Raw genomic sequence first — 52,825 nt, 5'->3', positions numbered from 1 at the left:
CGCCGCGATTGGCGATGAGAATCTTTTCGAACATGATTACTCGATAATGACCAGCGGCTCGCCGTATTCGACCGGCTTACCGTCGGTCACGAGAATTTCCTTCACAACGCCGGTGCGGGGCGAGGGCAACGGGTTCATCACCTTCATCGCTTCGATGATCAGCAGGCTTTGCCCCTTCTGCACCGTCTCACCGACGGCAATGAACGGGCGCGCGCCCGGTTCAGCGGCGAGATAAACCGTGCCGACCATCGGGGAGGGCACCATGCCGGGATGATCGGCGGGGGCTGTCACGACGGCAGCGACCGGAGCCGCTGCGGCGGGGGCAGCCGCAGCCGGGGCCGCGACCGGCACCGGCGGCAAGGCCACGCTCTGCGGCGGCAAAGTGCGGGCAACGCGGATGCGGACATTATCGCGCTGATACTCGATTTCGGTCAGCTTGGTCTCGTCGAGCAGGCTGGCGAGATTGCGGATCAGTTCGCTATCTAATTGATGTTGAGACATGCTTTCTCTCTAAACAGCAAGGCGGCGGGCCGACCGGGCGGCCCCAACGCCGGGATGAGGGGCGCGGCGTTAAATCCCTAAAGGTTTTAACGGCGAAGCTTTAATCAGATTGGCGAGTGCCGCTACGGCGAGAACATAGGATTGGCCGCCGAACCCCGCGATCACGCCAATCGCGGCGCGCCCCGGATAGGAGGTGTGGCGAAACGGCTCGCGGTGGAAAATATTCGAAAGATGCACCTCGATCACCGGCAAATCCACCGCCTTCAAGGCATCCAGCAGCGCAATCGACGTATGGGTATAGGCCCCGGCGTTGATGATGATTCCGGCTGCGGTCCCCCGCGCTTCCTGAATCCAGTCGATCAACACGCCTTCGTGGTTCGATTGGCGGAAATCCAGCGCGCAGCCAAGCTGTTCGGCGGCGCGAGCGGCGACAAGGCGAACATCTTCCAGCGTATCGGTGCCGTAGATATGGGGTTCGCGCGTGCCGAGCAGATTGAGATTCGGCCCATTGAGAACCAAGATCAGGGGGGCGGACAAACGGTCTACCTCGAGAAATTGCGTCAGACCCCGCGTTATACCATGCCCGCCGTGCGGTGCAAGAAAGCCTTGCGCCTCGGGGACAAGGGCGCGGCGCGGGCGGGAAGAGGAAGGTTCAACCCGCCTATTCAACCCCGCCACAATTGCTTAGACTGTTCCCCATGCTGATGATCCGCCCACCCGCTCCGTTAACCCCTGGCCGTTCTGCCTGGGCGGCGTTGAGTTTGGGCGTTGGGCTGAGTGCGCCCGCCGGGGCCGCGAATGAATTCGCCTCGGCCTCAATCTTGCAGCCTTTGGTCGGGTTTCTCAGCCTTTTTGCATTGGCGCTGCTGATCATCGGCACGTTGCATTTTCGCGCCGTTTTGCGCGGGCGGGTGATTCAGCAACAGTTGCGCAGCAGTCAGCAAATCGCCGACCGACGTCAAGCCTTGATGGATGCGGCGGCAACGCCGCTAGCCCTGTTTGGGCGCGACTCGCGACTGGTCGAAAGCAACCTCGCCTGGTCGGTTCTAACGCGCGGCAGCGATACGTTTATCGAGCAGGCGCGAGAACTTGCCATGCGCGCCCTGCTACTGAATAGCGAGCAGGTCGAAACCGTCACGCTGGTGATCGGCGGCGCGATGCACGCATATTCGCTGCGCGCGCTGGCCTCGCCGGCGGGCATCTCAATCGCCGCGACGGACATGCGCCAGATCGAAAGCCTTATGTCGCAAGTCTCGCGGCTGATTTCGGCGCAAGATGATGTGCTGGACGCGGTGAACGCCCCGATTGTGATTTTCGGCCCGGAGCGGCGGATCAAATTCTTCAACACCGCCTTCGCGCGACTGTTCTATCTCGATGACGTGTGGTTGACGCGGGAGCCGACGCTGCAAGAGCTTATCGACATGCTGCGTGAAAAGCGGCAACTGCCCGAAGTGATCGATTTCGCCGCCTATAAGCGCGAGCAATTAGCGCAATTCCAGTCGCTCGTCGCTGCCAAGGAAGAGGTGCTGCACCTGCCCGATGGTCGCACCTTGTTTCAGCGCGTCGCCCCCCATCCGCTCGGCGGGCTGATTTACTCCTACGAGGATGCGACCGATAAATTCGCCCTGGAGCGCTCGTATAATACCCTCATCGAAGTCCAGCGCGAGACGCTGAATAATCTTTCAGAAGGCGTTGCCTTTTTTGGCATCGACCGGCGCTTGCGCCTACATAATCCGGCCTTCCTGCAAATTTGGGGGCTGAGCGAAGAGCAACTGCTGGGCGAGCCGACCCTGGACGAGCTTCAAGCCGCAACCCTGCCCTGGATTGTCGAGGGTGAGGATGCTGATCCCACCGGTAACGCCTTGATCCAGCGCCACATCCGCAACGGCGTTTTAAGCTGGCGCAGCGGGAAGGAGATCGATTTTACCTCCGTGCCGATGCCCGATGGCGCAACGCTCTGCTTGTTCCTCGATATTACCGAGCGCAACCGCGCCCAATTGGCCCTGCGGGAACGCAATGACGCGCTGGAAGCCGCCGACCGGCTGAAAACCGAGTTTATCGCCAACGTCTCCTACGAACTGCGCACGCCGCTGAACTCGATCATCGGCTTCTCCGAAATCCTGACCGAGCAGTATTTCGGCCCGCTCAACACGCGCCAGTTAGACTATAGCCGGGGTATATTGGCGGATTCCCAGCGGCTGCTGTCGCTGATCAACGATATTCTCGATCTTGCCACCATTGAAGCCGGTTATCTGGCGTTGGAGCGCGATACGATCGAGGTCAATAGCCTCATCGTCTCCACCCTCGCCCTGGTGCGCGAGCGGGCCCAGGCGCGCGATATTGCGCTAACGCTCGAGTCCGCCGCCGATATCGGCACGGTCATCGGCGATACCAAACGGTTGCGCCAAGCGCTATTCAATCTTCTCTCCAACGCGATCAAATTCTGCCGCCCGCAGGACCGGGTAACAATCGGCGCGCGGCGCGACGCCCAGCGCGGGATTGCCATTAGCGTTTCCGATACGGGGCCAGGGATTCCGCCCGAAAGCCTGCCACGCATCTTCGGCCGGTTCGAGCGGTCCGGGCGGCAGGCGGGGGCGGGTCTTGGGTTGTCGTTGGTGCGCAGTATTATCGAGTTGCACGGCGGCGAGGTTAGCCTCACCTCCTCTGCCAGCGGAACCGAAGTTTTGTGCTGGTTACCCGATGGCGGGCCGGAGCCGATTCGGGCCCTGCCGCCCCCAGTCCAGCAAACGAGCCCAGTATAATCCCGTGCGTATAATCCCCTCCCTATAATCCCGTCCGCCGTTATTCCGATGAGACACGATGATTCCGGGCTTGCAAACTGACGAGCGGCAAGCAACGGTAATTTTATGGTAAAGCGCGCTCTCATTCTCATGATGGACTCATTCGGTATTGGGGCAACCCCCGATGCCTGCCACTTTCAGGACCAGGGCTCGAACACCCTCGGGCATATCGCTTCTTGGTCGTTGGCACAGCGCGGTCGCCCCCTTGTCTTGCCCCATCTGGAAGACCTCGGCCTGGGGGCCGCCGCCCGCGAAGCCACTGGAAAGCTTCCGTCGGGATTTTTAAAGCGCGACGATTTTACCGGCCTCTATGCCGCCGCCGCCGAACGCTCCAAGGGGAAAGATACCCCCTCCGGCCATTGGGAGCTTGCGGGCGTGCCCGTGCTGTTCGACTGGGGCTATTTCCCCAAAACCGTGCCCAGCTTTCCGCCCGAGTTGACCCAAGCGCTGATTGAACAGGGCGGGCTGCCCGGCATTCTGGGCGATTGCCACGCCTCGGGCACCGAGATTATCGCCGAATTGGGCGATGAGCACGTCGCGAGCGGCAAACCCATCGTCTATACTTCTGCCGATTCGGTGCTGCAAATCGCCGCCCACGAAGAGAGTTTTGGGCTGGAGCGGTTGCTGACCCTGTGCAAACTCGCGCGCAAACTCGTCGATCCCTATAATATTGGCCGCGTCATCGCCCGGCCTTTTACCGGCACCAGCGGGAATTACCGCCGCACCCCCAACCGCAAAGATTTAGCCGTCCCGCCGCCCGCGCCGACCCTGCTGGATAAGCTCGTCGAACGCGGCAGCCAAGTGCTCGCCATTGGCAAGATCGGCGATATTTTTGCCCATCACGGCATCAGCCGCGTCATCAAGGGCGATAGTAATGCGGCCTTGTTCGACGCGACGCTCGCCGCGATGGACGAAGCGGGCGACGGTGATTTGATCTTTACCAACTTCGTCGATTTCGACCAATCCTTCGGCCACCGCCGCGACCCCGGCGGCTATGCCGATGCGCTGGAAGCCTTCGATAAACGCCTGCCGGAATTACTGGCGAAACTGCAACCGGGCGATCTCGCGCTCATTACCGCCGACCATGGGTGCGACCCCACCTGGATCGGAACCGACCATACCCGCGAATATGTGCCGTTGATTTTCTTCGGCCCCGGTATTGCGGGCGGCAATGGCGGGCGGCGGACAAGTTTTGCCGACGGCGGCCAGACCCTCGCCCAACACCTTGGCCTTCCCCCGTTAGAGGCGGGCCGTAGCCTGCTGTGATCCGCAGCATGGCTGCCAGGGCAAAAAAAATCTGCGCGTTGCGTGATCTGTTAAACGGGCAGCTGCGAAGAAAGGGTGATGACCACCCTGCGCGACCCTTCTGCCCCTCGGGCATTGCATTTTGTCCCCGCCGAAACAATCTCGGCGCGGATGGAGAGTGTCATGCGCGATGAGACCAGCGCCGGGTTTGCGCGGTTAGTTCTGCAAATCGCCGAAACCCAGGACCGCACCGCCTTTGCCCAGCTTTTCGCCTATTTCGGGCCGCGCCTTAAATCCTACCTGATGCGGCTTGGCAGCCCCGAGGCCGAGGCCGAGGATTTATTGCAAGAGGTTATGGTCACGCTCTGGCGCCGCGCGGGCGGGTTCGATCCGCGCTTAGCGTCGGTCAGTACCTGGCTGTTTACCATCGCCCGCAATAAGCGCATCGACCGCCTCCGCCGCGACAAGCATATCGATTGGGAGGCGGACGACCCGGCCCTGATTGCCGAAGAGGCTTTTGGCGACCCCGTGCCGGGGGCCGATCACGCCTATGATCTAGCCCAACAAAATGATCGGCTGAGGGCGGCCCTCGCCCTCTTGCCGCCCGAACAAGCAAGCCTCCTGCAACAAGCCTATTGGGAAGACCGGTCGCACCGCGATATCGCGGAGACAACGCAAATCCCCCTAGGCACCGTCAAATCGCGTATCCGCTTGGCCCTCACACGGCTGCGCGCGGTCCTGAAGGACGAATAAGCATGCCCCATTTCCACCCGCCCGAATCGCTGCTGGTCGATTATGCCGCCGGAACCTTACCAGAGGCGATTAGCCTTCTGGTGGCAACCCATCTCACCTACTGCCCAGATTGCCGCAAGGAAGTGCAGGCGCTGGAAGCGGTCGGCGGAGCCCTGCTCGATAGTCTGCCGCCCGTCGAGGTGAAGACCGATTTCGACCGCTTGCTCGCTCAACTCAACGTGCCGGAGCCCCCCCGGCCCGAAGCGCCGCTGGCCGGTGAAGCCTGGATGCCGCGCCCCGTGCGCCGCGCCCTTGCCGGTATTCCCAGCGCCCCCGCAAAGCCGCTACCGTGGAAGCGCGTCACCGGTGCCCTCTCGGAAATCCGCCTCGCCCCCCCCAGCCGCACCCCCGGCGGCAGGACCCGCCTGATGCGGATCGCCGCAGGCGGCGCGATGCCCGAGCACACCCACGGCGGCACCGAATATGTGCTGGTGCTGAAGGGCGGCTTCAGCGACCAATTCGGCCATTACCTCCCCGGCGACCTCTCGATCTCCACCGCCGACCACACCCACACCCCCATCGCCGACACGGATGGCGATTGCATCTGCCTCGCCGTGGTCGATGGTACGCTGAAGCTGACGGGTGTGATGGGGTGGGTGGTGAATAGGTTTGTGCGGTTTTAGGGGGTACTGGTACAAGAAAGGGCTTTCCAGCTAAGGTCTCTCTCAAGATTTCCGAGGGGGTACCATGCCGAAAGTCACCGCCGTTGCGCTTCCTCCTGAAAGCCTATTAGCGCCTTTGTACGCCAAGGCCGATTTCTGCGATGCCTGGGCGATTGACTTGGTCGATCCCAACCTGTCGGCTCTCGCAATCGCTCATAAAACCTTCGCCGCAACACCGCCCTGGGTGAATGGGCTGCTGGCCCTGCGGGATCGCATCGTCGCCCTGGTCGGTCTGCGCGGGGCTGGGTCGATGAAAGCCAGTCTGCAGAAGCCGCTCGTCGACTATCGACCCGGCGACAAGTTAGGCATTTTTAAGATATTCAGCCTGACCGAAGCCGAATTAATCCTCGGCATTGATGATTCGCACCTTGATGTACGTGTTTCGATTCTGAAGCCGGCAGACGCGCCGGGAACCTATGTTACGGCGACGCTCGTTCAGATTCACAATAGGCTGGGGCGGCTCTACATGGTGCCGGTGGGGCGGGTTCACCCGTTCATCGTCCGGGCGATGATGCGGCAAACGGCGGCTTGACGCGCCAAACCGAACCTCCCCCTTGCCTCCCCCGCCCGGCCCTGCCAGTCTCCCGGCCATGTCCAAGCTCTCCCCCGATGCTGCTGTTGCGGCACAATATGAAGCCCTGCCCTATCCGCACCGCGACCCGCGCGAGGAGCGCAAGCGGCTGATCGTCGGCTCGCCCAGCCATCTTCAGGAAATCGAGCAGACCGTTTTCGGCGGGCGCTGGCCGACGCGGCCCGTGCGGGTGCTCATTGCAGGCGGCGGATCGGGCGATGCGCTCACCATGCTGGCGCAGCAATTGGCCTGGGCCGGGCGGAAAGCCGAGCTTCTCTATCTCGATCCCTCCCAGGCCGCACGGGCGGTGGCGGAGGCGCGGATTGCGGCGCGCGGGTTGGATACATCCGACATCGTCACGGTGCGTTTTGCCACCGGCTCGCTGCTCGATCTGCTGGACGCGGGCCATGAACCTTTCGATTACATTGATAGCTGCGGCGTGCTGCACCATCTGGACGATCCCGACGCGGGGTTGCGGGCGCTGGTCTCGGTGCTCGCGCCCCAGGGCGGCATCGGGCTGATGCTCTATGGCGCCTATGGGCGGCGCGGGGTTTATGACGTGCAGGCGATTCTGCGCACGCTGGCCGCCGAGGGTTCCCCGAAAGAGCGCGTCGCCCAGGCCAAGCGCGTGCTCACCCAGCTTCCCGCCACCAACTGGCTGCTGCGGAACGGCGTGATCCGCGATCATCTCGACGGCGGCGATGCCGGGCTGTTCGATCTGCTGCTGCACGCCCGAGACCGCGCCTATACGATCCCCGATTGGTTCGCGCTGGTCCACGGCGCGGGCCTGCGCCTTGCCGATTGGGTGGAACCCGCGCGCTATAAGCTTTCGACCTATTTCACCGATGCGGCCCTCTTGAAGCGCGCCGAAAGCCTACCCCCTGAGGAGGAGGCCGCGCTCGCCGAGCAGGTCGCGGGCAACCTCGCCCGCCACGCGGGCTATCTGGTGCGGGCCGAAAACCCCGTTGCCCCGCCCCCGCCGGGCGACCGCGCCGCGATTCCGGCCTTCAAGGACATCGACCCGCAACGGCTGCTCGCCGCCATCGACCGGGGCGGGCGGTTGGGGGTGAGCAACGAAGGGCTCGACCTCACTCTGCCGCTCCCCACCATCGCCCCAGCCCTGCTGCCGCGCATCGACGGGCAAAAAACCTGGCAGGCTCTGCTGGAGGAGATGAAAGCCCTGCGCAAAGACCTTTCCGACGACACCCTGTCCCGCGCCGCCGAGCAAATCGCCCGGCAGTTGGGCGGGATCGGGCGGTTGACGCAGCGGTATAGCCCCTTGTCAGAGTAACCTTTAAGGTTTATTTTGCTATGACGGTCAAGCGGACACCCCATCACGATCTTGCGCTTGTTCAAACGAAGTTCGCTACGGTCGATAGCCTGATTATCAAGACCGTCGCGCTTAAGAATGCCCGGAGCCTTGGGTATGATCGGACGGATATTGTCGAAGCGGTGCAGTCGCTGGAGCGGGGTGATTTCGTGAAGTCTGAGACGGCGCATAGTCCGCCGAACCATCGGGTTTGGCACGATACCTATAATCTGCCCTGGGATGGGCGGTGGCTCTATCTGAAGTTCGCAGGCGAGACCTTGATCGACATAGCCCTAACTTCCTTCAAGGAACGACACGATGACCGAGAGTGAGACGCGGATCGATCCTGAGACCGGCAAAACCCTGTATCGCGGCGTGCGACCGCAAGCCGTAACCTATGGCACCCTGACGCGCATCGTCGATGTGCCCGGCTGGTACCCCGAAGACCCTGAGGACAATAATGGCCTTCACACGGGCGAGGATATTGCCGAGTCGGATCGGGTCTTTCTCGAACTCAAGGCCGCTTACGGTGCGCACGTCCGCCATATCCGCAAGAACCGGCTGAAGCTCACCCAGGAGGAGGCCGGTCGGCTGATCGGCGGCGGGCGCAGGGCCTTCCAGAAGTACGAAAGCGGCGCAACCCCGCCCAGCGATGCGGCGGTAGCGCTGATCGAAATTCTCAACCGGCACCCGGAGGAAATCGAGTTCCTCCGGCAGATGCGAGAAGAGACGGGTCGGGGCGCGGCCTAGCCCCTAAAACGCCCGCTCGTCGTAAATCTTCCGCACGTCGCCCTGCCAGGGGCCGTGGAACGCCTCCAGCAGATCGTCGGCAAAGCTGCGGCCGCTGGCGGCGATGGCGAACAGCGCATCGAGGGTGTGGGTTTCATCCTCGCCGTGGCCGTTGAAGCGGCGACGGTTGCGCAGCCCCTCGCGGGCGATGGTCAGCATGGTCAAGGCAACCTCGCGCACCGTTTGGCCCTTGAACGGGGTGGCGAGGCCGCGCGCCGGAACGCTCGTGCGAAGCGTGGCGTGATCCTCCGGCGTCCAGCCCTTCACCAGATCCCAGGCGGCATCAAGGGCCGTCGTGTCATAGAGTAGCCCGACCCACAGGGCGGGAAGCGCGAGCAGGCGCTTGGTCGGCCCGGCATCGGCCCCGCGCATTTCGAGGAACTTCTTCAGCCGCACTTCCGGGAAGACCGTGGAGAGATGGTCGATGAAATCGCCCACATGGGCGCGCTCGCCGGGCAGGGCCGGAAGTTTGCCGTCGATAAAATCGCGGAAATTTTGGCCCGAGGCATCGATATACTTCCCGTCGCGGTAGACGAAATACATCGGCACATCGAGCATATAGTCCACATAGCGCTCGAACCCCATGCCATCTTCGAACACGAAGGGCAGAATGCCGCAGCGGTCGGCGTCGGTATCGGTCCAGATGTTACTGCGGAAGCTCTGGAAGCCGTTCGGACGGCCTTCGGTGAACGGCGAGGCGGCAAACAGCGCGGTGGCGAGCGGTTGCAGGGCCAGCGACACGCGGAACTTTTTCACCATATCGGCTTCGGAGCCGTAATCGAGGTTCACTTGCACAGTGCAGGTGCGCAGCATCATATCGAGCCCGAGGCTGCCGACTTTCGGCATATAGGCCTTCATAATGGCGTAGCGACCCTTAGGCATCCACGGCACTTGCGCGCGCGTTGCCAACGGATTGAAGCCCGCGCCCAGAAAACCGAGGCCAAGCTTGTCGCCAATGGCCGTCACTTCTTGAAGATGGTTCAGCAGTTCGGCTTCGGTTTCGTGCAAGGTGGCAACGGGTGCGCCCGACAGCTCGAACTGGCCGCCCGGCTCCAGACTAACCGAGGCTTTGCCGCGCGTCAGCGCAATCGGATGATCGCCTTCCAGAACCGGCGTCCAGCCGTAGTCGGCGGCCAGCGCTTCCAGCAGGGCGCGAATGCCGCTCGGCCCGTCATAGGCGGGGGCGGCGAGACTATCGCGGTGAAAGACGAATTTTTCGTGCTCGGTGCCGATGGACCATTGGTCGGCGGGCTTGGAGCCACTGTCGAGATAGGCGACCAGTTGGCGCTTATCGGTAATCACATCGCCCAGACCGGAAGGGGTGCCCGCCATAGAATTCCTCGTTTTCCGCCGCACCGCCTCGACAGGCCGGGGGCATTTATCGTGACGCCAGCGCGCTGCCGCGCGGTCCCTGTTTCCGCCAATCGCCCCGCTGCGCCTGAACAAGCGCCAGCAAGGCCATCGCCGCCGTGTCGGCCCGCAGAATGCGCGGCCCCAAGCTCACGCGCAAGACAAAGCCCGCCCGTTCAGACGGGGCCAAGCTAACGCCGTTAACTTCATCGCCACCATGCCGAGGCTTGTCGGTGATTGCAAGCGCCTTCAAGGCCTCTCGCTCGTTCGGATCGAACCCGCCCTCCGGCCCAATCAGCACCGCCAGCGCGACCGACTCGGGAAGCCCTGCGAGGGCTGACAGGGCGTCCGGGGCATCGCCCGCCTCATCGGCCATCAGCAGCACACGATCTTGCGGCCAATCGGCGAGAAGTTTGGCGAGGGGTTGCGGTTCGGCCACCTCCGGCAGCGTCAACCGCTCGCACTGCTCCGTCGCCTCCTGGGCAATTGCGCGCAGCCGCTCGGTGGTGACACGCCCGGCATTGGTGCGGCGGGTGAGCGTCGGGATCAGCCGGGACGCGCCGAGTTCGGTGGCTTTTTCCACCATCATATCCAGCCGCGCGCGTTTGATCGGCGCGAAGCACAGCCACAGGTCGGGCTCGGGGGCGAAGGGGCGCGTGAGTTTTTCGATCCGCGCGAGCCCGCTGCGCTTATCGAGCTTTTCGACCACGGCCAAAGCCTCGCCGTCGCGGCCATTGATCAGCGCCAATTTGTCGCCGGGGCCAAGGCGCAGCACAGCGCGCAGATAGTGGGTTTGCGCCTCATCCAGGGCTAGGCCGTCGCCCGGCGTCAAGTCAGCCTGAACAAACAGCCGGGCTGCAAAAATATCATCCTCGGAGGCCATGATGTCGCCTTGATCCTTTAGTGTAAGGAAGAACGGGTACAGCAAACGTAATACGGCAGAGTTTACCGTCTTCCGCTGGGCTGAAAATCCGTCATGATAAGCGTCGAGTCGAGAAAGATCGGGGGAGCCGCGTGGACGCCAGCAATCAGCTTATTCTGCTTATCGGTACGCTGCTATTGCTGAGCATTTTTGCGGGCATGGTCTCGACGCGCGTCGGCGCGCCTTTGTTGGTGGTGTTCCTCGCGCTCGGTATGCTGGCTGGGGAAAATGGGCCGGGCGGGATTCTGTTTTCCGACTTCCAGGCCGCCTATACCATCGGCAGCGCCGCCCTTGCGATTATTCTGTTCGAAGGTGGCATGCGCACGCCGATCAGCCAGTTTCGGCAGGCGGGGCTACCTGCTTTCGTGCTGGCCACCGTGGGCGTTGGGCTCTCGGCAGGGATCGTTGCAGGCGCGATTGCGCCTTTCTCCCATAATTGGGTGCAGGCGTTGCTGATGGGGGCGATTGTTGCCTCCACCGATGCCGCCGCCGTGTTCGGCCTGATGCGGCAGAATAAGGTCGATATCCACAAGCGCGTGCGGGCGACGCTGGAGGTCGAGTCGGGTCTGAACGATCCAATGGCGATTTTCCTAACCCTGCTGCTGGTGACGATCCTGGCGCCCAACAGCGAGGGGGCTGTGAATGTTGGGCCGATTCCGTTCTTTTTGCTGCAAATGGTGGGCGGTGCAGCGTTCGGCGCGGCGGGCGGCTTTGCGTTGCGCGGCATTTTAAGGCGGATCGACATTGAGGCCGGCCTCTACCCGATTTTCACCTTGGCGGGCGCGCTCATGGTGTTCGGCGCGGCCCAAAGCGTCCACGCCTCGGGCTTCCTTGCCATTTATCTCGTGGGGCTGCTGGTCGGCCATCAACGCAGTAAAGCCCATGCCGGGATCGAACGGTTTCTGGATGCTTTCGCCTGGCTTGCCCAGATTGCCCTATTTCTCATGCTGGGGCTGCTCGTTACCCCGGCATCGCTGGTCGAATATCTTGGCCCTGCCCTTTGGGTGGCGCTGGTGCTGATGTTCGTGGCGCGCCCGCTGGCAACCGCCCTTTGCCTGCTGCCATTCCGCTTTAACTGGCGCGAGGTGATCTTTGTCTCTTGGGTCGGTTTGCGCGGCGCGGTGCCGATCTTCTTGGCGATTGTGCCGGTGCTCGCCGGTGCGCCCGGCGGCATGGCCTATTTCTCCGTCGCCTTCGTGGTGGTGGTGCTGTCCTTGCTGGTGCAGGGCTGGACACTCGCCCCCTTGGCTCGCCTGCTGCACCTGACCGTTCCGGCCGAGCCGCCGCCCCCCGCGCGCTTCGATATCGACCTGCCGGGCACAGTGGAGGGGGAGAATGCCGTCTCCGGCTATGCGGTTTCTCCCAATAGCGCGATTCTAGCCAGGGCCGACGGGGCCTTGACCCTGCCCGGCGACGCCAAAGTGCTGATGTTGCTGCGTGAAGGGGTCGCCCTCGGCCCCAATGCCGCCGCAACTCTGGTGCCCGGCGATTATCTGCTGATCCGCGCCGATGCCGCCTACATGGGCCAGATCGACCGGCTGTTTGGCCCGAAATCGACCCGCATTGCCGATCCCGATGCGCTCTTAGGCGAGTTCACCATCGATGGCTCGCGCACGCTGGACGATTTCGGCAAACTCTACGGCGTGCCGATCCCCGAGGGCTCCGGCGGCCTCACGATTGCTACCTATCTGGCCGAAAAGCTCGCAACTTTGCCAACCGTCGGCGACCGGGTGCGCATGGGCCCGATCGACTTGATCGTGAAAACCGTCGAAGAGGATCGGATTATCGAAGTCGGGATCGATCTTGAACCCGAACGCCCGCCTGCGGGCATGGAGCGTTGGGCCAAAATCACCCGGGTTTTGCGTGAGGGGTTCCGCTTCCGTCATAACCGCCAATAATCACAAGCAATCCTAAGAAATGGACTAGACAGAGCGGCCTGCTTGAACCCAGTTAAGGGCACGGTTAAGGTTTCACCAGGCATGGCTTTTCTTCTTACCTTAATTGAATGCGAGATTCGAACGATGCCCTTAAAATCAATGCGGATCGGGCCGCGCTTAGCCCTTGGTTTTGCTGCCATTCTTGTGCTGATGGTGGCGCTGACCGTTATCAGTATCCGTGAAGTCAATAAGATCGACGCGGGGCTTACCGAGATCAACGACGTGAATAACGTCAAGCTGCGCTATGCGATCAACTTCCGGGGCAGCGTTCACGACCGTTCGATCAGCGTGCGCGATTTGGTGTTGATTAGCGATGCCGCCGCCGCGCGCGGTGTGGTGAGCGAGATTGACCAGCTCACGCGCTTCTATGCCGAAGCTGCCGATCCGCTGGATAAGCTTTTTGCCAGCCGCACCGATATTACCGCTGAAGAGCCCCGCCTTCTTGCCGCCATCAAGGAAACCGAGGCGAAAACCCTGCCCCTGATCGGGCAGGCGGTCGCCGCCCAGCAGAAGGGCGATGCAGGGCAACTCAAACAAAGCGTTGAACAAGCCCGTCCGCTGTTCGTGGAATGGCTTGGGCGGATTAACCAGTTCATCGATTTCCAGGAAAAGAAGAACAACGCCATTGCCAATCAGGCGAGCAAAATTGCGAAAGGCTTCGCGGTGCTCAGTATGGTCCTTGCGGGTGGGGCGGTCGTGCTGGGGGCCGGGCTCGCTTTCTGGTCAATGGGCTCGGTCCGCCCGCTACGAACGCTGGCCGAAACAATGCACAAACTCGCAACGGGCGATCTCGCCGTCACCATCCCCGGTACGGGGCGCGGAGACGAGGTGGGCGAAATGGCGAGCGCGGTGCAAGTCTTCAAAGATAATGCCGCCGAAGTTCAGCGCCTCACGGCGGAACAGGAGGCCGCTAAGGCCCGTACCGCCGCCGAACGCGCCGCCGCGATGCGCGACCTCGCGGATCGTTTCGAGCGGAGCGTTAGTGCCGTTGTCGAAGCGCTCGGCACCTCGGCGCGCGATTTGAATATCGACGCGCGGTCGATGACCGCCGCCGCCGACAGCACCAATCAGCAAACGCAAAACGCCGTCGCCGCCGTGGAGCAAACCGCAACGAACGTGCACTCGGTTGCCGCTGCCGCCGAGGAGCTTTCGGCCTCGATCCGTGAAATCGCCCGCCAAGTCTCGCAATCCACCACGATTGCCGGGCAAGCGGTCAATCAGGCGGAGAAAACCAGCCGGTCGGTGAGCGGGCTCGCGGTTGCCGCCCAGCGCATCGGCGAAATCGTGCAGATCATCGAATCGATTGCCAGCCAGACCAATCTTCTCGCCCTGAACGCCACGATCGAAGCCGCCCGCGCCGGGGAAGCGGGTAAGGGCTTCGCCGTCGTCGCCGCCGAAGTGAAGACGCTGGCCAATCAAACCGCCCAGGCGACTCAAGAAATCCAGGCGCAAGTTAGCCAGATTCAAGCGGCCACCTCGGAAACCGTCACGGAAATTGGCGCGATTGGGACGGTCATCGGGCAGATCAACGATATCACCACGACGATTGCCACCGCCATTGAGCAGCAGGGGGCCGCGACGGGCGAGATTAGCCGTAACGTTCAGCAGGCAGCCAGCGGCACGGAAGAAGCCTCTCGCGCCGTCACCACCGTTTCGGCGGTGGCTGCCGAAGCCGGCTCCTCGGCCGCCCACGTGCTGAGCGCCGCCGCAGCGCTCGCCTCCCAGTCCGATAAGCTGAAGGTGGAAGTGGAAGGTTTCGTTCAGTCGGTGCGCTCGGCCTGAGCCGCGTCGATCCGGGCCAGGGTTTCCGGCGTATACTGGGCCGCAAACTCGGTGCTCGGCGGAATTGGGGTGATGATGTCGATCAGCACCCCATTTGGATCGGCGGTAATGAAATGGCGCTGACCGAAGCTCTCGCTGCGTAAGCTCAGCAGAATCGGCAGGCCTGCCGCCGTGAGCCGCGCATATTCGGCGTCCACGGCCTCCACTTCGAAGTTTAGAATTAGTCCGGCGCTGGGAGCCCGTCCCGGCGCCGGAATTGTTTCGTGGCGATAGTCCAGCGCGGCCAGATTAATCGCGGCATCGGCGCTTGACTGAAGATGCACGTACCATTCGCAGCTAAAGGCCCGGATAAAGCCGAAGTGGGTTTCGTAGAAACGGGCGGTTTCCTCAACGTTAGCGGTGAGCAAAACCGGGTAATAGGCCGTGCAGCGCATCGGAACCTCCTGGTCGAAATCGGGAATAAATGATACAAGCAGCCTGTATTTATCTTTAAACATACAGGCTGCACGTATGCAAGAGGGAAAACCCCGCCCAGCCCCCGTGCCGCAAGCCGACCGGCGCGCCGCCACCCGGAGCGCCCTGGTGAGCGCCGCGCGCGCGCTGTTTGCCGAGCGCGGCTACGGCGCAACCGGCACGCCCGAAATCGTTGCCGCCGCTGGCGTTACGCGCGGCGCGCTCTACCATCATTTCGCCGATAAGATCGATCTGTTCCGTGCCGTCATCGACGCCGAACAGCGCGCGCTGGTGGCCGCGATTGATGCCGCAACGGCAACGCCGACCGATCCAATCGGGGCGCTCATCGACGGCGGCGCGGCCTATCTTTCAGCAATGGGCGATGCGGGGCGGCGGCGGTTGCTGCTGGTCGAAGCGCCCTCCGTGTTGGGGCAGGCGGAGGCCACCGCCCTTGACCTTGCCCGCAGCAGCCTCGCCGAGGGGGTCGATGCAGCGCTGGCGGCAGGGGTCCTTCCCCCCTTCCCGGCGAAGGTTTTGACCGATCTGCTGGATGCCTTGTTCGACCGGGCCGCCACCGCCGAATCCGACGCGCAAGGAAACTATCTTGCCGTCATTTCCGCTCTTTTACGGGGGTTGTGCCGGAGCCATACTTGACCGGGACGGAAAGTCGCCGCATCGTCGCGGCCAGAAGTACACTTAGTCACCCGAGGGAGAGAAACGCATGGATATCGCAGGACAGGCCGCCGTTATCACGGGCGGCGCATCGGGACTCGGCTATGGCAGCGCCAAGGCGCTGATCGCAGCGGGGGCCAAGGTCGCGCTGATCGATCTTCCGGGCGCAAAGCTCGATGACGCCGCCGCCAGCCTCGGTGCCCTCGCCTGCCCCGCCGATGTGAGCGATGCCGCGGCGGTGGAAAGCGCGATTGCGAAAGCCGCCGCCGCCCATGGCCCTGCCCGCATTCTCGTCGGTTGCGCCGGAATTGCCCCCGCCGCCCGCGCAGTGGGACGCGACGGGCCGATGGCGCTAGATGCTTTCAGCAAAGTGATTTCGGTGAATTTGATCGGCACCTTCAACGCCGTGCGCGTTGCCGCCGCCGGGATGCTGGCGCTGGAGCCTTTGGCCGAGGGCGAACGCGGCGTGATTATCACCACGGCGTCGGTCGCCGCCTTCGAAGGCCAGATCGGCCAAGCGGCCTATGCGGCCTCGAAAGGCGGGGTTGCGGCGATGACGCTGCCACTGGCGCGCGAGTTCGCCCCGAAAGGCGTGCGGGTCATGACGATTGCGCCAGGGATTTTCGGAACGCCGATGCTGGCCGCCATGCCGCCGGCGGTGCAAGAGAGCCTTGCCGCCTCGGTCCCCTTCCCCTCGCGCCTCGGCACGGCGGAAGATTACGCAGAGTTGGTACTCACCATCTGCCGCCAGACCATGCTAAACGGCTCCACCATTCGCCTCGACGGCGCGATTCGCATGAACGCGAAATAGCGAAAGTTCGGGCGGGGACCAACGCCCCCGCCCGACACGTTTACATTTTCGGCAGGGCAGCGATATCGCGCAGCACGCCCGACAGGCCTTTGAGATCGGCCTTCTTCGTCGCCTTGCCCGTGGCGATATCGACCGTATAGAGGCTTTTGCCCGAGACGAGGTAGCCGAGGTTCCCGCCTGCGCCATCGGCGACGATATCGAAGGCGATGGGGGAGGCCAGTTTCGCCCCCAAAGCCCCACGGGTTTTCAGAATCCCGTCGTTGGGCGGCGCTTGCACGAGGAAGGTGCCCAGCGTGCTATCGATATCGTAGAGCCCGGTTTCCTTGGTTCCGGCGAAGGAATTGCTATAGGCCCCCGCCTGCACCAGCGGCGCTTTGCCAGCGGCGGCATCGGCCGGATCATATTTCAGCGTGCCATCGACCGTAACCATACCGCTATCGACATTGATGCGGTAGCTCGCGCCATCGATGCCGAGCACGCGCAGCCGGTCGGCCACCGGGTTGAAATCGACAACGGGATTGAGGCCGGTATTGACGCCCTGATTAAGCTGGCTCGCCCGCGTCGCCGTTCCCGTCTTGGGGTCCACCGTATAAAGCCCGCCGCTCAGGGTGAGCGCATAGAGCTTGCCGTTAGACGGGCGCACGTCGATACCGACGACGGTTCCTTCAATGCCTTTGATCGGCATCGGTTTGGAAGCGCGGGCCTTTTGGCCGTCGATCTGCACCAGTTTGTTGTCCGGCAGCAGCCCCACCCAGGAAGCCGCCATTTGCGCCGAAGCCGCCGCCGGTACGGCAGCCACCATCAATCCCGCCAGCGCGAAGCTTGCAAAGCGTGTCATATATCGCATCCTTAGATTTAGGAAATTGGGAAAGAGCCGAGACGTCTCACGCCCTCTTTAGGCGCGAGCCCGCCTCCCAGATGCAGCGTTTCAGCGAAAATCGCGTCCCGAAAAAATATAGACGTAAAGCTCTTTCCTTTGGCGGAATCACGCTATTTTAATGTGCCTGAATCAGATTGCGTGGATCGTTGGTATCCCAGAAACATCCACGTCGCGCTCGGCGTGCCACGCATCATAGGCCGCTTGCATCCGCAGCCAAATAGCAGCCCCATCGCCGAACATCTTGCCCAAACGCGCGGCCATATTGGGAGAAACCGGCTTTTTTTCCCGCAAGATATCGTAAAGCTGCTGACGGGATATGCCGAGAAGACTCGCAATTTCGGCTTTCGTCTTGCCGGTTGCGGGAATGATATCTTCCAGAAGCGCACCGGGATGAGACGGGCATCGTGAGAGGGGTCTTTGCACCTGAACGACGCTCATGCGGCTCTCCTAATGGTACTGCTCAAGATCGACTTGGGCAGCCTCTGTCCCGTCGAACTCGAAGGTGATGCACCAGGGACCGCTAACATGGACGGTGTAGCGCGTCGGACTAAAACCGTTCAGGGCGTGAAAGTTGAAGCCCGGTAAGTTCATATCCTCCGGTCGTTCCGCGACCTCAAGCCGGTCAAGCCGCAGCAGAAGCCTTTTATGGAGCTTTGCATCAATCTTACCAGATTTACCGGTCTCAAAAAGCACGGCCAGAGCTTTGCTTTTGAACGAAGCGATCATAGACTCAATGTAAGCTATCCGCTTACACACCTCAAGACCGACGATCTATGACGATGAGCAAATCACTATATTCTTGTTTTGTTCCTATATTTTGATACCCTTCCCCCATGCCCTCCTCCGCGCTCACCGATATCCAACTGCCCGCCCCCGTGCTGAAGGGCCGGGGGGCGATTGGGGCGGCGGATAATCGCTATGAGCGCCTCTCCCGCGTTGCGCTGGATGACGGCTGGAGCCAGGAAGAACAGCCGCCGCCGCAAACGGAGGTGAGCTTCGACCACAGCAAAAGCATTATCGTTCAGCAAACGGCGCTGGATTTGCCGTTTAGCCAATCGCTCAACGTCTATCGCGGCTGCGAGCATGGCTGCGCCTATTGCTTCGCCCGCCCGACCCACGCCTATTGGGGCCTAGCGCCGGGGCTCGATTTCGAAACCAAGCTGATTGCCAAGCCCGACGCGCCGCGCCTGCTGGCGGAAGCCTTGCGGCACAAGAAGTACAAGGTCGCGCCGCTCGCCATCGGCACCAATACAGACCCCTATCAGCCGATTGAACGCGGGTTGGGGCTGACGCGGCAAGTGCTGGAGGTGCTGCGCGATTTTCAACACCCCGTCGGCATCACCACCAAAGCCGCACTGATTACGCGCGATTTGGATATTCTCGCGCCAATGGCCGCGCAGAATTTGGTCCGGGTGGCCATTTCTGTCACCACGCTCGACCGCGACCTTGCCCGCCTGCTGGAGCCGCGCGCCCCCACGCCCGCCCGACGGCTTGAGGCGATTCGGCTACTATCGGACGCCGGGATTCCCGTCGCCGTTTTCGCCTCGCCGATGATCCCCGGCCTCAACGATCACGAGTTAGAGGCGATTCTAGAGGCCGCCGCCCAGGCGGGAGCGCAGTCGGCCAGCGCTATTCTCATTCGCCTACCGATGGAAGTCGCCCCCCTGATGGAAGCTTGGCTGCGCGAACACCGCCCCCAGCGGGCCGAAAGGGTGCTGTCGCTGATCCGCCAGTGCCGGGAAGGCCAACTCTACAAGGCTAAACCCGGCGAGCGCTTTCGCGGCACGGGGCCGGTGGCGGAAATGATCGGCCAGCGCTTGCGCCTCGCCCGCACGCGCTTCGGTCTTTCGGTCCCGGCTTGGGAGCTCGATTGCACCCGCTTTAAGCCGCCGCCTGCGCCGGGAGATCAATTCACCTTGTTTTCTTGAGGCGCTGTGCCAATCATGCCGCCCATGACGACCCGCAGCGATATTCAAGAAACCGGCCTTATCGCCCTGCTGCCCGCAGCGTGGCGGCCCTATGCCAAGCTCGCGCGGCTGGATCGGCCGATTGGCACGTGGTTGCTGCTGTTCCCCTGCTGGTGGGGGCTTGCGCTGGCAGGATCGCAGAGCCTTGGGCTGTATTTGCTTTTTGCCATCGGGGCGCTCGCTATGCGCGGCGCGGGCTGCACGGTCAATGATATGATGGACCGGGAGTTCGACCGGCAGGTGGCCCGCACCGCCCTGCGCCCGCTCGCCTCGGGCGAAATCTCGATGATGCAGGCGGGGGCCTTCCTCGCCGCGCAATGTTTCATCGGCCTCGCCGTGCTGCTGGCGCTGAACAAGACCGCCATCGCCCTGGGGTTGGCCTCGACGCTGCTGATCGCCGTCTATCCGCTGATGAAGCGCGTCACCCATTGGCCGCAGTTCGTGCTGGGGCTCGCCTTCAACTGGGGGGCCTTGATGGGCTGGACCGCCGCGCGCGGCACGCTCGATTGGCCCGCGCTACTGCTCTATGGCGCGGGGATTCTATGGACGCTCGGCTACGATACGATCTACGCCCATCAGGATAAGGATGACGACGCGCGCATCGGTGTGAAATCCACCGCGCTGCGCTTCGGCGCGGCAACCGGGCGTTGGTTGAGCTTTTTCTACGCGGGAACCGTGGCCCTGCTGGCGGCAGCGATCCTGGCCGCCGGGTGGGGCTGGGGGCTCGCGCTGACCGTCGCCCTGCTGGCCGGGGCGCATTTCCTCTGGCAATTGGTCTGGCTGCGCATCGATGATCCCGCCCAATGCCTGCTTCTCTTCCGCGCGAACCGCTTCGTTGGCTGGCTCGTGCTGCTTCCTCTGCTCCTCGGGAGAATACTTCTTGGCTGACGCGCTCACCTTCATTCGCGCCCAAACGGCGCTGAAACCGCCGAGCGCCGTTCCCGAACTTCTCCTGCATTTGGCCGATGAAGCTCTGCCGCTGTGGCAGGCGACCGAGGCCGAGTTGCAGCAATCGAACCTGCCGCCGCCCTATTGGGCTTTTGCCTGGCCGGGCGGGCAGGCGCTGGCGCGCTATCTGCTGGATCATCCCGAATTGGTGGCGGGTAAGCGCGTGCTCGATTTAGGCGCGGGTTGTGGAATTACGTCGCTTGCGGCAGCCAAAGCGGGCGCGATCTCGGTGCTGGCTGCCGATATCGACGTTTACGCCTGCACCGCCATCACCCTGAACGCCGAGGCCAATGGCCTGCCCCAGGTCCGCGCGCTCAGCACCGACCTGCTGGCAAACCCTCCCCCCGAGAGCATCGATCTGCTGCTGGTCGGCGATATGTGCTATGAAAAACCCCTGGCGGAAAAAGCCATAGCCTGGGGTCGCATTGTGGCGGCGCGGGGCGTGCCGGTACTCCTGGCCGACCCGGGCCGTGCCTATGTCCCTAAGACCGGTCTGATTGAGCTTGCTCGTTATACGATCCCAACGGTGCTGGACCTCGAAGACCGGGAGACGCGGGAGACCGTGATCTACGCGCTGACATAAACTTAGTTCCGCGAGGAGAATCGGACGATGACCGATATTATGCGCCTCCGGCTTCCTTATCTTGTCTCGATCCTATCCGTGATCGCGCTTTCGGGGTGCGATTTCACCCAAGCCTATCGCCTGAGGCACCCCAATACGGGGGAGGTTCGGAGTTGCTCTCAGTGGCGGGGCGATTATCCCAAAAGTGCGCAAGACGACGTCTGGACCTGCATCAAAGAGTATCAGGATAAGGGCTTTGCCCTCATCGACCCGCCGCCGGAATCGAAGCCTTAGCGCGACCGCTAATTCTCAAACGTCTCTTTAGGATACACGCCCCAAATCTCCGCCCGGCGCAGCCAGCCGCTTTGATCTGAAAGACCGCGAGGGGCGCGAGACGATTATTTATGGGGTGAGGGTGTAATCTTCGTTTCGTCACGGCGCGCCAAAGCCCGCGTCACGGCGTCGGGCTCGTGCGCTATAACGCGCAACAGAGTTCGGATCGGCCCACTCGGCACCCGACGGGCCGTTTCATACTGCCGAACCGCATGCACCGAAAACCCATAGCGGGCGGCAAAAGCTTCCTGAGTCAACCCAAGCCGCAACCGCAGTGACCGAACATCCTCTGCGGTCGGTGGCTCGACGGGACGCGCCAGAGCCGCCAGATCATGCGCCGAGAAAATCGGCGCGGTATCCTCATCGGCCTCCACCTGCGCCCTAATTTCGGCATCGCTGGTTGCATCGACCTTGGCCCAGTCGATTTTGGCTAGGTCGAGATCACTGCGGAAATGTTTGTCGATAGGCATAAGACTCTCCCTTATCGGCTTTCCGAAGGCTGATAATCCAACGGATAGGGTCATCGGCCGTACCGCGCCATGTGTAAACGCAAGTAAGAACCCGCCCCGCAACCTGCCCGAAAGCGATGATCCGGCGCTCGCCATAGTCGCGCCGCCTGTCGTCAAACTCTAAGGTGCCGGAATCAAACAGCGCCATTGCAATGTCAAACGGAAGCCCTCTTTCCGTTGCGTTTTTGTGGCTCTTATTCGGATCCCAGCCAAATCCCATGATTTAAAGGTAGGCCCATTGACTATATAGGTCAATGACCTACTCAAACGTCTCCTTCGGATACACACCCCAAATCTCCGCCCGGCGCAGCCAGCCGCGCACTTTGGGGAGTTCCAGGCGGCACCAATCGCCTTTGCACTCTTTCAGATCGCCGATCACCCCCGGCTCCAGGCGCGCCACGGCGGGGCCGTTCGCTTCCGGGCGGCGGCGGAGAATCTGCGGCTCGGTGCCGATAACGATGGCGGTGCGCTTGCCCGCGACCATGCGCTGATGCACCCAACCTTCGGTGCCATCGACCGCGCGGATCTTGCGCCAGGTTTCATATTCTTGGGTGATTTCCACGGGCATGCTGGCGCGGTTTAGCACCCATTCGATGGGATATTGCTGACCGGGGCCGAAGCGCAGGTTCACCTCGTCCGAGCGCAGCGACACGAACCGGGGAATCGGCAAAGAAGTATCGGTGCCCTGGGCCAAACCGGCGCTCGGGGCCAAAAGCACGCTGGCCGCGAGGGCCAAAAGGGAAAGACGATATCGCATTGCCGCAAAAAACTTTTTCATGGCAGAACCATTGGCACCCGCGCGGTGCGATTTCAAGATTGACCTTGCTCAACCCAGGGCCTTTTATCGCCCTGCCCAAACAAATGATCGATTGCCTCTAGGGGGGGAGCCCGCATGCCGACAAACCGAAAGAAACCCATCGTTGTCGTCACGCGCAAACTGCCTGACGTGATCGAAACCCGAATGATGGAGCTGTTCGACACGCGCCTCAACCTGGATGATCTGCCGTTGACGGTGGAGCAGCTTACCGAGGCCGTACGCACCGCCGATGTGCTGGTGCCGACCGTGACCGACCGGATCGATGAAGCCTTGCTGGCCGAAGCCGGGCCGAACCTTAAGCTCATCGCCAGCTTCGGCGCGGGCGTCGATCATATCGACCTGAAGGCCGCGAAGGAAAAAGGTATCACGGTTACGAATACGCCGGGTGTGCTGGCGGAGGATACCGCCGATATGGCGATGGCCCTTATCCTCGCCGTCTGCCGCCGCATTACCGAAGGCGAGCGGGTGTTGCGCGACGGCGAATGGCACGGTTGGTCGCCGAACTGGATGCTGGGGCGGCGGATTCACGGCAAGCGCCTTGGCATCGTCGGCATGGGCCGCATCGGCACTGCCCTTGCCCGGCGCGCGCGCGGTTTCGGGCTCTCAGTGCATTACCACAACCGGCACCGGGTGGCGGCGGACCTTGAGGGCGAGTTGGAGGCGACCTATTGGGAAAGCCTCGATCAAATGCTGGCGCGCATGGATATCGTCTCGGTCAACTGCCCGCATACGCCCGCGACCTATCACATCCTCTCGGCGCGGCGGCTGAAGCTCATTCAGAAACACGCCATCGTCATCAATACCGCGCGCGGTGAGCTTATCGACGAAAAGACCCTGGCCGATCTGCTGCTGGCGGGCGATATCGGCGGCGCGGGGCTCGATGTCTATGAGCGCGAACCCAATATCAATCCCAAGCTGCTGCGCGCCAAAACCGCCGTGCTGCTGCCCCATATGGCTTCGGCCACCTTGGAAGGGCGCGTGGATATGGGCGAGCGCGTCATCATCAACATCAAAACCTTCGCCGACGGCCACCGCCCGCCGGATCGGGTTTTCGAAGGGATGCTGTAGGACGGGGATGGACGCGCCCGCCCTCACCCGCGCTGGCGTGCTCGAAGTCTGGCAGACGGGAAGCGCTGCCCCTGCGGCGTTCCCCAAACATAGCCACGATGAAATGGTCATCTCCGCCAATCTTTCGGGCGGGGAAAGCCTGTGGCTCGACGGGCGCACCTACGAGGCGGGGCCGGGCGATGTAACGCTCTATATGCCGGGCGCGGTCCAAGCCTCCCGCTCGCTTGGGGACCAACCGTGGCAGTTCGTTACCCTCTACGCGCCGCCCGATTGGTTGGAGCAGGTGACGCAGAACCAGGTTCAGGTGCGCCGAGCGGTGGCCCCCGCCCCGCAAAGCTTAGCTTTCTTCCGAACCCTAGCCGGATTGCGCCATCCAGGCCGCGTTGAAGAAACGGCGCTGCTGTTGCTGGAGAGTCTGGGCGATCTGCTGGAGTTTGGCCCGCGCCGAGGCCTCGCATCCCCGCCCCGCGCGCCCCTCAGCGCCATTATCGACCGTCTCTGCGCCTTCGATTTACCGGTGCCCACTCTGGGGGAGTTGGCCGAACTGGCGGGTCTGAGCCCGACCGGCCTTGTGCGCGCCTTTCGCCGAACCCACGGGTTGCCGCCATTGGCTTGGGCCCTGGATCGACGCCTGATCGAAGCGCGGCGGCGGTTGCGGGGGGCCGAATCGCTGGCCGCGATTGCGCTTGATCTGGGATTTGCCGACCAAGCCCATTTCACCCGCGCGTTTCGTAAAGTGAGCGGCCTTACACCGGGGGCCTACCGCAAACGCGCTTCGACCGTCTGCTAGAACCGCCCTTGCGGCTAATCCTGTTCAAGACCAAGCGATGACAGCGGGGCATAGAAGGGGGCTTCTTACCTCTGAGGTCTGCCGTGATCGACCCTGCTCTGCTCTCTCTTCTCACCGCGTCGTTTCTCTTCGGCCTCTCGTTTAACGCTGCCCCTGGGCCGGTTTGGGCGGAATCATTGCGGCGCGGGCTCACCGGCGGCTTTGCCCCAGCGCTGGCCGTGCAGATCGGCTCGCTGGTGGGCGATGCCACCTGGGCCGGGCTCGGCTTGCTGGGCGCGAGCCTGCTGATCGACTCGCCGGGACTCATGAGCCTGCTGACGCTGGGCGGCGGTACGCTCTTGCTCTACATGGGGGCGCAAGGGGTTCGGGATGCCTTCCGCCCGCACGCAGAAGCTACGCCACGCCCGATTATCGGCCAAACCAGGGGAGCGCTATTGGCGGGGGCTGGGCTATCCTTGGGGAACCCCCAAAATATCGGTGTTTGGGTCGCTCTGGTTGGCGTGATGCCGAGCCTGGGGCTGGCAACCCCGACAGCGCGCGACCTTGGTTGGTTTTTCACCGGTTTCATGACCGCCTCAATCCTCTGGTGCTTCGTCTGCGCCGGGATCATTGCCCTCGCCCACCGCAATTTCAGCCCGCGCGCCCAACGGCTGATGACCGGCGCCTGCGGCGGGTTTCTGCTCCTGGCCGGGCTCGGGGTGCTGGGGGATTGGGTGCGCGGGATGCTGTAGGACGGGGCATTTGGCAGAAAATCGCGGTATCTTGTCCTATACGCTAAAAGCAAGCGCCGCCATGCTGGGGGTACTTTAACCGCTCGAGGAACTTCCCCATGCTGGCCTTACGCCCCAACTGCGAATGCTGCGACCGCGATTTACCGCCCGACGCTGATGCGCTCATCTGCACCTATGAATGCACCTTCTGCCGGGCGTGCGCGGAGGGGGTGTTTCAGGGGGCCTGCCCCAACTGCGGCGGCAATCTGGTGACGCGCCCGGTCCGCCCGCCGGAAAAACTCTTGAAGCATCCGGCCTCGACCGAACGGGTGTTGCGCGCGGCCCCGTGCGGGGAGCGGGTCGCTTAGGGAATATTCGGCTCCCCAACGATCTTGCCGAACAGGCAATGATCTTCCCAGACGCCATTGATCTTTAAATAGCGCTCGGCAAACCCTTCTTCGGTGAACCCCGAGGTGAGCAGCAGTTCCCGGCTGGGGAGATTGCGCGGCAGGCAGGCGGCTTCGACGCGGTGCAGGTCGATGTCTTTGGCCGCGAACTCCAGCACCAGGCGCAGGGCATCGCGCATATAGCCCTTTCGCGCGAAAGGCTCGCCGGTCCAATAGCCGACCGAGGCCATTTGCGCGACACCGCGCCGAACCGACGATAGGGTGATTCCCCCCACCAGCGCGCCTTCGCCGGTTGGGCCGTGGTCGGCGAGCGCGAAAATGAAAAACGCATAGCCGCGATCGTCGCGCCACGCCTGGCCTTGCTCGGTCAGCCGGGCACGGAAGCGCTGGCGCGACAGGCCATCTTCGCCCCAGGTTGGTTCCCACGGCTCCAGAAACGCGCGCGACGCGGTGCGCAGTTCGGCCCAGCGGGCGAAATCGGTCAGGCGGGGCGGGCGGATCAGCACCCGGTTGCCGCGCCGCTGAAGATCGGGAAAGCCTAGTCCGAAAAGGCTCATCGCCCGCCCGATAAGATTAGGCCGCTGCGCGGGATAGGCGGGCCGTCAACAGGGCCATCGGGTCCAGCGTCGCTTCTGGTCCCAGCAGCGCCAGCGTCGGCGGGGCGGTGATGAACCGGCCCCCGAGGCGGCGAATATCCTCGGTGCTCACCGCCGCCAACCGCTCCAGCACTTCCGCCACCTCGACCGTGCGGCCATAGGTAAGGAAATTTTGGGCGAGGGCTTCGACCCGCGCCGAGGTGCTTTCGCGCGCCATCAGCGTTCCCGCCCGCAACTGGGCGTGGGCGCGGGCGATTTCCGGCGCGGTCAGCGTGTCGGGCAGGCGTTGGATTTCATCGGCGATCACCGGAATGAGCTTCGCCAATTCCTCCGGCCCCGTGCCCGCGTAAATCCCCATCAGGCCGGTATCGCGGTAGGTGGAGGCGAAACTATAGACGGAATAGACCAGCCCGCGCTTCTCCCGCACCTCTTGGAAGAGGCGCGAGGACATGCCGCCGCCGAGAATCGTCGAATAAACCGACAGGGCGTAATAGTCCGGATCATTGGCGCTGACGGTGGGAAAGCCGATCACAAGATGACTTTGCTCCAGGTCGCGCGCCTCGATGTGCGTGCCGCCGATATAGCGCGCGTGGGCTGGCAGGGTTTCAATGGCGCTGCCGGTCATATCACCGAAGGCCGCCGAAACCAGCGCTTCGAAGGCGGCATGATCGATCTTCCCCGCCGCCGCGACGATCATATTCTTCGGGTGGTAATGGCGCTTCAAATAGGCGGAAAGCTGCTCGCGCGTGATGCTTTCGACGATCTCCGCACGCCCCAGCACCGGGCGGCCCAAGGGCTGATCCGGGTAGGCGATTTCCTGGAACTGGTCGAAAATCACATCGTCCGGCGTGTCCATCGCCTGACCGATTTCCTGCAAAATCACGGCGCGCTCGCGGGTGAGCTCTTCCCCATCGAACACCGAATTCAGCAGAATATCGGCGAGCAACGACACGGCGAGCGGCGTGTCGGCGGCCAGAACCTTGGCGTAATAGGCCGTATGCTCGCGCGTGGTATAGGCGTTGAGATGCCCGCCCACGTCTTCGATTTTCTCGGCAATCTCGCGCGCCGACAGGCTCAACGTGCCCTTGAAGGCCATATGCTCCAGCACGTGGGCGATGCCGTTTTGCTCGGCGGCTTCATCGCGCGTGCCAACGCCCACCCAAACGCCGAGCGAGACGGTTTCGGCGCTCGGCATATAATCGGTCAGCACCGTCAGCCCATTGCGGAGCGTGGACAAAGTCACCATTAAGCGAAGGCTCCCAAGCGCAGTTCCGCGCTCACATAATCACGAATGACCGCCGCTTTCGCGGGCAGCACGGTAAAGCGCTCTTGCGCGGTCATCAGATGCGCCAAATGCGGCGGCAGCGGCGCTTCGAAGCCCAAGGCCTGACGCACCGCCGCCGGGAATTTCGCCGGATGGGCACAGGCGAGCGCGACCATCGGGTCGCGGTCATTGCCCTGCAAGCGCTGCATGCTGCCAACCGCAATCGCCGAATGAGGATCGAGAATCTCACCGGTTTGCTCGTACACCCGGCGCATCGTGGTGAGCGTATCCTCATCCGAAAGTTGGGTGGCGGAGAAGAGGCGCTGCGCCCGCTTCAGCCTATCGGCTTCCAGGTGAAGTTTGCCGGTCGTGCGGAACTCGGCAATGCGGCGGGCGACTTCCGCCCCGTCGCGTTCCAGCAGATCGAACAGCAGGCGCTCGAAGTTGCTCGACACCTGAATATCCATCGACGGCGATAGGCTCGGCTCGACCCCGGCAATCGACATATCGCCGGTGGTGAAGAATCGCGTGAGAATATCGTTGCGGTTCGTGCCGATCACCAGCCGGTCAATCGGCAGGCCCATGCGCTTGGCGCAATAGGCGGCGAAGACATTGCCGAAATTTCCCGTGGGAACGGCGAAATTAATGTGCCGATCCGGCGCGCCGAGTTGCAGCGCCGCATACACATAATAAACAATTTGGGCGACGATCCGCGCCCAGTTGATCGAGTTGGCGGCGGATAAATGCGCTGCATCGCGGAAAGCCAGATCCGCGAACAATTCCTTCACGATATCCTGGCAATCATCGAAAGTGCCTTCCACGGCAATCGCGCGCACATTCGCCGCTGGAACCGTCGTCATCTGCCGCCGCTGCACGTCCGACACGCGGCCGTGGGGGTAGAGAATGAACACATCCACCGCGTCGCGGTCGCGGCAGGCTTCAATCGCCGCCGAGCCCGTATCGCCGGAGGTTGCACCCAAGATCGTCACGCGCTTGCCCTGCTTCGCGAGCACATGATCGAACAGCCGCCCCAAGAGTTGCAGGGCGTAATCCTTGAAGGCAATCGTCGGCCCGTGGAACAGTTCCATCAGGTAGGAATTGGTATCGAGCTGCTTCAGCGGGGCCACCGCCGGATGCCGGAACCCGGCATAGGTTTTGGCGACGATATCGGCCAAATCCTCTTCGGAGATCGTCGAGCAGACGTAAGGGGCCAGCAGCCGCGTCGCAAGATCGGCATAGGACAGGCCGCGCAACGCGCGCCAATCGGCCAGGGTGAAACTGGGCCATTCCGCCGGAACGTAGAGACCGCCATCGCGGGCGAGGCCGGTCAGCAACAGATCATCGAAAGCCAGATCGGGCGCGGATCCGCGCGTGCTCACATAGCGCAAAGTCTGTCCAGTCCTTAAGGCAAAAGGTTAAGCATGGAGATAGCGCCGCTCCAGATGACGGCGGAAGGGGGCGACCGATAGGGGCGCGCCTGTAGCGGCAATCAGAATATCGCGCGTGCTCTGGGTCGAGCCCAGCCCATGGATTTTCTCCCGCAGCCAACCGAGGAGCGGCGCGAAATTGCCTTTGGCGATTTCATCGGGGATTTCCGGCACCGCTTCTTGCGCGGCGGCATAGAGTTGCGCCGCCGTCATCGCGCCCATCGTATAGGTGGGGAAATAGCCGAACAGCCCGGCGGGCCAATGGATATCTTGCAGGCAGCCGTCTTTATCATCCGGCGGGGTAATGCCGACCAACTCCTGCATGCCGTCGCGCCAGACGCCGGGCAGATCGGCGAGGTCCAAGGAGCCGTCGATCAGCGCGCGCTCCAGCCGGTAGCGCAGGATAACATGGGCGGGATAGGTGACTTCATCGGCATTCACCCGGATCAAGCCGCGCGACACCCGCGTTGCATGGGCGTGGAGGTTCTCGACACTCCAGGCCGGGCCGCTGCCGCCAAACGCCTCGCGGATCAAGGGCGTGGCGAAGGTGAGAAACGCCTGCGACCGGCTGACCTGCATTTCCACCAACAACGATTGGCTTTCGTGCAGGCTAATGCCGCGCGCATAGCCGATGGGTTGGCCGCGATGGTGCTGGGGCAGGCCGATTTCATAGAGGGCGTGGCCGGTTTCGTGCAGCACGCCCATCATGGCGGGAAAGAAACTATCTTCACTATAGCGCGTGGTGATGCGCACATCGCCGGGCGCGCCGCCACAGAAGGGGTGATGGGAGACATCAAGCCTCCCCCGATCAAAATCAAACCCCAGCGCCCGCATGAGCCGTTCGCCGAGCGCCTTTTGCGTCGCGACCAGGAACGGGCCGGGCAAATCGAGCGGGGCCGGACGGCGGGCTTGCGCGGCCAGTACGTTTTCGGTGAGGTCGGGCAGGAAGGCCGCAAGATCGGCGAACAGCACGTCGATATCGGCGGAGCGCCCGCCCGGCTCGAACTGATCGAGCAGGGCATCGTAAACCGACGTGCCGAGGGCTTCGGCCTTGGCCTGCCCCAAGTCGCGCACCAGCCCCAGCAGCACGCGCAATTTCGGCAGCAGGGCCGCAAAATTATTCTCCGCGCGGGCGGTGCGCCAAACCATCTCGGACGCGGAGGTAGCGCGGGCGAAGGCATCGACCAAATCGGCGGGAACTGCCGTGGCATGCACCACATCGCGGCGGATTTCGTGCAGATTGGCTTTCGCTTCGGGGGATTCTCCTTCCGCCGTGGCGAGCCATTCTTGCACGCGGGGATCGTTCAGCTTCTCGTGAATGGCGACATCCAGCGCCGCCTGCTGTTCTGCCCGCGCCGCCGCGCTGCCGCTCGGCATCATCGTCGCCGCGTCCCACCCCAAAATGCCGGAAACGGCGCGCAGCGCGCCAATCCGGGCGAAATGATCGGTGAGATTTTTGTAAGCGGCCTGTGCACTCATCCGCGCAATCCCTCTTTAGTCTGCGCCGCCGATCGTGTCCGCGCACGCGCAAACAGGCCCGTGACGATTATCAGCACCCCTGCCAACGAATACCAGGTAAGGGCATATTGCAAATGGTTATTCGGCAGGTCTAGCCGCGTTTGCCCACCGCGCGGCCAATCGTTGGATGGGGCGGCACCCGCCACCAAATCCAGCGTGAAGGGCGCAACACCCGTAAGCCCGGCGGCTTTTGCCATCGCGTCGGCATCAAGGGTGAACCAGACATTCTGGCGAACGTCGTTCTCCGGCACCATCCAGCCGCGCGGACCGGCGGGACGAATAAGCCCTTCGATTGTCTGCACGCCCACCGGCACCGGCGCGCGGCGGCTTGGGTCTTTCAGATCATAGGGCACGAAGCCGCGATCCACCATCACCGTAGCCCCATCAGCCAGGGTGAACGGCGTGACCACGTGCCACCCCGCTTGGCTCATCCCCCGGCTATCGGCCAGCGACTGACCGGACAGATGAAACTCAACCCGGCTATCGTAGGTTCCGGTTAAGCGCAGCCGCCGAAAGGCTACCGCCGACACATCCCCCGTGGGCAGCGCCGTCAGCGGCGCTGCCGCCACCGCGGTTTGCCGCGCCGTCATCAGGGCTTGCTTCCATTGCAAGCGCTGAAGCTGCCACGTGCCAAGCACGATCAGAATCACCACGGCGATTCCGGCAGCAAGAAACAGGGGTAGGTTGCTCAGCGGTTTTTCCGCCTGAAGTGTTGTCATAGAAGTGAGGTAGCGCATTCTGCTGAAAACGAGAAGGGGCGCAAACTGCGCCCCCTCCCTGCATTCCCAGAAACCGTTCGGATCAATGCGCCGCAACAACCCCGCCGGCGCTACCCCACCAGTAAATGGCGACGAACAGGAACAGCCACACGGCATCGACGAAATGCCAGTACCAAGCCGCCGCCTCGAATCCCACATGGGATTCCGGCGTGAAATGTCCCTTTTGTGCCCGGAGCAGGCAAACCGCCAAGAAGATCGTGCCGACAAGCACGTGGAAGCCGTGGAAGCCGGTGGCCAGATAGAAGGTCGAAGCGTAAATCCCGTCGCGGAAGCCAAACGCGGCATGGGCATATTCATAGGCTTGCAGCAGCGTGAAGATGAAGCCCAGCGCCACGGTGATGGCCAAGCCCTGAACCAGCCCCTTGCGGTCATTATGCAGCAGCGCGTGATGCGCCCAGGTCACCGTCGTGCCCGAGAGCAGCAGAATGAGCGTGTTCAGCAGTGGCAGTTCAAACGGGTTGAAGACTTGAATGCCTTCCGGCGGCCATTGGCCCAGGCGCGGAAAAAGGCTCATGTCGAAAAAGGCCCAGAAGAAGGCGACGAAGAACATCACTTCCGAGATGATGAAGAAGATCACGCCATAGCGCAGACCAATCTTCACGATATTGGTGTGATGCCCCTCATGCACGCCTTCGCGCACCACATCCATCCACCAGCCCGCCATGCAGCCCAGCACGGCAAGGAAAGCGATGATCAGCAGGATCGGGCCGCTACCATGCATATACATGACCGCGCCGCCCGCCAACCCGCCCGCCGCCAGCGACGACAGCAGCGGCCATGGGCTGGGATCGACCAGATGGAAAGGATGTTTTTGTTGGGCCATAACCTTTATTCCTTACCGTCGTACTAAGTTGGGCAATTCCGCAGGGGAATATGTCACGCAAAAGCTTTGGGTTTAACCGCCCGAAGCCGTTTTAGGCCCCGCCACAGCCGCCGTCTGCGCTTTTGCGCGGAAGAAGGTATAGGACAGGGTAATAGTTTTCACGTCGGCAAGCGTCCGATCCTCGGTCATTGCGGGATCGATATAGAAGCTCACCGGCATTTCAACTTCTTCGCCGGGCTGCAAGGTTTGCTGATCGAAGCAGAAGCAGGCAACCTTACTGAACACGCCGCCCGTTTTCAGCGGCGTCACGTTAAAACTGGCAACGCCGGTCATCGGCTCGTTCGATAGGTTCTTCGCGCGGTAGAAAATCAGGCTGTTTTCGCCCAGCTTCACATCCACGCTGCGCTGAACCGGCTCGAAGCGCCACGGCAACGACGCATCGGTATTCGCATCGAAACGGACGGTGATGACCCGCTCATTCGTATGGGTTGAGGCAGCTTCCGCCCGCGTCGTCGCGCCGCCGAAGCCCGTCACCTGGCAGAACAGTTGATAGAGCGGCACGGCGGCATAGGCGAGGCACAGCATGCCCGTCGCCAGCATCGCCAGCGAGATAAGCGTGCGCCGATTGCGCTGATGAGACCCTTGCGCGCTCATTGCCGCCCTACCTGCACTACCGTAATGGCGAAGAACAGCACGACGAGACCGATCAAGGTCCACAGCATCGCCAAATTCTTGCCGCGCACGCGTTTGGCGCGATCTTTCGGCGCGGGGGGGTGGGTCGGGGTCGCCATTAGAAAATCATCCACGCCGGGAGCGACAGACCAAGCCAACGGTCGAGCGGCATCACGGCAAATAGGGCGAAGAGATACAGGATCGAATAGCCGAACAGGCGTTTGGCCGATTTATACTTAGTCGCCGCCAAATCGGCCCGCGCCACGGCAACCGCCTGGGCGACGAAGAGCGCGCCCAGCACCAGCGCTACGCCAGCATAGACCGCGCCCAAGGTGCCAATCAGTACCGGCGCGAGCGTTAGCGGCCAGAGCAGCAGCGCATAGAGCAGAATTTGCTTCTTGGTTTCGCGCTCGCCCGCCGTGACGGGCAGCATCGGCACGCCCGCGCGGGTGTAATCCTCGCACCGGTACAGCGCCAGCGCCCAGAAATGCGGCGGGGTCCACATGAAGATGATGGCGAACAGCAGCACGCTTGCGAGCGAAATATCCCCCGTCACCGCCGCCCAGCCGATCATTGGCGGAAACGCGCCCGCCGCGCCGCCGATCACAATGTTCTGCGGCGTGCGGCGCTTCAGCCACATCGTATAAACGAACACATAGAAGGCGATGGAGACCGCCAGCATTAGGGCGGCGGCAAAACCGACCGCCAGCCCCATGACGATGACGGAAGCAACCGCCAGCACGACCCCAAAAGCCAAAGCATCGGACGGATCAACCCGTCCACTGGGAATCGGGCGATTGATCGTGCGGGTCATGATCGCGTCAATGTCGCGGTCATACCACATATTAATCGCGCCGCTCGCCCCGGCCCCCACGGCAATGCAAAGGATTGCGGCAAACGCCAGCACCGGATGAAGGGCACCCGGTGCCAAAAACAAGCCAATGCCGCCGGTGAAGACAACGAGCGACATAACGCGCGGCTTCAACAGGGCGAAGAAATCCCGCGCTGTCGCACCTTGCGCAGCGGCTTCCCTGGTGTTCACGCTAACGGCTATATCACTCACTCTTATTCTCTCCCCGAGCGGCGGCTTGGCAAAATTCTGGCCGGGAGCGCCCAAAGGACGCGCCCGGCTTTACGCTCAATGGTGGCTGGTCTGCTTCAGAACCGGCAGTTCATCGAAGGTGTGGAACGGCGGCGGCGACGATACCGTCCATTCCAGGGTCGAATCTTCCGCATTCCAATAGTTCGCGCCGACCTTCTGACCGGAGGTCAGGGTGCGGATGACGATGTACACGAACAGGATCGCGCCGAAGAACGACAGATAAGCACCGTAAGAAGCAACTTGGTTCCAACCGGCAAACGCATCCGGATAATCCGGAATACGGCGCGGCATGCCCGAAAGGCCCAGGAAATGCATCGGGAAGAACGTCAGGTTCACGCCAACGAACGTGATCCAGAAGTGCAGCTTGCCCAAGGTTTCCGGATACTGACGGCCCGACATCTTGCCGATCCAATAGTAGAACCCGGCGAACATGGCGAAGACCGCGCCCAGCGACAGCACGTAATGGAAGTGGGCAATCACGTAGTAGGTATTGTGCAGCGCCACATCCACCCCGGCATTCGCCAGCACGACGCCGGTGACACCGCCGACCGTGAAGAGGAAGATGAAGCCCATCGCAAACAGCATCGGCGTGCGGAAGGTAATCGAGCCGCCCCACATGGTGGCGATCCACGAGAAGATCTTCACGCCCGTCGGCACCGCAATCACCAGCGTTGCCGCCGTGAAGTAAGCGCGGGTGTTAACGTCCAGGCCGACCGTATACATGTGATGCGCCCACACCACGAAACCGACCACGCCGATGGCGACCATCGCATAGGCCATCCCGAGATAACCGAAGATCGGCTTGCGCGAGAAGGTGGCGATGATGTGGCTGACAATGCCGAAGGCCGGCAAAATCATGATGTACACTTCGGGATGGCCGAAGAACCAGAACAGATGCAAGAACAGCATCGGATCGCCGCCGCCAGCCGGATCGAAGAAGCTCGTGCCGAAGTTACGGTCGGTCAGCAGCATCGTGATCGCGCCGCCAAGCACCGGAACGGCGAGCAGCAGCAGGAACGCGGTCACCAACATCGCCCAGACGAACAGCGGCATCTTGTGCAGGGTCATGCCCGGCGTGCGCATGTTGAAGATCGTGGTGATGAAGTTGATCGCGCCCAGGATCGACGAGGCCCCGGCCAGATGGAGGGCGAAAATCGCCATATCCATCGAGGCGTTTGGGGTGCCGAGCTTGGAGGAGAGCGGCGGATAGATCGTCCACCCCACGCCCGCCCCCGCATTTTCCCCGCCCACGAAGGCCGAGCCCAGCAGCAAGGCGAAAGCCGGGATCATCAACCAGAAGCTGATGTTATTGAGACGCGGGAAGGCCATGTCCGGCGCGCCGATCATGATCGGCACAAACCAATTGCCGAAGCCGCCGATGAGCGCGGGCATGACCACGAAGAACACCATGATGACGCCATGGGCCGTGGTGAAGACGTTCCACACATGGCCATTGGCCATATACTGCATGCCCGGATTTTGAAGCTCCATCCGCATGTAGACGGAGAAAGCCGACCCGATCAGCCCCGCGAAAACCGAGAAGATGATGTAAAGGGTGCCAATGTCCTTATGGTTGGTCGAGAGCAACCACCGCCGCCACCCGGTAGGATCGGCGTGATGATGATCGTCATGGCCATGAGCTGCCGTTGGGTGCGCCATGGGTTCTATCTCCTGATCCTAAAGATCGCTTATTGGGCCACGGCCTGCGCCACGGCATTGCCGGGAGCGCTAGGCTGATTGGCGGCGAATTTGGTCTGCGCTTCTTTGGCCCAGGCCGCGAATTTCTCTTTCGACACGACTTCAACCGCAATCGGCATGAAGCCGTGATTGATCCCGCAGATCTGGTTGCACTGACCGAAGAAAATGCCTTCCTTCTTCGCCTGCAACCAAGTTTCGTTGGTGCGACCGGGGAAAGCATAAATCTGCACACCGAACGGCGGCACCAGCCAGGAATGCATTACGTCGGCGGAAGTCACGAGCACGCGCACTTGCGTGTCGACCGGAACGACCAGGCGGTTATCAACACCCAGCAGGCGCGGCATTTTTTGTTCGGCCGCAGCTTTATCGTCCAGCATGTAGCTGTCGAACGTAAAATTACCATTGTCCGGGTATTCATAGGACCAGTACCACTGATGCCCCGTGACCTTGATGGTCATTTCGGCATTGGGCGCACGATCCAGGAAATACAGCAGGCGGAACGACGGCGCGGCGATGGCGACCAGGATCAGCACCGGAGCCAGAGTCCAAACGATTTCCAGCATCGTATGGTGGGTGGTCTTGCTCGGGGTCGGGTTCGCCTTCGCATTGAAGCGGAAGATCACGACCAGCAGCAACACCAGCACGAACAACACGATGCCGGTAATGATCCAGAGCATTAGATCATGAAAATCATGAATCCGATCTTTAACGGGCGAGGCCGCATCGATCATGCCCATCGCCCAATTCGCCGGGACCGACGGTTCAACGGCCAAACTGCTAGCAGCCCCCAACATCAGCGGGAGCAGCGCCAAAATGGCCACAAGCCAACCCCATTTACGCGACATGGTCATCCTTCCTCCGGTCCTCTCAGCCTCTTTCGCTTCTCGGCAATCGCAGCTTACGCCGAACACCGAATAGCGAGCTAGGGCGAACGCAAAGCGTTTCCACCCCCGGCGGCCCTCAGGGCAGCCTGGATAATGGCCGCATTTTGGCGTGAGCAACCCGATCTGTCAAAGACTAGCCGCAATGATTTGGATCAATGCAGAGTCTACCAGGGTCTTTCGCAACGCAACATCGCCCCTGGGCAGCGCATATAACACATTCTGCGCATTGATCTTCCGGCCCGAACACCCCATTGCTTTAAGAGCTGATCGCTCACTGTCCGCCGTCTTTAGGAGTCACCCATGTCCGTTTCCGCCCTCACCGCCCTTGCCCAGAGCGATGCGCTCTTTTTCTCGGCATCCGGGCTCGACCAGAGCGCGACGGAAACCCTGGTCGCCGATACGCTGCGGGCGGTCGACGATGGCGAATTATACCTCGAATACACGCAATCCGAGAGCTTCTCTTTCGACGATGGCCGCCTGAAAAGCGCGAGCTACGATACTACGCAAGGCTTTGGTTTAAGGGCGGTTTTGGGCGATACCACCGCCTATGCCCATGCTTCCGTGCTCGATCTTTCCGCGCTGCGCCGTGCTGGTGACACGGTCAGTGCTGTGCGCAAGGGCTATGATGGCAGCGTTGCCCTCAGCACCGCCCCCACCCCCGGCGGAATCGCGCTCTATTCGGACCTCAACCCGCTGCTGAATGTGGGTTTTGACGCCAAGATCAAACTGCTCGAAGCCATCGACGCTTACGCCCGTGCCCGCGACCCGCGCGTGCGTCAAGTGATGGCCTCGCTCTACGGCGAATGGTCGGCGGTGCAAATCGTGCGCGGCAATGGCGCGCGTTTTGCCGATATTCGCCCGCTCGTGCGACTGAATGTCGCCGTGATGGTGGGCGAGGGCGACCGGATGGAATCCGGCTCGGCGGGCGCGGGTGGGCGCACGGCTTACGATCTCTACCTTCAGCCGCAGCGCTGGCAGGCGATGGTGGATGAAGCGCTGCGGCAAGCGCTCGTTAACCTCAGTTCAGTTCCCGCCCCCGCCGGTGAAATGACGGTCGTCTTGGGCGCGGGCTGGCCCGGCGTACTGCTGCACGAAGCCGTGGGCCACGGGCTGGAAGGCGATTTCAACCGCAAGCAAACTTCCGCCTTCTCGGGGCTTCTCGGCCAGCGCGTTGCAGCCCCTGGCGTGACCGTGGTCGATGACGGCACGATTCCCGATCGGCGCGGCTCCCTGACCGTTGACGACGAAGGCACGCCAACCGGGCGCACCGTGCTCATCGAAGACGGTATCTTGAAGGGTTTCTTGCAAGACCGGCTGAACGCGCGCCTGATGGGCGTCGCCCCCACCGGCAACGGGCGGCGGCAATCCTATGCCCATGCGCCAATGCCGCGCATGACTAATACCTTCATGACCGATGGCGATAAAGACCCGGCGGAAATCATCGCGTCGGTTAAAAAGGGCCTCTATGCCGCCAATTTCGGAGGTGGGCAGGTCGATATTACCTCGGGCAAATTCGTTTTCTCGGCGACCGAAGCCTATCTGATCGAAGACGGCAAACTCGGCCCCGCCGTAAAGGGCGCAACCTTGATCGGCAACGGGCCGGACGCCCTCACCCGCGTTAGCATGATCGGCAATGATAGCCGCCTCGACGATGGGATTGGGACCTGCGGTAAGGATGGCCAATCGGTGCCCGTCGGCGTGGGGCAACCGACTTTGCGGATCGACGCGATGACGGTGGGGGGGACGGCCTAAGCGCTGCCATTCACCTTCGCGAGATTGTGATTCCCGGCGCTTCGTGGTAACGTTACTACATTCAAAGCGATGCTGGAGCGTGATATGACCATCACCACCCTATCCAGTCGGGAACTCAATCAAGATCTTGGTAAGGCAAAAAAGGCGTCGCTGCACGGTCCGGTGTTTATTACGGACCGGGGGCGGCCCGTGCATGTGCTGTTGAGTATTGCCGAGTATCAACGCCTCACAGGTCAGCGCCGCAATATCGCCGATCTCCTCGCTATGCCGGGGGCAGCAGACGTTGAGCTTGAAATTCCAGCGCGCACCGAACGGCTGCGTGTAGTCGATCTGTCCTAATGCTTCTGCTCGACACAAACGTCGTCTCCGAACTGCGGAAAATTCGCATCGGCAAAGCCGATAGAAACGTCGTTAAGTGGGCCGAAACTCTTGAAACGACCGACTTATTCGTCTCCACGATCACGCTTCACGAACTAGAAGTCGGGGTTCTCCTGTCTGAACGGCGCGACCCGCAGCAAGGGGCGCTGTTAAGGGAGTGGCTTGATAGCCTCGTCCGTCCGGCATTCACCGGTCGCATTCTGGCAGTCGATAGTGCCGTTGCGAGACGTGCGGCCAAACTGCACGTACCGACCCCGCAACCGATTAACGACGCCTATATTGCCGCGACCGCCCTGGTCCATGGGATGACGGTTGCGACGCGCAATACCGCCGATTTTGCGACGATGGGCGTCCAGCTCCTCAATCCTTGGCGCTAAGGGGCGGTCATTAGCCCAGGGCGTTAACCAGCTTCATGGCAATGCCGAGCGAACCCGAAACTTTGATCTTGCCGAAAGTATAGGCCAGCATCGGATCAAGCTGGCCGTCGATCAGCTTGTTCAGGTTTTCGGTGGAAATCCGAATGGTGCAGTCCGCCGTTGCGTCGCTGTCCGTCGACAGCACCGGCTGGGCGGCGCGCGCATCGATGGTATAGATGCCGTCGTCGCCCATATCGAAGCGCACTACCGCCCCCAAGCCCGAAAGATTTACCAGAGCGGCTTGCAAGCGCGTTTCCATCATCATCCCAGTCTCCCCGAAGGCAATCTTACTTTTACGTAAAGGTAATGATCGGCCCTAGGTTGCGCAACGCCAATCTGTTGCGCCCTAGTCCAAACAGCAAAACGGGGGCACCGCCGCAGCGATGCCCCCGCCTTTAAACGCGTCGTAAGAGGCGCTTAGAAGTCTACGCGGGTACGGAACGTGAAGAGCGTACCGTCGTTCTTCGACTTACCGGCCTTCAGGCCTGCTTTGTCGGCCGATTCGGCTTCAAAGAACACGATATCGCCCTGGAGCGACAGGCCGGGAGCCAATTGATAGGCGGCACCAAGACCCCAAGCGTAATCGGTCGTATCCGTCACGCCGCGCGCCTTATAATCGGTTTCGACGCGCGCGTAGTTCACGCCAACGGCGAACGGACCGGTTTCATAGGTCAGGCCGAGCTGCCAGCCGAATTCTTCATCACCCTTCGCAAGGCCAGTGTCGCCATTGTTGAAGTAATGACCGCCGAACACGAAGCCCTTGTAGCCCAAGGTTGCGCCAAGGTGCCACACGGCGTAATCACCGAGCGCGCTCTTAACAGTTGCGGACGTATCCTTCTGGTCGCCCCATTGGGCACCAGCGCCTGCCGTGAAGGCGACATCGCCGAATTCACGGGTATAGGTCGCGCCGATTGCGATCAGATCATTATAGTCATTGCCGCTGCCGGTAACGAACTTCGAACGGGCGTTATCACGACCTGCCGAACCCTTTTCCGGGGTGTAGCTGATACCGGCCTGGAAGCCTGCGAACACGGGGGTGTAATACACCAGCTTCGTGTCGAACTCGCCTTCGTTAGCATGGTAGTAGCTGAAACGGCCCGTATCGATGCCGAAAGCGTAATCGGCTTGACCGATACCGACCGACGGAGCCTGAATTTCGAACTGCGAGTCGACCGCAAGCGTATCGCCGAGTTCGATCTTACCCCAAGAACCGGAGAGATAGATGAACTTCGTATCAGCGCCCAACGTATCCTGACGGGCCTGATTGCCACCATTCTGGTTGTTGCGCAGACGGGCGCTGAAGCCGTAGGTCAGACCATTTTCGGCCTTGGCTTCGGCTTTCAGCGTCAGGCGATAGTCCAGACGGGCTTCGCGCGATTCCGCGTTAGCAGCATCGTCGTTAACAATGATGAAATCCGACCGGACCGAACCGCCGAGCGTAACCGTAAACGGAGCCTTCGTCGTCACCTGTTGAGCGGAAGCCGCACCGGCAACCAGAACCAGCGCCGACGTGGCCAGCAAAATCTTCTTCATGCCTAAATCCCCTAGATCATGTCATCGCAACGCAAGATTGCAAGACGAGCGCGGCGCACCGAAGCGCTGCCGGGCTGTCACGGTGTAACGCTGTAACAACAGGGCGATCTGTGTCAAGCGTAGTGCCATCGCACAAACTTGCGCCAGTGTGCTGAAAACACATGCATTTTCCAACTTCAGGCCCGCTAGCGCATTGAAAAATTGTGTATTCAATCCGTGTTGCGGTAGGCAAGTGCCGTGTTGCAAACTGGCAACAGCTTATCAAAAAGACGTGTAATCGAGATGTACAGCGACCCGTACACGGCAATACTGACAGGGTAAAAACCCCTATTCTCAGTGCTCGAAAACATCGCCCGGCCAGCCGATCAGGTCGAGTTCGGCCCGATGCGGCAGGAAACGGAACATGGCTTGGGCCAATTCGGTGCGCCCTTCGCGCTCCAAAGCCGCGTCCAATTTGGCTTTGATGGCGTGCAGATACAGAACATCGGAAGCCGCATAAACCAATTGCTCCGGCGTCAAGGTTTCGGCCCCCCAGTCGGACGATTGCTGCTGCTTCGAAAGATCAACGCCGATGGTTTCGCGGGCCAGATCCTTCAGCCCATGCCGGTCGGTATAGGTGCGCACAAGGCGGGAGGCGATTTTGGTGCAATAGACCGGGGCCGTCAGCACGCCGAGGTGATGGCGCATCACGGCAATATCGAACCGCCCGAAGTGGAAGAGTTTCAGCACGTCGGGATCGGCCAGCAGGCGGGCAAGGTTCGGCGCTTCCATGCGGCCGTATTTCCCCGGCATCGGCATTTGCACGAGATGGGCATTGCCATCGCCGCCCGAAAGCTGGACGAGGCAAAGCCGGTCGCGCCCAATATTCAGGCCCATGGTTTCGCTATCAATGGCCACAACCGGCCCCAGCGACAGCCCATCGGGAAGGTCGCCCTTATAGAGAAATTCTGCCATGCCCCAACTCCCGTCTTCCGAAAAATCCGCCGATCTTTACCGATCCGCTTGCTGGGGCCGGGTATGGCTGATTTTCGCCCTCTCCGGCAATAAATATCAGGGGCAAATGTTTTCAGTAAAAGCGCGTCAAGCTTCCCAACCCATCGCCGGGCAGACGATCATCGGTGAGAAACGCCGGAACCAGGGGCCAAAGGCTCGGCTGAAACCGCGCGTGGAAAAAAGCGAAATGGCCGATCTCGGGAACCCCAACCAAGCTCGGGTCGAGCCGCAGATGATGCCGCTCAGCCCCGGCTAGATAGGTCAGCAACCGCTCGGTTGCGGCGACCGTCGCAAAAGGATCGTCGGTGCAACTCACCGCGAGCACAGGGGCGCTTATTCCAGCAATCTGCGGGGCGATTGCCCGAGGCTCCAAGGACAGCGTGCCGTGCCGCCCGCGCCGGAGCGCCGATTCTAGGCGCGGCCCCATCCGGGCCCAATTGCGCACCACGCCCTTCGGTACATCCTCAAGCCAACCCAAGCGCTTACCGGGGAAGTAGCCCAAAACCTCGGTGAGCATCGGCATGAAGAGGTGCCAGCGCAGCAGCATCTGCCAGCGTTGTTCGGGCGCATAATCGCGCCAATAGGCGAACTGCGCCCCCACGGTGATAATGCGGGTCAGCCGATGACTGGCGGGGGCCAGCGTGACGCAAACCCCGCCAATAGAATGGCCCACGGCATAATAGCGACGCCCCGGAAAGCGGCTTTCGGCATAGGTCATCACCGCCTCGGCATCGAGCCGCGCCCAATCGATCCAATCCGCCGCAAAGCCGCGTAACGGCCCCGCGCGCGACCCGCCGATGCCGCGATAATCATACGTGAGCACATCGAAGCCTTGGACGGCCAGCCACGCGGCAAATCGCGCGTAATAGCGGCTATGGACCGCTGTTGCGCAATGGAGGGTGACGACCGGCGCCCCCTCGCCCCCGCCGCGCCATAGCGTGCCGTGAATCGCCGTCCCATCCTGGGCTATGGTATGGAAGGACTGCGGTATCGGAGCAAGGTCAGGCATCAATCAGCCCTTTCGCGGGAGTCCGATTGAGCCTTTCGCGCTGCGCCCGATCTGTCCAATGCGGAAAGCGCTGGTCTGCCTAAAGCTTAGACAATTGCCATATTTATCGTTTCTATCTTGACTAATGCGTCACTTCTGGGAGCGCCCTTGAATGCCCATCGTTACCCTTACCGATCTCAGCTATACCCGCCAAGCCCACGGCGAAACCTTCGAAACCTTCTTCGCCTCGATTACGGCGGGGACGGGGGCGGAGCATTTGGGCGCACGCCTCATCGAAGTGCCGCCTGGGAAACGGGCGTGGCCGATGCACAACCATCACAATAATGATGAGATGTTCGTGATCCTGTCCGGGAGCGGCCTCTTGCGCTATGGGGCCGAAACGGTGCCGGTCGGGCCGGGGCAGGTCGTGGTTTGTCCGGCAGGCGGCATAGAGGCGGCGCATCAGCTTATCAATACGGGCGAAGGGCCGCTGCGCTATCTCGCGGTCAGCAGCATGCGGCACCCGGATGTGATGGAATATCCGGACTCAGGGAAAATCGTGGCCTTCGCGGGGGCCGCCCCCGGCGGCGATAAGGACAAGCGCCGCCTGAGCCTTACCCTTCGCAAAGACAATGAAGTTGATTACTGGGACGGCGAGGAATAGGCGTTCAGGTTTTCGGCGAACGTCGTCAACAGTCCCAGCCCCTCCGGCCAATCACCGTGGCCGCTGTCGGTATTGATATGTCCCAGCGGCCCCAGCGACAGGAACCATGCGCCATAGGCCTCGGCGAGGGTTTGCGCAAACTCGGCACTGCTGTAGGGATCATTCGTGCTCGCCACCAGCAGCGCCGGAAACGGCAGCTTTTCCTGCGCTGCGGGGGTGAAAGAGGCGGCTTCGGCGGGGAAGATCGGCGCGTTCGGGTCCGGCGGGGCGACCAGAAACGCCCCGCGCACAGGGGTTCGCCGCGTCGCGCCCCAATGGCCGACCAGCAGGCAGGACAGACTATGGGCGACCAACAGCGGCGGCTCGGGCTCAGCCGCCACCGCCAAGTCGAGCGCCGTTAGCCACTCTGCCAAGGCTGGCGCATCCCAATCGCGCGGGGAAAACCGCTGCCACTCCGGGTTTTGCGCCTGCCAGCGGCTCTGCCAATGATTGGGGCCGGAGCCGCCGGAGCCGGGAAGAACGAGAATGCGCATGGGGCCTCGCCTCGGGATTGCTCGCCGGGAAACTGACAAATTTAACAACGCATACCAAGGGTAATTTTACGATGCACATTATTTCTACGTTCAATCTGTAGCCGCTCTCGATCCTGGACAATAAATTACTCTCATCCTGTGATTATTCTCATAGTTCCGCCACGATCTTACCGCTCCCTTACCCGCGCCACCCGAGGAGCCGCCATGACCGGATTAATCGCCCCGCGCCGCGCCCTTCTCGTCGCCAATCCCGGCAGCCGCCGGGGCAGCGAAGCGCTTCGCCCCGTCGAGAGCGTTTTCGCCGAACGGGGAATCGCGCTTGTCCCGATCGACCCCTCTGACCGGGAAACTCTGACCAACCGCCTGTGCGACCAAGCCACTGGGGCCGACCTCATCGTCGCGGTCGGCGGCGACGGTACCGCCAATTCGGTGGCGGCCGCGACCTTTCGCACCGGCCTGCCGTTGGGGCTGATTCCGGCGGGCACCGCCAATGACCTCGCCCGTACGCTCGGCCTGCCGCTCGATCCGGCGGAAGCCGCGCGCGTCATCGCCGCCGGGCGGCTGAAAGCCATCGACCTGGGGGACGTGAACGGCGCTTTCTTTTTCAATGTCGCCAGCCTCGGCCTGTCGGTAAAGCTGGCCGACAAACTCTCTAGCACCAGCAAAAAGCGCTGGGGGCGGCTCGGGTATCTCTGGGCGCTCGTGCGCGCGCTGGCCGAAGCCCGGCCCTTCCACGCCGCCATTACCGACGCGGACGGGCACACGATTCTGGTGAGAACGCTACAAATCGCCGTGGGCAATGGGCGGCACTATGGCGGCGGCATGGTTGTGGAGCAGGGGGCCGACATTAATGATGGCCAGCTCGATCTTTATTCGCTGGAGTTCAAAGCGGTCTGGAAGCTTCTGGCTATCGCGGGGTCCTTCCCCACGGGCCGCCACGGCCTGAGCCCCGATGTCCGCACGTTGCGCGGGCGGCGGTTCGAGATCGCAACGCGCCGGGCCAAATCGATCAATATGGACGGCGAAGTCCTGGGCGCGACGCCCGCCGTTTTCACCGTCCATCCCGCCGCTATCCAGATGATCGTGCCTTAAGCCCGCGTCACGAGCCGCCGCCCGGCTAACAGCGCCACGCCCATAACGGCAAGCGCCCCCAGCGCCAGATTGAGACTGGAGTGCGCCGCTCCCCAGCCGATTAGCGGCGGGCCAATCAGAAACCCGGCATAGCCCAAGCTCGCCGCCGCCGCGACGCCCGCACTGGGGCTGATGCCCGGCAGATTGGCCGACGCGCGGAACAGCACCGGCACGACATTCGCCGCCCCAAGCCCGACCAAAACGAAGCCAGCCGCGCCCAAAGCCAGCACCGGGGCCGTCACCGCGATCAGCAGCCCGATGGCAATGGCAATGCCGCTCACCGCGAGCGTCCGCAGGGGGCCGAAATGCCCGACGATCCGATCGCCGGCAAAGCGGCAGCAGGCCATCGCCAGCGAATAGGCCGTATAGCCCGCCGCCGCCCACCCGACCGAGCCCCCCGGCGGCAGGGTGCTGGTCAGCAACAGCGCGCTCCAATCGGCGACCGCGCCTTCAACCATGAAACAGCCAAAGGCGAGCGCCCCAAGGGCGACGACCGCGCCCGTAAAGGGAAATTTCTTCTTGGCGTCCGCCTCGGCGGCGGCGGGCAGCAAATGGCGGGCGGGCAAGGTCAGCAGCACGAGCGCCACGAGCAGAACCACCGCCATCCCATCGCCGCGCCCGAAACCGATCAAGATCAACCCACCGCCAAGGCCAGAGCCAAGCAACCCGCCAAGGCTGAAGAACCCATGACAACTGGAGAGCATTGGCGAACCCAACGCTTTTTCCACGGTGCTAGCCTGGGCATTCATCGCCACATCGAGCGCGCCATTGCCAAGCCCGAACAGAATGGCGCTGACCGCCACGAGCGTTAGGCGCGGCGCGGTTTCCGGCAGGAAGACCGCGAGCAATATCGGCAACACGATTGAGACGAGTGCTGCGGGCAGGAAAATCTGCGTCGCGCGATGGGTGCCGATCCGCCCGCCGAGCCAGCCCGCAAGCGGCATACCGAGCAGCGCCCCCACCGCCACCAGCATCAGAATGAGGCTCAGCGCGCTTTCCGTCAGCCCCAGGGCATCGCGCAGAATCGGCACATGGGCGGCCCACAATCCGTAACCCATGCCATTGGCGAGAAAGATCGCCGAGATCACCCAGCGGGCGCGACGTGTGGGGGGCATCAACGGGGTTCCTGTCCGGCAATGAGAATTTCAGGCGCGTCCGGGGCGGCGCGCAGCCGCGCCAAAAGATCCCCCGGCGCATCGGCTTCGACGATGATCTGATCGAGGCTCGCCACATCGGCCACTTTGAACGGTGCCGGGCGGGCCAGCTTTTCGGTGACGATGGCCGAAACCACCCGGCGGCTGGCGTAAATCATCGCCTGTTTCAGCGCCGCATCCTCCCCCTCCCAGGCCGCGAGCCCATAGGCAGGATCAAGCCCACACGCCCCGATAAAGCAGAGATCGGCGCGAATATCCGCGAGCGCCTTCAGGGTCCGCGCCCCGCGCACCGACCCGGTGCCGCCCGCGACCGTACCGCCGAGCATAATGACTTCCGTGCGGATGAAATGCCCCAGCGCCACCGCAATCGCCGGGCAGTTGGTCACAACCGCCATCGCCGCCCCATCCTCCAACAGATGGGCGAGGGCGAGATTGGTGCTGCCCGCGTCGATCAAGACGATATCGTCCGGCTGGATCAGCCCGACTGCTACCGCCGCCAGCGCCTGTTTGCGCGGCACATCCGCCGCCACCCGCTCGCGGAAATCGGAGGTCAGCGCCGAAGGGCGCACCGCGCCGCCGTGAACCCGCCGCAGCTTCCCCGCCCGGTCCAGATCGCGCAAATCGCGGCGAATCGTATCTTCCGACGTGGCGAAACGCTGCGCCAAATCGGCGGCGACCACCCGGCCCTGCTGGGTAATCGCCTCCAAAATATGCTGCCGCCGCTCTTCTGCGAGAATCATGCTCAATCTCGATAATGCGTGTTTTCGCAAGTTTATGCCGATTTATGCCTGAACATGCAAGTATCGGAAAACCCGTCGCACGCGCGTCATCGTTTCGTCTTCCTTTTGCCCCCATCCCGCTGTAGGGGAGAGGGATGACTGAGACCGAACAGGCCGCCCTTGCGGTAGCGCTCGACCGGGGCTTGATTGCCCTTCCCGAAACCGGGCCGATCCTCGTGCAGGGGCTCGGGGCTGGCGTGCCGCTGGACGCGCTGCCGCAAACCCGCGCGCTGATCTTGGAAGATTTCGAACCGCAGGCGGATCGGCTCGCCCAGCGCGGCTGGACCGTGCAGCCGGTGCCCGCCACCTCGGAAGATTTGCGCGCCCGCCTGAATAGCGATCACGGCACGCTGCCGCGCCTGATTCTCTATATCCCTGGCAAGCAGCGCGAGCGGGCCTTGGGTGATTTGGCCCTGTTGGCCGAGATTCTGGCCGAAGGCGGCATTCTCGCTATGGCCGTCGCCAATACCGGCGGGGCCGCCCGCTCCCAGGGCGATTTAGACGCGCTGTTCGGCAATGTCGGCGTGCTCTCCAAGCATAAATGCCGGGTGCTGTGGGCGGCGAAGGGCGCGGAGTTCAAGACCGGGCTCGCCGCCGAATGGATTGCGGGCGCGACGGCGCGCGCCCTGCCGCTGCTGCCGGAAAAATCCCCCATCGCCACCGCCCCCGGCCTCTTCGCCTGGGACCGGATCGACGCGGGCTCGGCCCTGCTCGCCGCGCATCTGCCCGCCAGCCTTGCGGGTGTGGTGGCAGATTTGGGCTGCGGCTGGGGCTATCTCTCGGCGGAAATTCTGGCGCGCTGCCCTGGCGTGACGCGGATCGATGCGGTGGACGCCGATTCGCGCGCCGTGGCGCTCGCCCGCCAGAACCTTAGCGATCCGCGCGTGTCGGTGCGCTGGGCCGATGCCACGCAGCCGCACGGCGTGGCGCAATGGGATGCGGTGGTGATGAACCCGCCGTTCCACCAGGGCCGCGCCGCCGTGCCCGACCTGGGGAAAGCGTTCATTCGCGCGGCGGCCCACGGGCTGAAGCCGGGCGGCAAACTGCTACTGGTCGCCAACCGCTCGCTGCCCTATGAGGCCGATCTGGAGGCCGAATTCGCCTCCTGGCGCAGCCTGCTCGACCAAGATGGGTTTAAGCTGCTGGAAGCAACTCGCTAATGCAGAAACGCGCCTCGCAATGGTTGATGGCCCTGGGCTACTGCGCCTCCCGCCGGGAAGCCGAAAGCTGGATTGCCGCCGGTCGCCTGACGCTCGACGATGGCGCGGTGCTGGAGGACGACCCCCGCATCGACCCCGCGCGCCTCTCCGCCGATGGCGAAAAACTCGACCCCGCGCCGCTGACGCTGATTCTGCATAAGCCCGAAGGCTTTGTGTGCTCCACCGACGATCCCGGCCGACTGGTCTACGATCTGCTCCCCGCCCGCTTCCGGCGGCGCGATCCCGTCCTGTCGGTAGCCGGGCGGCTCGATAAGGACACCTCCGGCCTGGTGCTGATGACCGACGATGGGCAGTTGCTGCACAAGATCATCTCGCCCAAACGCAAAGTGACGAAACTCTATCACGCCACCCTCGCCCGCCCGTTACGCGGTGACGAAGTGGCCGCTTTCGCAAGCGGCACGCTAATGCTGCAAAACGAAAAAACCCCGTGCAAACCCGCCGGGCTGCGCGCGGTTTCGGACGATGGCAAACAGGTGGAAGTGCGCCTCACCGAAGGGCGCTACCATCAGGTGCGGCGCATGATGGCCGCCGTTGGCAATCACGTCGAAACCCTGCACCGCGCCCGCATCGGCGGGCTCGGGCTGGGACAAATGGCCCCCGGCGACTGGCGCGCCTTGACCGACGCCGACGTGACGGCGATCTTTAACGCCGATGCGGGCGAGGAGGAATGATGCGATACGCTTTTTCGGCGCTGGCCCTGGCCTGCTTGACCGCCCTCGCCCCCCTGGCAACCGCCGCGCCCGCCAAGGAAGAGCGCAAAGTGGTGGTGGTCCGCGACCGCCAAACCCTAAACGCGGTCGTCCCAGAAAACGGCCAGCTCTATATTCTGCCGGGGCGCGGCTATACGGTGACGAAATCGAAGGTGGATAAGGGCATTCACCTGTCGTTCGATGCGACCGTCGGGATCATCCTGCAAGCCGTCCGCCCGACCAATTCCCCCAAAGGCCAGTTGAGCCTAACCCTGGGCGACGGCCGGAAAGTGGTGCTCTCCGTGCGCACCCAGAAGGTGGCATTTGAGAATAACTATCTGATTTTGCAATGATCTTCTTAATAGAGTCATCGCAACTCTATTAAGAAGATATAATTTGCGATGATCAAACGAATTGGCGAGAAATTTTTTAAATTAATAAAATTTGCAATCTCCTGTATTTCCATCACCCACATCAGGAGTGATAGTTATTCCAGGAGTGCAACCGGCACTGCCACAGCTCCATGATACGTTAGCAAATGCGTTTTTTCTGCCCGGGGCCGAAATTTTAAATTCAGCAGCCCCTCCCGCATAGCCGCCACAAGCCTTAATTTCCTTAAATCTAACTCCACTCCGAGACTTCCCAGTAACAGTCAGGGTATCAGAGCCGAGGTCATGCGAGATATCGCTTGATTCAATTATCACATGAAAAACACCCATACGAGCGCCCGCCAAAGTAATATCCCATACTCCAGGCTCGACAACCCTCCCGAGCACTGTATGAGTTGGTTTTCCATTCCTTGTTATGATTACCTTCCCATGACGACAGAAATAAGTTCGGAATTTGTTCAATATGTGCGGAGGACACTCTTTTGAACCTGCATGCTGCCAATCAATTTGACTGCTAGGCATACTTCCAGTTTCCCACGGCAGAACATTATAACTTTCTTTTTCCGGCAGCATATACATTTTTATCAACTGAGATATTTCAATTCCTGAGGAATTAGCCTGCTTAGCCAACGAAAATGAACTAGAGAGAAAAAATATTAATATTATAATCAAAGCATTTGCCGATAACCTCATCCTGAATACTCCCATAAAAGAGATTTTTTTATAATACAATCGATAAATTGAAAAAATCAATCTCTTATCGTTAATATTATATGCTTGGAGGTAGACATTGCCGCTCAATCCGGCGCCGCTAGCGTTGACAGCGGGGGTAGCGGCCCCCATGATCCTACTATGGAAGCACGTATCGCCGCCCTAGAATCGAGTGTGAGCGAGATCAAGGCTGTTCTTCAACGCCTTGAGCCGATGATTACGCGCATGGATGAGCGCCTGAAAACCCTCCCGAGCGCCGAGAGCTTCGGAGAGTTGAAAGGGCGCGTCGCCTCCTTGCCGACGTGGTGGACGCTGCTGGCCTTTGCCGTCATCGCCGCCGGTCTTCCGGCCCTCATCGCCAAGATTAATTTTTAAATCCGGGCCGCACCGCTCGCCGCGTTGACTTCCCCCCGCGAATCCCCCATACCTCCCTATAGGTCATAAGCCCTGCGTGGGAGAGCGCGGAGCTGTCCGCCGCCGAAGGAGCAACCCACCCCGGAAACTCTCAGGCATCCAGGACCGCACAGGGATCGACCGCTCTGGAAAGCGATGGCGTCTGCCATCCACCGACGAGGCAAGCCGGATAAATCCGGTCGATCTTTCAGGTAATCAGACAGAGGGGGTGCCCGCCGTCGGAGGACGGCACGCGAGTTTGCTTGCGCGAAAGGCACCGGATCTGTGACTGAAACTGATACTCCCCTTCATACGACCGCGCTTGATGGGCTCCACCGCAGCCTTAGCGCGCGCATGGTGCCCTTCGCGGGCTATGCCATGCCGGTGCAATACCCAACCGGGATTCTGACCGAACATACCTGGACGCGCGACAACGCGGGCCTGTTCGACGTGTCGCACATGGGCCAAGTCACAATTCGCGGCAAGGACGGCACCGATCCGGCGGTCGCCCTGGAACGGCTGGTGCCGGGTGATCTGCAAATCCTGAAAATCGGGCGCATGCGTTACACCATGCTGACCCAGGCCGATGGCGGCATTCTCGATGATTTGATGGTAACGAAGCTGGAAGACCGGCTATTCGTGGTCGTCAACGCCGGGTGCAAAACCCAGGATATCGACCGGTTTCGCGCCGAACTGACCGACTGCGATATTCTTGAGCATTCGGACGCCGCCCTGCTCGCCCTACAAGGCCCGAAGGCCGTGGAGGTGCTGAAGGCGCTGGTGCCGGGCGTCGAAGCCTTGGCCTTTCTCTCCGGGGCCGAGTTTGCCTGGAACGGCGTGGCTTTGTTCATCACCCGCTCGGGCTATACCGGCGAGGATGGGTTCGAGATTTCCGTGCCCAATGCCTCGGCGGAAGCGCTGGCGCAGGCTTTGCTTGCCCATGACGCCGTGAAGCCTATTGGCCTCGGCGCGCGCGATTCGCTGCGGCTCGAAGCCGGGCTGTGCCTCTATGGCCATGATATTACGGAAGGGACCAGCCCCATCGAAGCCGATCTGGCCTGGACCATCTCCAAGCGTCGCCGGGCCGAGGGCGGTTTTCCGGGCGATACGGTTATTCAAACCCAGCTTTTGGACGGCCCCGCCCGCCGCCGCGTCGGCATTAAGCCCGAAGGCCGCGCGCCGGTGCGCGAAGGCGCCAAGATTTATGCCGATGCCGGGCTAACCGAAGCGCTTGGCGTAATCACCAGCGGCGGCTTTGGCCCCTCTGTGCAAGGCCCTGTGGCGATGGGCTATGTCGCCGCCAGCCATACCGCGCCGGACCGCACACTGTTTCTCGATTTACGCGGCAAGCCGGTTCCGGCCCATGTCGCGCCGCTGCCCTTCACGCCCCATCGTTACGTTCGCTAGGAGAGAGTTTCCATGTCCACCGTGAAATTTACCGCCGACCACGAATGGGTGCAGGTTACGGGCACCACCGCCCGCGTCGGCATTACCCAATATGCGCAAGAGCAGTTGGGCGATGTGGTGTTCGTCGAACTCCCCGCCGTGGGCGCGACCTTCGCGCAGGGCAAGGAAGCCGCCGTGGTCGAATCGGTCAAAGCCGCCTCCGACATTTTCGCGCCGGTGTCGGGCACGATTACCGCCGTCAATGCCGCGCTGCCCGATAACCCCAGCTTGGTGAACAGCGACCCGCAGGGCGACGGCTGGTTCTTCGAAATCACCCTGTCCAACCCGTCCGAACTCGATGGGTTGATGGACGAAGCGGCCTATCAGGCCCATATCGGAGCCTAAGCGATGCGCTATTTACCGCTGACCGAGGGCGATCGCCGGGCCATGCTTGGCACGATCGGCGCGCCCAGCGTCGATGCCCTCTTCGTCGATGTTCCCGCCGCTGCCGTGCGTACAAAGCCGGTCGATCTGCCGTTCCACGCCGGGGAGCTTTCGGTTGAACGCACCCTAAAGGCGATGGCCGCGAAGAATTTGGTGGCGGGGGACGTTCCCTTCTTTATCGGGGCCGGGGCCTACCGCCACCATGTGCCCGCCAGCGTCGATTCCATCATCCAGCGCGGCGAGTTCCTGACGGCCTATACGCCCTATCAGCCGGAAATCGCGCAAGGCACGCTGCAATATCTGTTCGAGTTTCAAACGCAAGTGGCGATGCTCACCGGCATGGAGGTGGCGAACGCCTCCATGTACGATGGCTCTACCGCCTGCGTGGAAGCCGTGGTGATGGCCAACCGCGTGACCAAGCGCAAGAAGGCGCTGCTCTCGGGCGGGTTGCATCCGCATTATAAGGCGATTGTGGAAACCCACGGGGCCTATGGCGATTTCACCCTGGACGCTGCCGCCGCCGACCCGGAAGGGCTGGAAGATCTCGCCAGCCGGATCGATGGAGAGACGGCCTGCGTCGTTGTCCAGAACCCCTCCGTCTTCGGCCATATCCGCGACCTGACCCCGCTTGCCGCCGCCGCCCACGCCAAGGGCGCGCTGCTGGTCGTGGTGGTGACAGAAGCGCTCTCGCTCGGCGCGTTGATGCCGCCGGGCGCGATGGGGGCGGATATCGTCGTGGCCGAAGGCCAGTCCATCGGCAATGGGCTGAACTTCGGCGGTCCCTATGTTGGGCTGTTCGCCACGCGCGAAAAATATATGCGCCAGATGCCGGGCCGCCTCTGCGGCGAAACAATCGATGCCGATGGTAAGCGCGGCTGGGTGCTGACGCTCTCCACCCGCGAGCAACATATTCGCCGCGAG

Annotated in this window: 63 protein-coding genes and 1 riboswitch (1 of these 64 cut by a window edge); of the genes, 32 read left to right on the top strand and 31 right to left on the bottom strand. The window is 62.2% G+C overall.

The genetic code is table 11. The annotated features are described in order from the left end of the window. From accC to aroQ, 3 genes are all read right to left on the bottom strand, one after another. Positions 1–34: the beginning of an acetyl-CoA carboxylase biotin carboxylase subunit gene (accC, locus tag ACIQ36_RS01465; RefSeq protein WP_395824759.1), read on the bottom strand. The gene continues 1,334 nt to the left of window position 1, outside the view; the window shows 34 of its 1,368 coding nt (coding positions 1–34); the start codon lies at positions 32–34; its stop codon lies beyond the left edge, outside the window. Between the two features lie 2 nt (positions 35–36). Next, entirely contained in the window at positions 37–501 is a 465-nt protein-coding gene (accB, locus tag ACIQ36_RS01460; protein WP_395824757.1) for an acetyl-CoA carboxylase biotin carboxyl carrier protein, read from the bottom strand. Between the two features lie 69 nt (positions 502–570). Then, complete coding sequence (gene aroQ / locus ACIQ36_RS01455) at positions 571–1,038, bottom strand: type II 3-dehydroquinate dehydratase (RefSeq protein ID WP_395824754.1); 468 nt, start codon at positions 1,036–1,038, stop codon at positions 571–573. Between the two features lie 161 nt (positions 1,039–1,199). On the opposite strand from aroQ, the gene ACIQ36_RS01450 reads away from it, so the two are divergent. The 8 genes from ACIQ36_RS01450 (at position 1,200) to ACIQ36_RS01415 (ending at position 8,631) form a co-directional block, all read left to right on the top strand. After that, the gene (locus ACIQ36_RS01450) at positions 1,200–3,263 is read left to right on the top strand and encodes an ATP-binding protein (protein ID WP_395824751.1); all 2,064 of its coding nucleotides are present in this window, start codon (positions 1,200–1,202) and stop codon (positions 3,261–3,263) included. Between the two features lie 105 nt (positions 3,264–3,368). Then, on the top strand, positions 3,369–4,568 hold the full coding sequence (locus ACIQ36_RS01445) for a phosphopentomutase (protein WP_395824748.1): 1,200 nt from the start codon (positions 3,369–3,371) through the stop codon (positions 4,566–4,568). A 162-nt stretch (positions 4,569–4,730) separates the two neighbouring features. Then, a complete protein-coding gene (locus ACIQ36_RS01440) occupies positions 4,731–5,300 on the top strand; it encodes a sigma-70 family RNA polymerase sigma factor (RefSeq protein ID WP_395824745.1) in 570 nt (189 codons plus the stop codon). A gap of 2 nt (positions 5,301–5,302) precedes the next feature. Further along, positions 5,303–5,962 (top strand): ChrR family anti-sigma-E factor, encoded by a 660-nt coding sequence (locus ACIQ36_RS01435; protein WP_395824742.1) that lies wholly within the window; start codon positions 5,303–5,305, stop codon positions 5,960–5,962. Positions 5,963–6,026: 64 nt separating this feature from the next. Beyond that, positions 6,027–6,533, top strand: coding sequence for a DUF2867 domain-containing protein (locus ACIQ36_RS01430; RefSeq protein ID WP_395824739.1), 507 nt, complete (start codon positions 6,027–6,029; stop codon positions 6,531–6,533). 58 nt (positions 6,534–6,591) lie between these two features. Then, positions 6,592–7,863 (top strand): class I SAM-dependent methyltransferase, encoded by a 1,272-nt coding sequence (locus ACIQ36_RS01425; RefSeq protein WP_395824736.1) that lies wholly within the window; start codon positions 6,592–6,594, stop codon positions 7,861–7,863. Positions 7,864–7,883: 20 nt separating this feature from the next. Then, entirely contained in the window at positions 7,884–8,213 is a 330-nt protein-coding gene (locus tag ACIQ36_RS01420) for a type II toxin-antitoxin system MqsR family toxin (protein WP_395824734.1), read from the top strand. Then, complete coding sequence (locus ACIQ36_RS01415) at positions 8,200–8,631, top strand: type II TA system antitoxin MqsA family protein (RefSeq protein ID WP_395824731.1); 432 nt, start codon at positions 8,200–8,202, stop codon at positions 8,629–8,631. The genes ACIQ36_RS01420 and ACIQ36_RS01415 overlap by 14 nt, the downstream gene beginning before the upstream one ends. A gap of 3 nt (positions 8,632–8,634) precedes the next feature. On the opposite strand, the gene ACIQ36_RS01410 is transcribed toward ACIQ36_RS01415, so the two are convergent. Beyond that, positions 8,635–10,002, bottom strand: coding sequence for a glutamate--cysteine ligase (locus ACIQ36_RS01410; protein WP_395824728.1), 1,368 nt, complete (start codon positions 10,000–10,002; stop codon positions 8,635–8,637). 46 nt (positions 10,003–10,048) lie between these two features. Further along, positions 10,049–10,903 (bottom strand): 16S rRNA (uracil(1498)-N(3))-methyltransferase, encoded by an 855-nt coding sequence (locus ACIQ36_RS01405; RefSeq protein WP_395824725.1) that lies wholly within the window; start codon positions 10,901–10,903, stop codon positions 10,049–10,051. A 131-nt stretch (positions 10,904–11,034) separates the two neighbouring features. On the opposite strand from ACIQ36_RS01405, the gene ACIQ36_RS01400 reads away from it, so the two are divergent. Continuing rightward, on the top strand, positions 11,035–12,840 hold the full coding sequence (locus tag ACIQ36_RS01400) for a potassium/proton antiporter (protein ID WP_395824722.1): 1,806 nt from the start codon (positions 11,035–11,037) through the stop codon (positions 12,838–12,840). A 123-nt stretch (positions 12,841–12,963) separates the two neighbouring features. Next, on the top strand, positions 12,964–14,661 hold the full coding sequence (locus tag ACIQ36_RS01395) for a methyl-accepting chemotaxis protein (RefSeq protein ID WP_395824720.1): 1,698 nt from the start codon (positions 12,964–12,966) through the stop codon (positions 14,659–14,661). On the opposite strand, the gene ACIQ36_RS01390 is transcribed toward ACIQ36_RS01395, so the two are convergent. Next, a complete protein-coding gene (locus tag ACIQ36_RS01390) occupies positions 14,640–15,095 on the bottom strand; it encodes a VOC family protein (protein ID WP_395824717.1) in 456 nt (151 codons plus the stop codon). The genes ACIQ36_RS01395 and ACIQ36_RS01390 overlap by 22 nt on opposite strands. Before the next feature lie 76 nt (positions 15,096–15,171). Here ACIQ36_RS01390 and ACIQ36_RS01385 point away from each other — a divergent pair, with 76 nt between their 5' ends. Together ACIQ36_RS01385 and ACIQ36_RS01380 are read left to right on the top strand one after the other, a co-directional pair. Continuing rightward, positions 15,172–15,768, top strand: coding sequence for a TetR/AcrR family transcriptional regulator (locus ACIQ36_RS01385; protein WP_395824715.1), 597 nt, complete (start codon positions 15,172–15,174; stop codon positions 15,766–15,768). A 67-nt stretch (positions 15,769–15,835) separates the two neighbouring features. Then, positions 15,836–16,597, top strand: a complete 762-nt coding sequence (locus tag ACIQ36_RS01380) for an SDR family NAD(P)-dependent oxidoreductase (RefSeq protein ID WP_395824713.1) — start codon at positions 15,836–15,838, stop codon at positions 16,595–16,597. 40 nt (positions 16,598–16,637) lie between these two features. Here the strand turns inward: ACIQ36_RS01380 and ACIQ36_RS01375 are convergent, their stop codons facing one another. From ACIQ36_RS01375 to ACIQ36_RS01365, 3 genes are all read right to left on the bottom strand, one after another. After that, positions 16,638–17,435 carry a DUF4394 domain-containing protein gene (locus ACIQ36_RS01375; RefSeq protein WP_395824710.1) on the bottom strand — a complete coding sequence of 266 codons (798 nt, stop codon included), beginning with the start codon at positions 17,433–17,435 and terminating at the stop codon, positions 16,638–16,640. Positions 17,436–17,606: 171 nt separating this feature from the next. Next, on the bottom strand, positions 17,607–17,915 hold the full coding sequence (locus tag ACIQ36_RS01370; protein ID WP_395824707.1) for a HigA family addiction module antitoxin: 309 nt from the start codon (positions 17,913–17,915) through the stop codon (positions 17,607–17,609). 9 nt (positions 17,916–17,924) lie between these two features. Beyond that, positions 17,925–18,203: a type II toxin-antitoxin system RelE/ParE family toxin gene (locus ACIQ36_RS01365; protein ID WP_395824704.1), complete on the bottom strand. Its 279-nt coding sequence runs from the start codon at positions 18,201–18,203 to the stop codon at positions 17,925–17,927. 107 nt (positions 18,204–18,310) lie between these two features. On the opposite strand from ACIQ36_RS01365, the gene ACIQ36_RS01360 reads away from it, so the two are divergent. Genes ACIQ36_RS01360 through ACIQ36_RS01345 form a run of 4 tightly spaced genes read left to right on the top strand, consistent with a single transcriptional unit; the run spans position 18,311 to position 21,248 of the window. Next, positions 18,311–19,405, top strand: coding sequence for a PA0069 family radical SAM protein (locus tag ACIQ36_RS01360; RefSeq protein WP_395824701.1), 1,095 nt, complete (start codon positions 18,311–18,313; stop codon positions 19,403–19,405). 15 nt (positions 19,406–19,420) lie between these two features. Further along, a complete protein-coding gene (gene ubiA, locus ACIQ36_RS01355) occupies positions 19,421–20,332 on the top strand; it encodes a 4-hydroxybenzoate octaprenyltransferase (RefSeq protein WP_395824698.1) in 912 nt (303 codons plus the stop codon). Beyond that, entirely contained in the window at positions 20,325–20,975 is a 651-nt protein-coding gene (locus ACIQ36_RS01350) for a class I SAM-dependent methyltransferase (RefSeq protein ID WP_395824695.1), read from the top strand. The genes ubiA and ACIQ36_RS01350 overlap by 8 nt, the downstream gene beginning before the upstream one ends. Positions 20,976–21,002: 27 nt before the next feature. After that, the gene (locus tag ACIQ36_RS01345) at positions 21,003–21,248 is read left to right on the top strand and encodes a hypothetical protein (protein WP_395824692.1); all 246 of its coding nucleotides are present in this window, start codon (positions 21,003–21,005) and stop codon (positions 21,246–21,248) included. A gap of 104 nt (positions 21,249–21,352) precedes the next feature. Here ACIQ36_RS01345 and ACIQ36_RS01340 read toward each other — a convergent pair whose 3' ends face one another. From ACIQ36_RS01340 to ACIQ36_RS01330, 3 genes are read right to left on the bottom strand one after another with little or no spacing between them, the layout of a single operon-like run. Beyond that, positions 21,353–21,757 carry a helix-turn-helix domain-containing protein gene (locus tag ACIQ36_RS01340; RefSeq protein ID WP_395824689.1) on the bottom strand — a complete coding sequence of 135 codons (405 nt, stop codon included), beginning with the start codon at positions 21,755–21,757 and terminating at the stop codon, positions 21,353–21,355. Further along, on the bottom strand, positions 21,729–22,016 hold the full coding sequence (locus tag ACIQ36_RS01335; protein WP_395824686.1) for a BrnT family toxin: 288 nt from the start codon (positions 22,014–22,016) through the stop codon (positions 21,729–21,731). The genes ACIQ36_RS01340 and ACIQ36_RS01335 overlap by 29 nt, the downstream gene beginning before the upstream one ends. 39 nt (positions 22,017–22,055) lie before the next feature. Then, entirely contained in the window at positions 22,056–22,553 is a 498-nt protein-coding gene (locus ACIQ36_RS01330; RefSeq protein ID WP_395824683.1) for an SH3 domain-containing protein, read from the bottom strand. 135 nt (positions 22,554–22,688) lie between these two features. Here ACIQ36_RS01330 and ACIQ36_RS01325 point away from each other — a divergent pair, with 135 nt between their 5' ends. The 4 genes from ACIQ36_RS01325 (at position 22,689) to ACIQ36_RS01310 (ending at position 25,549) form a co-directional block, all read left to right on the top strand. Next, positions 22,689–23,681: a 2-hydroxyacid dehydrogenase gene (locus ACIQ36_RS01325; protein ID WP_395824680.1), complete on the top strand. Its 993-nt coding sequence runs from the start codon at positions 22,689–22,691 to the stop codon at positions 23,679–23,681. A gap of 7 nt (positions 23,682–23,688) precedes the next feature. Further along, entirely contained in the window at positions 23,689–24,471 is a 783-nt protein-coding gene (locus ACIQ36_RS01320; protein WP_395824677.1) for an AraC family transcriptional regulator, read from the top strand. An 83-nt stretch (positions 24,472–24,554) separates the two neighbouring features. Beyond that, positions 24,555–25,202, top strand: coding sequence for a LysE family transporter (locus ACIQ36_RS01315; RefSeq protein WP_395824674.1), 648 nt, complete (start codon positions 24,555–24,557; stop codon positions 25,200–25,202). A 98-nt stretch (positions 25,203–25,300) separates the two neighbouring features. Beyond that, entirely contained in the window at positions 25,301–25,549 is a 249-nt protein-coding gene (locus tag ACIQ36_RS01310; RefSeq protein WP_395824671.1) for a DUF1272 domain-containing protein, read from the top strand. On the opposite strand, the gene ACIQ36_RS01305 is transcribed toward ACIQ36_RS01310, so the two are convergent. The 11 genes from ACIQ36_RS01305 to coxB all read right to left on the bottom strand — a co-directional run bounded on the left by ACIQ36_RS01305 (position 25,546) and on the right by coxB (position 36,312). Then, on the bottom strand, positions 25,546–26,145 hold the full coding sequence (locus tag ACIQ36_RS01305) for a GNAT family N-acetyltransferase (protein ID WP_395824668.1): 600 nt from the start codon (positions 26,143–26,145) through the stop codon (positions 25,546–25,548). The genes ACIQ36_RS01310 and ACIQ36_RS01305 overlap by 4 nt on opposite strands. 16 nt (positions 26,146–26,161) lie before the next feature. Continuing rightward, positions 26,162–27,430: a M16 family metallopeptidase gene (locus tag ACIQ36_RS01300; RefSeq protein ID WP_395824665.1), complete on the bottom strand. Its 1,269-nt coding sequence runs from the start codon at positions 27,428–27,430 to the stop codon at positions 26,162–26,164. Further along, entirely contained in the window at positions 27,430–28,836 is a 1,407-nt protein-coding gene (thrC, locus tag ACIQ36_RS01295) for a threonine synthase (protein WP_395824662.1), read from the bottom strand. Before thrC ends, ACIQ36_RS01300 begins: the two co-directional genes overlap by 1 nt. Before the next feature lie 27 nt (positions 28,837–28,863). Further along, the gene (locus ACIQ36_RS01290) at positions 28,864–30,354 is read right to left on the bottom strand and encodes a carboxypeptidase M32 (protein ID WP_395824660.1); all 1,491 of its coding nucleotides are present in this window, start codon (positions 30,352–30,354) and stop codon (positions 28,864–28,866) included. Next, complete coding sequence (locus ACIQ36_RS01285) at positions 30,351–31,112, bottom strand: SURF1 family protein (RefSeq protein WP_395824657.1); 762 nt, start codon at positions 31,110–31,112, stop codon at positions 30,351–30,353. The genes ACIQ36_RS01290 and ACIQ36_RS01285 overlap by 4 nt, the downstream gene beginning before the upstream one ends. An 82-nt stretch (positions 31,113–31,194) precedes the next feature. After that, the gene (locus ACIQ36_RS01280; protein WP_395824654.1) at positions 31,195–31,995 is read right to left on the bottom strand and encodes a cytochrome c oxidase subunit 3; all 801 of its coding nucleotides are present in this window, start codon (positions 31,993–31,995) and stop codon (positions 31,195–31,197) included. Between the two features lie 72 nt (positions 31,996–32,067). Next, complete coding sequence (locus ACIQ36_RS01275) at positions 32,068–32,649, bottom strand: cytochrome c oxidase assembly protein (protein ID WP_395824652.1); 582 nt, start codon at positions 32,647–32,649, stop codon at positions 32,068–32,070. Continuing rightward, positions 32,646–32,786, bottom strand: a complete 141-nt coding sequence (locus ACIQ36_RS01270; protein WP_395824649.1) for a hypothetical protein — start codon at positions 32,784–32,786, stop codon at positions 32,646–32,648. The genes ACIQ36_RS01275 and ACIQ36_RS01270 overlap by 4 nt, the downstream gene beginning before the upstream one ends. Continuing rightward, on the bottom strand, positions 32,786–33,730 hold the full coding sequence (locus ACIQ36_RS01265) for a heme o synthase (protein WP_395824646.1): 945 nt from the start codon (positions 33,728–33,730) through the stop codon (positions 32,786–32,788). Before ACIQ36_RS01265 ends, ACIQ36_RS01270 begins: the two co-directional genes overlap by 1 nt. A gap of 75 nt (positions 33,731–33,805) precedes the next feature. Next, positions 33,806–35,428 carry a cytochrome c oxidase subunit I gene (gene ctaD, locus ACIQ36_RS01260; protein WP_395824643.1) on the bottom strand — a complete coding sequence of 541 codons (1,623 nt, stop codon included), beginning with the start codon at positions 35,426–35,428 and terminating at the stop codon, positions 33,806–33,808. A 29-nt stretch (positions 35,429–35,457) separates the two neighbouring features. Next, positions 35,458–36,312 carry a cytochrome c oxidase subunit II gene (gene coxB, locus ACIQ36_RS01255; RefSeq protein ID WP_395824640.1) on the bottom strand — a complete coding sequence of 285 codons (855 nt, stop codon included), beginning with the start codon at positions 36,310–36,312 and terminating at the stop codon, positions 35,458–35,460. 339 nt (positions 36,313–36,651) lie between these two features. Here coxB and tldD point away from each other — a divergent pair, with 339 nt between their 5' ends. From tldD to ACIQ36_RS01240, 3 genes are all read left to right on the top strand, one after another. Beyond that, the gene (tldD, locus tag ACIQ36_RS01250; protein ID WP_395824636.1) at positions 36,652–38,103 is read left to right on the top strand and encodes a metalloprotease TldD; all 1,452 of its coding nucleotides are present in this window, start codon (positions 36,652–36,654) and stop codon (positions 38,101–38,103) included. An 84-nt stretch (positions 38,104–38,187) separates the two neighbouring features. After that, on the top strand, positions 38,188–38,442 hold the full coding sequence (locus ACIQ36_RS01245) for a type II toxin-antitoxin system Phd/YefM family antitoxin (protein WP_395824633.1): 255 nt from the start codon (positions 38,188–38,190) through the stop codon (positions 38,440–38,442). After that, positions 38,442–38,858 carry a type II toxin-antitoxin system VapC family toxin gene (locus ACIQ36_RS01240; RefSeq protein ID WP_395824630.1) on the top strand — a complete coding sequence of 139 codons (417 nt, stop codon included), beginning with the start codon at positions 38,442–38,444 and terminating at the stop codon, positions 38,856–38,858. Before ACIQ36_RS01245 ends, ACIQ36_RS01240 begins: the two co-directional genes overlap by 1 nt. Positions 38,859–38,868: 10 nt before the next feature. Here ACIQ36_RS01240 and ACIQ36_RS01235 read toward each other — a convergent pair whose 3' ends face one another. The 4 genes from ACIQ36_RS01235 to ACIQ36_RS01220 form a co-directional block, all read right to left on the bottom strand. After that, entirely contained in the window at positions 38,869–39,162 is a 294-nt protein-coding gene (locus ACIQ36_RS01235) for an SCP2 sterol-binding domain-containing protein (RefSeq protein ID WP_395824627.1), read from the bottom strand. Between the two features lie 152 nt (positions 39,163–39,314). Beyond that, positions 39,315–40,430, bottom strand: coding sequence for a porin (locus ACIQ36_RS01230; RefSeq protein ID WP_395824624.1), 1,116 nt, complete (start codon positions 40,428–40,430; stop codon positions 39,315–39,317). A 333-nt stretch (positions 40,431–40,763) separates the two neighbouring features. Continuing rightward, a complete protein-coding gene (locus ACIQ36_RS01225; protein WP_395824621.1) occupies positions 40,764–41,384 on the bottom strand; it encodes a ribonuclease D in 621 nt (206 codons plus the stop codon). Positions 41,385–41,496: 112 nt separating this feature from the next. Beyond that, positions 41,497–42,432, bottom strand: coding sequence for an alpha/beta fold hydrolase (locus ACIQ36_RS01220; RefSeq protein ID WP_395824618.1), 936 nt, complete (start codon positions 42,430–42,432; stop codon positions 41,497–41,499). A 151-nt stretch (positions 42,433–42,583) separates the two neighbouring features. On the opposite strand from ACIQ36_RS01220, the gene ACIQ36_RS01215 reads away from it, so the two are divergent. Then, entirely contained in the window at positions 42,584–43,075 is a 492-nt protein-coding gene (locus tag ACIQ36_RS01215; RefSeq protein WP_395824615.1) for a cupin domain-containing protein, read from the top strand. Here the strand turns inward: ACIQ36_RS01215 and ACIQ36_RS01210 are convergent. Next, the gene (locus ACIQ36_RS01210; protein WP_395824612.1) at positions 43,054–43,608 is read right to left on the bottom strand and encodes an RBBP9/YdeN family alpha/beta hydrolase; all 555 of its coding nucleotides are present in this window, start codon (positions 43,606–43,608) and stop codon (positions 43,054–43,056) included. The two genes, ACIQ36_RS01215 and ACIQ36_RS01210, sit on opposite strands and share 22 nt — an antisense overlap. A gap of 204 nt (positions 43,609–43,812) precedes the next feature. On the opposite strand from ACIQ36_RS01210, the gene ACIQ36_RS01205 reads away from it, so the two are divergent. Next, positions 43,813–44,700: a lipid kinase gene (locus tag ACIQ36_RS01205; RefSeq protein ID WP_395824609.1), complete on the top strand. Its 888-nt coding sequence runs from the start codon at positions 43,813–43,815 to the stop codon at positions 44,698–44,700. Here the strand turns inward: ACIQ36_RS01205 and ACIQ36_RS01200 are convergent. Continuing rightward, positions 44,697–45,854 (bottom strand): MFS transporter, encoded by a 1,158-nt coding sequence (locus ACIQ36_RS01200; protein ID WP_395824606.1) that lies wholly within the window; start codon positions 45,852–45,854, stop codon positions 44,697–44,699. The two genes, ACIQ36_RS01205 and ACIQ36_RS01200, sit on opposite strands and share 4 nt — an antisense overlap. Beyond that, complete coding sequence (locus ACIQ36_RS01195; protein ID WP_395824603.1) at positions 45,854–46,633, bottom strand: DeoR/GlpR family DNA-binding transcription regulator; 780 nt, start codon at positions 46,631–46,633, stop codon at positions 45,854–45,856. The genes ACIQ36_RS01200 and ACIQ36_RS01195 overlap by 1 nt, the downstream gene beginning before the upstream one ends. Before the next feature lie 134 nt (positions 46,634–46,767). Here ACIQ36_RS01195 and ACIQ36_RS01190 point away from each other — a divergent pair, with 134 nt between their 5' ends. From ACIQ36_RS01190 to ACIQ36_RS01180, 3 genes are read left to right on the top strand one after another with little or no spacing between them, the layout of a single operon-like run. Then, a complete protein-coding gene (locus ACIQ36_RS01190; protein WP_395824600.1) occupies positions 46,768–47,832 on the top strand; it encodes a class I SAM-dependent methyltransferase in 1,065 nt (354 codons plus the stop codon). Further along, positions 47,832–48,563 (top strand): pseudouridine synthase, encoded by a 732-nt coding sequence (locus tag ACIQ36_RS01185; RefSeq protein WP_395824597.1) that lies wholly within the window; start codon positions 47,832–47,834, stop codon positions 48,561–48,563. The genes ACIQ36_RS01190 and ACIQ36_RS01185 overlap by 1 nt, the downstream gene beginning before the upstream one ends. Beyond that, positions 48,560–48,934 (top strand): hypothetical protein, encoded by a 375-nt coding sequence (locus tag ACIQ36_RS01180; RefSeq protein WP_395824595.1) that lies wholly within the window; start codon positions 48,560–48,562, stop codon positions 48,932–48,934. Before ACIQ36_RS01185 ends, ACIQ36_RS01180 begins: the two co-directional genes overlap by 4 nt. Before the next feature lie 81 nt (positions 48,935–49,015). On the opposite strand, the gene ACIQ36_RS01175 is transcribed toward ACIQ36_RS01180, so the two are convergent. After that, complete coding sequence (locus tag ACIQ36_RS01175) at positions 49,016–49,771, bottom strand: hypothetical protein (RefSeq protein ID WP_395824592.1); 756 nt, start codon at positions 49,769–49,771, stop codon at positions 49,016–49,018. Between the two features lie 51 nt (positions 49,772–49,822). On the opposite strand from ACIQ36_RS01175, the gene ACIQ36_RS01170 reads away from it, so the two are divergent. The 4 genes from ACIQ36_RS01170 to gcvPA all read left to right on the top strand — a co-directional run. Beyond that, positions 49,823–50,056 carry a hypothetical protein gene (locus tag ACIQ36_RS01170; protein ID WP_395824590.1) on the top strand — a complete coding sequence of 78 codons (234 nt, stop codon included), beginning with the start codon at positions 49,823–49,825 and terminating at the stop codon, positions 50,054–50,056. Positions 50,057–50,123: 67 nt separating this feature from the next. After that, positions 50,124–50,213, top strand: a riboswitch (glycine riboswitch). A 146-nt stretch (positions 50,214–50,359) separates the two neighbouring features. Next, on the top strand, positions 50,360–51,481 hold the full coding sequence (gene gcvT, locus ACIQ36_RS01165; protein WP_395824587.1) for a glycine cleavage system aminomethyltransferase GcvT: 1,122 nt from the start codon (positions 50,360–50,362) through the stop codon (positions 51,479–51,481). Between the two features lie 12 nt (positions 51,482–51,493). After that, the gene (gene gcvH, locus ACIQ36_RS01160; RefSeq protein WP_395824584.1) at positions 51,494–51,865 is read left to right on the top strand and encodes a glycine cleavage system protein GcvH; all 372 of its coding nucleotides are present in this window, start codon (positions 51,494–51,496) and stop codon (positions 51,863–51,865) included. A gap of 3 nt (positions 51,866–51,868) precedes the next feature. Then, on the top strand, positions 51,869–52,825 hold a 957-nt coding region (gcvPA, locus tag ACIQ36_RS01155; RefSeq protein WP_395824582.1), incomplete at its 3' end, for an aminomethyl-transferring glycine dehydrogenase subunit GcvPA.

The organism is Elstera sp. (assembly GCF_044372965.1).
In the GTDB taxonomy this organism is placed as follows: Bacteria; Pseudomonadota; Alphaproteobacteria; order Elsterales; family Elsteraceae; genus Elstera.
The sequence above is the reverse complement of the archived record's forward strand: the minus strand, read 5'-3'. Positions and strand labels throughout refer to the sequence as shown.

What these genes read in the sequence shown, in the direction of transcription:
- accB (WP_395824757.1), bottom strand. Translation starts at nt 501, where the DNA reads ATGTCTCAACATCAATTAGATAGCGAACTGATCCGCAATCTCGCCAGC.
- ACIQ36_RS01450 (WP_395824751.1), top strand. Translation starts at nt 1,200, where the DNA reads ATGCTGATGATCCGCCCACCCGCTCCGTTAACCCCTGGCCGTTCTGCC.
- ACIQ36_RS01445 (WP_395824748.1), top strand. Translation starts at nt 3,369, where the DNA reads ATGGTAAAGCGCGCTCTCATTCTCATGATGGACTCATTCGGTATTGGG.
- ACIQ36_RS01440 (WP_395824745.1), top strand. Translation starts at nt 4,731, where the DNA reads ATGCGCGATGAGACCAGCGCCGGGTTTGCGCGGTTAGTTCTGCAAATC.
- ACIQ36_RS01435 (WP_395824742.1), top strand. Translation starts at nt 5,303, where the DNA reads ATGCCCCATTTCCACCCGCCCGAATCGCTGCTGGTCGATTATGCCGCC.
- ACIQ36_RS01430 (WP_395824739.1), top strand. Translation starts at nt 6,027, where the DNA reads ATGCCGAAAGTCACCGCCGTTGCGCTTCCTCCTGAAAGCCTATTAGCG.
- ACIQ36_RS01425 (WP_395824736.1), top strand. Translation starts at nt 6,592, where the DNA reads ATGTCCAAGCTCTCCCCCGATGCTGCTGTTGCGGCACAATATGAAGCC.
- ACIQ36_RS01420 (WP_395824734.1), top strand. Translation starts at nt 7,884, where the DNA reads ATGACGGTCAAGCGGACACCCCATCACGATCTTGCGCTTGTTCAAACG.
- ACIQ36_RS01415 (WP_395824731.1), top strand. Translation starts at nt 8,200, where the DNA reads ATGACCGAGAGTGAGACGCGGATCGATCCTGAGACCGGCAAAACCCTG.
- ACIQ36_RS01410 (WP_395824728.1), bottom strand. Translation starts at nt 10,002, where the DNA reads ATGGCGGGCACCCCTTCCGGTCTGGGCGATGTGATTACCGATAAGCGC.
- ACIQ36_RS01405 (WP_395824725.1), bottom strand. Translation starts at nt 10,903, where the DNA reads ATGGCCTCCGAGGATGATATTTTTGCAGCCCGGCTGTTTGTTCAGGCT.
- ACIQ36_RS01395 (WP_395824720.1), top strand. Translation starts at nt 12,964, where the DNA reads ATGCCCTTAAAATCAATGCGGATCGGGCCGCGCTTAGCCCTTGGTTTT.
- ACIQ36_RS01390 (WP_395824717.1), bottom strand. Translation starts at nt 15,095, where the DNA reads ATGCGCTGCACGGCCTATTACCCGGTTTTGCTCACCGCTAACGTTGAG.
- ACIQ36_RS01385 (WP_395824715.1), top strand. Translation starts at nt 15,172, where the DNA reads ATGCAAGAGGGAAAACCCCGCCCAGCCCCCGTGCCGCAAGCCGACCGG.
- ACIQ36_RS01380 (WP_395824713.1), top strand. Translation starts at nt 15,836, where the DNA reads ATGGATATCGCAGGACAGGCCGCCGTTATCACGGGCGGCGCATCGGGA.
- ACIQ36_RS01375 (WP_395824710.1), bottom strand. Translation starts at nt 17,435, where the DNA reads ATGACACGCTTTGCAAGCTTCGCGCTGGCGGGATTGATGGTGGCTGCC.
- ACIQ36_RS01370 (WP_395824707.1), bottom strand. Translation starts at nt 17,915, where the DNA reads ATGAGCGTCGTTCAGGTGCAAAGACCCCTCTCACGATGCCCGTCTCAT.
- ACIQ36_RS01365 (WP_395824704.1), bottom strand. Translation starts at nt 18,203, where the DNA reads ATGATCGCTTCGTTCAAAAGCAAAGCTCTGGCCGTGCTTTTTGAGACC.
- ACIQ36_RS01360 (WP_395824701.1), top strand. Translation starts at nt 18,311, where the DNA reads ATGCCCTCCTCCGCGCTCACCGATATCCAACTGCCCGCCCCCGTGCTG.
- ubiA (WP_395824698.1), top strand. Translation starts at nt 19,421, where the DNA reads ATGCCGCCCATGACGACCCGCAGCGATATTCAAGAAACCGGCCTTATC.
- ACIQ36_RS01345 (WP_395824692.1), top strand. Translation starts at nt 21,003, where the DNA reads ATGACCGATATTATGCGCCTCCGGCTTCCTTATCTTGTCTCGATCCTA.
- ACIQ36_RS01340 (WP_395824689.1), bottom strand. Translation starts at nt 21,757, where the DNA reads ATGCCTATCGACAAACATTTCCGCAGTGATCTCGACCTAGCCAAAATC.
- ACIQ36_RS01335 (WP_395824686.1), bottom strand. Translation starts at nt 22,016, where the DNA reads ATGGGATTTGGCTGGGATCCGAATAAGAGCCACAAAAACGCAACGGAA.
- ACIQ36_RS01330 (WP_395824683.1), bottom strand. Translation starts at nt 22,553, where the DNA reads ATGCGATATCGTCTTTCCCTTTTGGCCCTCGCGGCCAGCGTGCTTTTG.
- ACIQ36_RS01325 (WP_395824680.1), top strand. Translation starts at nt 22,689, where the DNA reads ATGCCGACAAACCGAAAGAAACCCATCGTTGTCGTCACGCGCAAACTG.
- ACIQ36_RS01320 (WP_395824677.1), top strand. Translation starts at nt 23,689, where the DNA reads ATGGACGCGCCCGCCCTCACCCGCGCTGGCGTGCTCGAAGTCTGGCAG.
- ACIQ36_RS01310 (WP_395824671.1), top strand. Translation starts at nt 25,301, where the DNA reads ATGCTGGCCTTACGCCCCAACTGCGAATGCTGCGACCGCGATTTACCG.
- ACIQ36_RS01305 (WP_395824668.1), bottom strand. Translation starts at nt 26,145, where the DNA reads ATGAGCCTTTTCGGACTAGGCTTTCCCGATCTTCAGCGGCGCGGCAAC.
- ACIQ36_RS01300 (WP_395824665.1), bottom strand. Translation starts at nt 27,430, where the DNA reads ATGGTGACTTTGTCCACGCTCCGCAATGGGCTGACGGTGCTGACCGAT.
- ACIQ36_RS01290 (WP_395824660.1), bottom strand. Translation starts at nt 30,354, where the DNA reads ATGAGTGCACAGGCCGCTTACAAAAATCTCACCGATCATTTCGCCCGG.
- ACIQ36_RS01285 (WP_395824657.1), bottom strand. Translation starts at nt 31,112, where the DNA reads ATGACAACACTTCAGGCGGAAAAACCGCTGAGCAACCTACCCCTGTTT.
- ACIQ36_RS01280 (WP_395824654.1), bottom strand. Translation starts at nt 31,995, where the DNA reads ATGGCCCAACAAAAACATCCTTTCCATCTGGTCGATCCCAGCCCATGG.
- ACIQ36_RS01275 (WP_395824652.1), bottom strand. Translation starts at nt 32,649, where the DNA reads ATGAGCGCGCAAGGGTCTCATCAGCGCAATCGGCGCACGCTTATCTCG.
- ACIQ36_RS01270 (WP_395824649.1), bottom strand. Translation starts at nt 32,786, where the DNA reads ATGGCGACCCCGACCCACCCCCCCGCGCCGAAAGATCGCGCCAAACGC.
- ctaD (WP_395824643.1), bottom strand. Translation starts at nt 35,428, where the DNA reads ATGGCGCACCCAACGGCAGCTCATGGCCATGACGATCATCATCACGCC.
- coxB (WP_395824640.1), bottom strand. Translation starts at nt 36,312, where the DNA reads ATGTCGCGTAAATGGGGTTGGCTTGTGGCCATTTTGGCGCTGCTCCCG.
- tldD (WP_395824636.1), top strand. Translation starts at nt 36,652, where the DNA reads ATGTCCGTTTCCGCCCTCACCGCCCTTGCCCAGAGCGATGCGCTCTTT.
- ACIQ36_RS01245 (WP_395824633.1), top strand. Translation starts at nt 38,188, where the DNA reads ATGACCATCACCACCCTATCCAGTCGGGAACTCAATCAAGATCTTGGT.
- ACIQ36_RS01240 (WP_395824630.1), top strand. Translation starts at nt 38,442, where the DNA reads ATGCTTCTGCTCGACACAAACGTCGTCTCCGAACTGCGGAAAATTCGC.
- ACIQ36_RS01235 (WP_395824627.1), bottom strand. Translation starts at nt 39,162, where the DNA reads ATGATGATGGAAACGCGCTTGCAAGCCGCTCTGGTAAATCTTTCGGGC.
- ACIQ36_RS01230 (WP_395824624.1), bottom strand. Translation starts at nt 40,430, where the DNA reads ATGAAGAAGATTTTGCTGGCCACGTCGGCGCTGGTTCTGGTTGCCGGT.
- ACIQ36_RS01225 (WP_395824621.1), bottom strand. Translation starts at nt 41,384, where the DNA reads ATGGCAGAATTTCTCTATAAGGGCGACCTTCCCGATGGGCTGTCGCTG.
- ACIQ36_RS01220 (WP_395824618.1), bottom strand. Translation starts at nt 42,432, where the DNA reads ATGCCTGACCTTGCTCCGATACCGCAGTCCTTCCATACCATAGCCCAG.
- ACIQ36_RS01215 (WP_395824615.1), top strand. Translation starts at nt 42,584, where the DNA reads ATGCCCATCGTTACCCTTACCGATCTCAGCTATACCCGCCAAGCCCAC.
- ACIQ36_RS01210 (WP_395824612.1), bottom strand. Translation starts at nt 43,608, where the DNA reads ATGCGCATTCTCGTTCTTCCCGGCTCCGGCGGCTCCGGCCCCAATCAT.
- ACIQ36_RS01205 (WP_395824609.1), top strand. Translation starts at nt 43,813, where the DNA reads ATGACCGGATTAATCGCCCCGCGCCGCGCCCTTCTCGTCGCCAATCCC.
- ACIQ36_RS01200 (WP_395824606.1), bottom strand. Translation starts at nt 45,854, where the DNA reads ATGCCCCCCACACGTCGCGCCCGCTGGGTGATCTCGGCGATCTTTCTC.
- ACIQ36_RS01195 (WP_395824603.1), bottom strand. Translation starts at nt 46,633, where the DNA reads ATGATTCTCGCAGAAGAGCGGCGGCAGCATATTTTGGAGGCGATTACC.
- ACIQ36_RS01190 (WP_395824600.1), top strand. Translation starts at nt 46,768, where the DNA reads ATGACTGAGACCGAACAGGCCGCCCTTGCGGTAGCGCTCGACCGGGGC.
- ACIQ36_RS01185 (WP_395824597.1), top strand. Translation starts at nt 47,832, where the DNA reads ATGCAGAAACGCGCCTCGCAATGGTTGATGGCCCTGGGCTACTGCGCC.
- ACIQ36_RS01180 (WP_395824595.1), top strand. Translation starts at nt 48,560, where the DNA reads ATGATGCGATACGCTTTTTCGGCGCTGGCCCTGGCCTGCTTGACCGCC.
- ACIQ36_RS01170 (WP_395824590.1), top strand. Translation starts at nt 49,823, where the DNA reads ATGGAAGCACGTATCGCCGCCCTAGAATCGAGTGTGAGCGAGATCAAG.
- gcvH (WP_395824584.1), top strand. Translation starts at nt 51,494, where the DNA reads ATGTCCACCGTGAAATTTACCGCCGACCACGAATGGGTGCAGGTTACG.